This window comes from Microvirga zambiensis WSM3693 (genome assembly GCF_016735695.1).
In the GTDB taxonomy this organism is placed as follows: domain Bacteria; phylum Pseudomonadota; class Alphaproteobacteria; order Rhizobiales; family Beijerinckiaceae; genus Microvirga; species Microvirga zambiensis.
The window spans coordinates 1-42484 of sequence record NZ_JAERQD010000050.1 but is presented as its reverse complement, the minus strand read 5'-3'; the positions used below and the strand labels follow the sequence as shown (position 1 = coordinate 42484).

General features: G+C 63.7%; 46 protein-coding genes and 1 pseudogene. 24 read left to right on the top strand and 23 right to left on the bottom strand.

The genetic code is table 11. The annotated features are described in order from the left end of the window. Positions 1-77: 77 nt before the first annotated feature. Together JKL46_RS26670 and JKL46_RS26665 are read right to left on the bottom strand one after the other, a co-directional pair. Positions 78-371, bottom strand: a complete 294-nt coding sequence (locus JKL46_RS26670) for a hypothetical protein (protein ID WP_201838934.1) — start codon at positions 369-371, stop codon at positions 78-80. A gap of 232 nt (positions 372-603) precedes the next feature. After that, positions 604-1806, bottom strand: a complete 1203-nt coding sequence (locus JKL46_RS26665) for a pyridoxal phosphate-dependent aminotransferase (protein ID WP_201838933.1) — start codon at positions 1804-1806, stop codon at positions 604-606. 136 nt (positions 1807-1942) lie between these two features. Between JKL46_RS26665 and JKL46_RS26660 the strand changes: the two genes are divergently transcribed. The 4 genes from JKL46_RS26660 (at position 1943) to JKL46_RS26645 (ending at position 5129) form a co-directional block, all read left to right on the top strand. Continuing rightward, positions 1943-2923: a Bug family tripartite tricarboxylate transporter substrate binding protein gene (locus JKL46_RS26660; protein WP_201838931.1), complete on the top strand. Its 981-nt coding sequence runs from the start codon at positions 1943-1945 to the stop codon at positions 2921-2923. Positions 2924-3165: 242 nt separating this feature from the next. Beyond that, positions 3166-3573, top strand: coding sequence for a VOC family protein (locus JKL46_RS26655; protein WP_201838930.1), 408 nt, complete (start codon positions 3166-3168; stop codon positions 3571-3573). A 147-nt stretch (positions 3574-3720) separates the two neighbouring features. Continuing rightward, on the top strand, positions 3721-3912 hold the full coding sequence (locus JKL46_RS26650; RefSeq protein ID WP_201838929.1) for a hypothetical protein: 192 nt from the start codon (positions 3721-3723) through the stop codon (positions 3910-3912). Positions 3913-3989: 77 nt separating this feature from the next. Next, the gene (locus JKL46_RS26645) at positions 3990-5129 is read left to right on the top strand and encodes a PQQ-dependent sugar dehydrogenase (protein WP_201838940.1); all 1140 of its coding nucleotides are present in this window, start codon (positions 3990-3992) and stop codon (positions 5127-5129) included. A 300-nt stretch (positions 5130-5429) separates the two neighbouring features. Here JKL46_RS26645 and JKL46_RS26640 read toward each other — a convergent pair whose 3' ends face one another. From JKL46_RS26640 to JKL46_RS26630, 3 genes are all read right to left on the bottom strand, one after another. Continuing rightward, positions 5430-5756: a YnfA family protein gene (locus tag JKL46_RS26640; RefSeq protein WP_201838928.1), complete on the bottom strand. Its 327-nt coding sequence runs from the start codon at positions 5754-5756 to the stop codon at positions 5430-5432. 7 nt (positions 5757-5763) lie between these two features. Beyond that, on the bottom strand, positions 5764-6105 hold the full coding sequence (locus JKL46_RS26635; RefSeq protein WP_201838927.1) for a DMT family protein: 342 nt from the start codon (positions 6103-6105) through the stop codon (positions 5764-5766). Positions 6106-6199: 94 nt separating this feature from the next. Beyond that, positions 6200-6970 (bottom strand): C13 family peptidase, encoded by a 771-nt coding sequence (locus tag JKL46_RS26630; protein WP_201838926.1) that lies wholly within the window; start codon positions 6968-6970, stop codon positions 6200-6202. Positions 6971-7112: 142 nt separating this feature from the next. On the opposite strand from JKL46_RS26630, the gene JKL46_RS26625 reads away from it, so the two are divergent. The 3 genes from JKL46_RS26625 (at position 7113) to JKL46_RS26615 (ending at position 11664) form a co-directional block, all read left to right on the top strand. After that, complete coding sequence (locus JKL46_RS26625) at positions 7113-7502, top strand: DUF3775 domain-containing protein (protein WP_201838925.1); 390 nt, start codon at positions 7113-7115, stop codon at positions 7500-7502. Positions 7503-7670: 168 nt separating this feature from the next. Further along, positions 7671-7907: a hypothetical protein gene (locus JKL46_RS26620; RefSeq protein ID WP_201838923.1), complete on the top strand. Its 237-nt coding sequence runs from the start codon at positions 7671-7673 to the stop codon at positions 7905-7907. Positions 7908-8112: 205 nt separating this feature from the next. Beyond that, on the top strand, positions 8113-11664 hold the full coding sequence (locus JKL46_RS26615) for a class I SAM-dependent DNA methyltransferase (protein WP_201838921.1): 3552 nt from the start codon (positions 8113-8115) through the stop codon (positions 11662-11664). Positions 11665-11738: 74 nt separating this feature from the next. Here JKL46_RS26615 and JKL46_RS26610 read toward each other — a convergent pair whose 3' ends face one another. Next, complete coding sequence (locus JKL46_RS26610; protein ID WP_201838919.1) at positions 11739-13919, bottom strand: esterase-like activity of phytase family protein; 2181 nt, start codon at positions 13917-13919, stop codon at positions 11739-11741. Between the two features lie 154 nt (positions 13920-14073). Here JKL46_RS26610 and JKL46_RS26605 point away from each other — a divergent pair, with 154 nt between their 5' ends. Further along, positions 14074-15129 carry a DUF808 domain-containing protein gene (locus JKL46_RS26605; protein ID WP_201838917.1) on the top strand — a complete coding sequence of 352 codons (1056 nt, stop codon included), beginning with the start codon at positions 14074-14076 and terminating at the stop codon, positions 15127-15129. Positions 15130-15141: 12 nt separating this feature from the next. Here JKL46_RS26605 and JKL46_RS26600 read toward each other — a convergent pair whose 3' ends face one another. Beyond that, the gene (locus JKL46_RS26600) at positions 15142-16020 is read right to left on the bottom strand and encodes a restriction endonuclease (protein WP_201838915.1); all 879 of its coding nucleotides are present in this window, start codon (positions 16018-16020) and stop codon (positions 15142-15144) included. Between the two features lie 149 nt (positions 16021-16169). Here JKL46_RS26600 and uvrB point away from each other — a divergent pair, with 149 nt between their 5' ends. Then, positions 16170-18875, top strand: a complete 2706-nt coding sequence (gene uvrB / locus JKL46_RS26595) for an excinuclease ABC subunit UvrB (RefSeq protein WP_201838914.1) — start codon at positions 16170-16172, stop codon at positions 18873-18875. A 502-nt stretch (positions 18876-19377) separates the two neighbouring features. Here uvrB and JKL46_RS26590 read toward each other — a convergent pair. Continuing rightward, the gene (locus JKL46_RS26590; protein ID WP_201838913.1) at positions 19378-19614 is read right to left on the bottom strand and encodes a helix-turn-helix domain-containing protein; all 237 of its coding nucleotides are present in this window, start codon (positions 19612-19614) and stop codon (positions 19378-19380) included. Between the two features lie 1002 nt (positions 19615-20616). After that, on the bottom strand, positions 20617-20775 hold the full coding sequence (locus JKL46_RS26585; protein WP_201838912.1) for a DUF3309 family protein: 159 nt from the start codon (positions 20773-20775) through the stop codon (positions 20617-20619). A gap of 229 nt (positions 20776-21004) precedes the next feature. On the opposite strand from JKL46_RS26585, the gene JKL46_RS26580 reads away from it, so the two are divergent. Both JKL46_RS26580 and JKL46_RS26575 read left to right on the top strand, forming a co-directional pair. Continuing rightward, positions 21005-21235, top strand: a complete 231-nt coding sequence (locus JKL46_RS26580; protein WP_201838911.1) for a NepR family anti-sigma factor — start codon at positions 21005-21007, stop codon at positions 21233-21235. Beyond that, the gene (locus tag JKL46_RS26575) at positions 21232-21792 is read left to right on the top strand and encodes a sigma-70 family RNA polymerase sigma factor (protein ID WP_201838910.1); all 561 of its coding nucleotides are present in this window, start codon (positions 21232-21234) and stop codon (positions 21790-21792) included. Before JKL46_RS26580 ends, JKL46_RS26575 begins: the two co-directional genes overlap by 4 nt. Before the next feature lie 68 nt (positions 21793-21860). Here the strand turns inward: JKL46_RS26575 and infA are convergent, their stop codons facing one another. From infA to JKL46_RS26560, 3 genes are all read right to left on the bottom strand, one after another. Further along, positions 21861-22142, bottom strand: a complete 282-nt coding sequence (gene infA / locus JKL46_RS26570) for a translation initiation factor IF-1 (RefSeq protein WP_009494617.1) — start codon at positions 22140-22142, stop codon at positions 21861-21863. Between the two features lie 91 nt (positions 22143-22233). Then, positions 22234-22443 (bottom strand): cold-shock protein, encoded by a 210-nt coding sequence (locus JKL46_RS26565; RefSeq protein WP_009494616.1) that lies wholly within the window; start codon positions 22441-22443, stop codon positions 22234-22236. 216 nt (positions 22444-22659) lie between these two features. Continuing rightward, positions 22660-22920, bottom strand: coding sequence for a hypothetical protein (locus JKL46_RS26560; protein WP_201838908.1), 261 nt, complete (start codon positions 22918-22920; stop codon positions 22660-22662). A gap of 220 nt (positions 22921-23140) precedes the next feature. Between JKL46_RS26560 and JKL46_RS26555 the strand changes: the two genes are divergently transcribed. The 5 genes from JKL46_RS26555 to JKL46_RS26535 all read left to right on the top strand — a co-directional run bounded on the left by JKL46_RS26555 (position 23141) and on the right by JKL46_RS26535 (position 27866). Next, the gene (locus JKL46_RS26555) at positions 23141-23995 is read left to right on the top strand and encodes a BON domain-containing protein (protein ID WP_201838906.1); all 855 of its coding nucleotides are present in this window, start codon (positions 23141-23143) and stop codon (positions 23993-23995) included. Positions 23996-24129: 134 nt separating this feature from the next. After that, positions 24130-24504, top strand: a complete 375-nt coding sequence (locus tag JKL46_RS26550) for a hypothetical protein (RefSeq protein ID WP_201838904.1) — start codon at positions 24130-24132, stop codon at positions 24502-24504. A gap of 128 nt (positions 24505-24632) precedes the next feature. Then, complete coding sequence (locus tag JKL46_RS26545) at positions 24633-26210, top strand: class I SAM-dependent methyltransferase (RefSeq protein WP_201838901.1); 1578 nt, start codon at positions 24633-24635, stop codon at positions 26208-26210. A gap of 104 nt (positions 26211-26314) precedes the next feature. Beyond that, on the top strand, positions 26315-27130 hold the full coding sequence (locus JKL46_RS26540; protein ID WP_246529548.1) for a nucleotidyltransferase family protein: 816 nt from the start codon (positions 26315-26317) through the stop codon (positions 27128-27130). Then, positions 27123-27866 (top strand): metallophosphoesterase family protein, encoded by a 744-nt coding sequence (locus JKL46_RS26535; protein ID WP_201838899.1) that lies wholly within the window; start codon positions 27123-27125, stop codon positions 27864-27866. The genes JKL46_RS26540 and JKL46_RS26535 overlap by 8 nt, the downstream gene beginning before the upstream one ends. A 46-nt stretch (positions 27867-27912) precedes the next feature. On the opposite strand, the gene JKL46_RS26530 is transcribed toward JKL46_RS26535, so the two are convergent. Then, positions 27913-28134, bottom strand: coding sequence for a hypothetical protein (locus JKL46_RS26530; RefSeq protein WP_201838897.1), 222 nt, complete (start codon positions 28132-28134; stop codon positions 27913-27915). A gap of 126 nt (positions 28135-28260) precedes the next feature. Between JKL46_RS26530 and JKL46_RS26525 the strand changes: the two genes are divergently transcribed. Further along, positions 28261-28842 (top strand): type 1 glutamine amidotransferase domain-containing protein, encoded by a 582-nt coding sequence (locus tag JKL46_RS26525; protein ID WP_201838895.1) that lies wholly within the window; start codon positions 28261-28263, stop codon positions 28840-28842. Between the two features lie 70 nt (positions 28843-28912). Here JKL46_RS26525 and JKL46_RS26520 read toward each other — a convergent pair whose 3' ends face one another. The 3 genes from JKL46_RS26520 to JKL46_RS26510 form a co-directional block, all read right to left on the bottom strand. Next, positions 28913-29956: a Tim44 domain-containing protein gene (locus tag JKL46_RS26520; RefSeq protein WP_201838893.1), complete on the bottom strand. Its 1044-nt coding sequence runs from the start codon at positions 29954-29956 to the stop codon at positions 28913-28915. Positions 29957-30160: 204 nt separating this feature from the next. Beyond that, complete coding sequence (locus JKL46_RS26515; RefSeq protein ID WP_201838892.1) at positions 30161-30436, bottom strand: DUF3072 domain-containing protein; 276 nt, start codon at positions 30434-30436, stop codon at positions 30161-30163. Positions 30437-30701: 265 nt separating this feature from the next. Next, positions 30702-31589: a branched-chain amino acid aminotransferase gene (locus JKL46_RS26510; RefSeq protein WP_201838889.1), complete on the bottom strand. Its 888-nt coding sequence runs from the start codon at positions 31587-31589 to the stop codon at positions 30702-30704. Positions 31590-31749: 160 nt separating this feature from the next. On the opposite strand from JKL46_RS26510, the gene JKL46_RS26505 reads away from it, so the two are divergent. Genes JKL46_RS26505 through JKL46_RS26495 form a run of 3 tightly spaced genes read left to right on the top strand, consistent with a single transcriptional unit; the run spans position 31750 to position 34385 of the window. Next, on the top strand, positions 31750-32271 hold the full coding sequence (locus JKL46_RS26505; protein ID WP_201838887.1) for a MarR family winged helix-turn-helix transcriptional regulator: 522 nt from the start codon (positions 31750-31752) through the stop codon (positions 32269-32271). A gap of 33 nt (positions 32272-32304) precedes the next feature. After that, entirely contained in the window at positions 32305-33021 is a 717-nt protein-coding gene (locus JKL46_RS26500; RefSeq protein ID WP_201838885.1) for a response regulator, read from the top strand. Further along, positions 33018-34385, top strand: a complete 1368-nt coding sequence (locus JKL46_RS26495) for an ATP-binding protein (protein WP_201838883.1) — start codon at positions 33018-33020, stop codon at positions 34383-34385. The genes JKL46_RS26500 and JKL46_RS26495 overlap by 4 nt, the downstream gene beginning before the upstream one ends. On the opposite strand, the gene JKL46_RS26490 is transcribed toward JKL46_RS26495, so the two are convergent. The 6 genes from JKL46_RS26490 to JKL46_RS26465 form a co-directional block, all read right to left on the bottom strand. Beyond that, positions 34386-34994, bottom strand: a complete 609-nt coding sequence (locus tag JKL46_RS26490; RefSeq protein WP_201838880.1) for an MliC family protein — start codon at positions 34992-34994, stop codon at positions 34386-34388. It lies immediately after the preceding gene. Between the two features lie 213 nt (positions 34995-35207). Continuing rightward, positions 35208-35567 (bottom strand): tRNA-binding protein, encoded by a 360-nt coding sequence (locus JKL46_RS26485; protein ID WP_201838878.1) that lies wholly within the window; start codon positions 35565-35567, stop codon positions 35208-35210. 19 nt (positions 35568-35586) lie between these two features. Continuing rightward, on the bottom strand, positions 35587-36291 hold the full coding sequence (locus JKL46_RS26480) for a TetR/AcrR family transcriptional regulator (RefSeq protein ID WP_246529547.1): 705 nt from the start codon (positions 36289-36291) through the stop codon (positions 35587-35589). Positions 36292-36360: 69 nt separating this feature from the next. Continuing rightward, positions 36361-37185 (bottom strand): pyrroline-5-carboxylate reductase, encoded by an 825-nt coding sequence (gene proC / locus JKL46_RS26475; RefSeq protein WP_201838875.1) that lies wholly within the window; start codon positions 37183-37185, stop codon positions 36361-36363. Between the two features lie 71 nt (positions 37186-37256). Then, positions 37257-37757: a type III secretion system chaperone family protein gene (locus JKL46_RS26470; protein ID WP_201838938.1), complete on the bottom strand. Its 501-nt coding sequence runs from the start codon at positions 37755-37757 to the stop codon at positions 37257-37259. Positions 37758-38002: 245 nt separating this feature from the next. Then, the gene (locus JKL46_RS26465) at positions 38003-38281 is read right to left on the bottom strand and encodes an accessory factor UbiK family protein (protein WP_201838873.1); all 279 of its coding nucleotides are present in this window, start codon (positions 38279-38281) and stop codon (positions 38003-38005) included. Positions 38282-38420: 139 nt separating this feature from the next. Between JKL46_RS26465 and lgt the strand changes: the two genes are divergently transcribed. Genes lgt through pgeF form a run of 3 tightly spaced genes read left to right on the top strand, consistent with a single transcriptional unit; the run spans position 38421 to position 41128 of the window. Further along, on the top strand, positions 38421-39278 hold the full coding sequence (gene lgt / locus JKL46_RS26460; RefSeq protein ID WP_201838871.1) for a prolipoprotein diacylglyceryl transferase: 858 nt from the start codon (positions 38421-38423) through the stop codon (positions 39276-39278). Beyond that, positions 39275-40351: a class I SAM-dependent methyltransferase gene (locus JKL46_RS26455; RefSeq protein ID WP_425493306.1), complete on the top strand. Its 1077-nt coding sequence runs from the start codon at positions 39275-39277 to the stop codon at positions 40349-40351. The genes lgt and JKL46_RS26455 overlap by 4 nt, the downstream gene beginning before the upstream one ends. Positions 40352-40360: 9 nt before the next feature. Continuing rightward, positions 40361-41128 (top strand): peptidoglycan editing factor PgeF, encoded by a 768-nt coding sequence (pgeF, locus tag JKL46_RS26450; protein ID WP_201838869.1) that lies wholly within the window; start codon positions 40361-40363, stop codon positions 41126-41128. On the opposite strand, the gene JKL46_RS26445 is transcribed toward pgeF, so the two are convergent. Next, entirely contained in the window at positions 41118-41873 is a 756-nt protein-coding gene (locus JKL46_RS26445; RefSeq protein WP_201838867.1) for an SDR family oxidoreductase, read from the bottom strand. The two genes, pgeF and JKL46_RS26445, sit on opposite strands and share 11 nt — an antisense overlap. A gap of 289 nt (positions 41874-42162) precedes the next feature. Here JKL46_RS26445 and JKL46_RS26440 point away from each other — a divergent pair. Beyond that, positions 42163-42484: pseudogene (locus tag JKL46_RS26440) on the top strand (autotransporter domain-containing protein); the annotation flags it as partial.

The following is a 42484-nucleotide window of genomic DNA, read 5'->3' as shown; positions in this document are numbered from 1 at the left end:
GCTGAACTCATCTGCGCTCTCGTGCGAAGGCTCCCACGATGTCCCTGCTGCCACACAAAGTTTATGACACAGTAGTATTAGGAAGAGGACGCGGAATCCTGATGCTCGCCGCGCCACACCACCCGCATGGCGGTGATCGTCACGGGACCGGCGCGGAGCAGGTTCATGGCCGAGACGATCATCTCGGCCAGGCGTTCGGGTGCGATGCTGTCGCCTGTGATGTCGAGCAGAAAATCCTTCGCCTCCACATAACCGCCATTGGTGAAGTCGACGCGGGCGTCGAATTTTACGCGATGCGTGGAGGCGGGGTTCGCCTGATAGGGCTCAGCCGCAGGATCGGGATGGAAGGTCTGCGGCAGGGTCGTCTGCACGACGTGCTCCTCAGAAGCTACTTACAAACTCGAACACATCCTGAGGAGGTCGCGCAGCGACCGCCTCGAAGCCTCATCCTGAGGAGCAGACGAAGTCTGCGTCTCGAAGGAGGCTCCAGTGCTCTCTGGAGACGCCCTGTTCCTTCGAGACGGATTGCTGGCGCAATCCCCTCAGGATGAGGGCTTATGGGGGAGCGCCCCGAAAGCGGCGTCCGCTTTCAGGGCCGATGCTTTAGCGCAGCGATCCGCAGAAGCGCTGGATGCGGTGGCAGGCATCTTCCAGCGCCGCGTTGGACGTGGCGTAGGAGATGCGGAAGTTGGGGCCGAGGCCGAAGGCCGAGCCGTGCACTGCCGCGACGCCTTCCGCTTCCAGAAGCTCTGAGACGAAGTCCTCGTCCGTCTCCAGCACCCTACCTGAGGGCGCCGTCTTGCCCATGGCTTCGGCGCAGGACGGATAGACGTAGAACGCGCCTTCCGGCATCGGGCATTTCAGGTATTTCGACTGGTTCAGCATCGAGACCACGAGATCGCGACGCTCCTGGAAGGCCTTTCTGAAGACCTTGAGGTGATCCTGCGGTCCGTCGAGGGCTTCCACCGCCGCCCATTGGGCGATCGAGGTGGCGCCGGAGGTCTGCTGGCCCTGCACGAAATCCATGGCCTTGATGAGATGCTCGGGGCCTGCCGCATAACCGATACGCCAGCCGGTCATGGCATAGGCCTTGGAGACGCCGTTCATGGTGAGCGTGCGCTCATAGAGGCCGGGCTCGACCTGCGCCGGCGTGACGAATTCGAAATCGCCGTAGGTCAGGTGCTCGTACATGTCGTCGGTGAGCACCCATACATGCGGATGGCGCATCAGCACGTCGGTGATCGCCTTCATTTCCGCGCGGGTATAGGCAGCGCCCGTCGGGTTCGACGGCGAGTTGAGGATGACCCACTTGGTCTTCGGCGTGATGGCGCGCTCGAGCGGCCCCGGCTGGAGCTTGAAGTTATGCGCCATGGTGCATTCGACGAAGACCGGCGTGCCGCCGCACAGGCCGACGATCTCGGGGTACGACACCCAGTACGGCGCGGGGACGATCACCTCGTCGCCCGGGTTCAGGGTGGCGAGCAGCGCGTTGTAGATCACCTGCTTGCCGCCGGTGCCGACGATGGTCTGCGAGGGCTTGTAGTCGAGGCCGTTCTCGCGCTTGAACTTGCGGGCGATGGCCTCGCGCAGGGGCACGATGCCGGAAACCGGCGTGTACTTCGTCTCGCCGCGGCGGATCGCTGCGATGGCGGCTTCCTTGATATTGTCGGGCGTGTCGAAATCCGGCTCGCCGACGGAAAGACTGATCACGTCCCGCCCCTGGGCTTTCAGATCCCGCGCTTTCTGCGTGATGACGATGGTTGCAGACGGCTTGATGCGGGAAAGGGCGTCAGACAAAAAGCCCATGGGAATCCTCCGATCGGGGCGTTAGATAGAGACCGTGACGGCGGCGGACCCTAATGCGGTCAAGCCGCCCAAGCAAGCAAAACAGCCAGTAAAAATAACCCGTCCCGACCGGGTTTTTGAGGAGCCGCCCTTTCCGATGACCAGATCCGTCACCCGCCGCCTCGCGCTCGGCCTCGTCGCCGGCGCGACCCTCTTCGCCACCGCAGCCTCCGCCCAGGAATTCCCGAACCGCATCATCAAGATGGTGGTCCCCTACCCGGCGGGCGGCCCGACCGACGTGATCGCCCGCATCGTGGCGGAGGAGATGGGCAAGTCGCTCAGTCAGAACGTCATCGTCGAGAACCTCGCCGGCGCCTCCGGCGCGGTCGGCACCCGCGCGGTCGCGAAGGCGGACCCGGACGGCTACACCATCGTGTTCGGCAACAACCAGACGCATGGGAACAACATGTTCCTGCTCAAAGAGCCGGGCTACGACGCGGTGAAGGATTTCGCGCCGCTTGCGGGTGCCGGCGCCTTCGAGCACGTGTTCGTGGTCAAGAACGATCTGCCGGCCAAGACCATCCCCGAGCTGATCGAGATCGCCAGGAAGGATCCCGGCAAGCTGAATTACGGCTCCACGGGCGTCGGCTCCGGCTCGCATCTGGCGACCGAGCTATTCATGACCCGCACCGGCACCAAGATGACCCACGTGCCCTTCCGCGGCGCGGCGCCCCTGGTGACCGAGCTCATGGCGGGACGCATCGACGTGTCGAACTCGACCTTGCCGAGCGTCCTGTCCCAGTTCCAGGCCGGCCAGATGCGCGCCATCGGCATCGCCAGCCCGCAGCGCAACCCGCAGGCGCCCGACGTCCCGACCCTACGCGAACAGGGCATCACCGACGCGGATGCGGAATCCTGGGCCGCCTTCTTCGCACCGGTGAACACGCCCAAGCCCGTTCTCGACAAGCTGTCCGGCACGATCATCGCGATCCTCAACAAGCCCGACGTGAAGGAGCGCATCACCAAGCTCGGCTTCACCCTGAACGTCCGCGATCCGGAGGCGTTCAAGCCGTATCTCGCCAAAGAGATCCAGACCTGGGCCGAGATCATCAAGGCGGCCGGCATCAAGGCGGAGTAAAACCGCCAGTGTCATTCCCGGAAGGACGCGCAGCGAAGGGGAAGGGAATCCAGCCGCACGCTCAGCGCTATGGATCCCCTCCCCTCGCTACGCTCAGCCTGAGAATGACACCCTCTCACGTCATGGCCGGCCTCGTGCCGGCCATCCCGATACGGTGAAGCGCCGCACCTCAATCAATCGAGATCACCGGCACAAGGCCGGTGATGACATGGCGGATGTGTCGAACGCGAGGGAGCAGTTGCATGGAGTTCCACCTGGGCCGCCTGATCGATCACGTTCACCTGCGCGTCTCGGATCTCGAGGCGAGCCGGCTTTTCTACCGGGCCGTCCTGAAAGCGGTCGGGCGTGAGTTCTCCTCGGAAAGCCCCAAGCATTTCGCCTGCGACGAATTGTGGGTCGACAAGGCGGACGGGCCTGTCTCGCGGGTCCATCTCGCATTCCAGGCCCGCGACCGCGAAGCCGTTCATGCCTTCCATGCGGCTGCGCTCGCCCATGGCGGACGCGACAATGGGGGCCCGGGAGAACGGTCCTACCACCCAGGCTATTATGCCGCGTTCGCGTTCGATCCGGATGGACACAATGTCGAGGCGGTCTTCCATGGGCCGGCGGAACGCTCTTCGGAATCGGTGGTGGTGCGTCCCAAAGCTTAAAGCCACGCTGCCATAATCGTTAATGATTAGTTAACGCCGATACTTAGGCCGGATTCCGCAAGCGGCACTTTCGGATGAGGCGGGAACTTTCTTGAATCGCACAAGTTTTTCCTCCGCAGCCATTGTTCGGCTGCGGGGAATGGTCCGATGAAAACGTTCCAGCCAAGAAGCGCCTGCCACGTCTCTTCCCGGGTCCAGCGTCTCGATCCGCGCCAGGAAAGCCGCTGCTCGCTCGCCTTGATCATGCTGATGAGCCTTGCGACGCTCTGCGTGATGGCGACCACTCAGACCCTCTCGGCTCATGACACGAAAGCGGTCCACGTCTATTCCCAGCGGTAACGCGTGATTGAACTGCGCTGCGGTTGACGCCCTCGCGCAGGAGTTTAGCTCTCCGACATCGATGTACGGAGAGAATGATGTTCAGAGTTCGTCTTGCCCTGGCCTGCGCCCTCACCTTTGGCGCTCTCCCCGCCGCCCTGGCCCAGGACACGCAACGTATTCGCACCGACAAGGTGGAGGTGATCGTCGAGACGGTCGCCCGCAATCTCCAAAATCCCTGGGGCCTCGCCTTTCTTCCCGACGGACGCATGCTGGTCACGGAACGGCCCGGCCGCCTGCGCATCGTCGATGCCGACGGCTCTCTCTCCGAGCCGCTCCAGGGCGTCCCGCGTGTCGCGGCTCGCGGACAGGGCGGCCTTCTCGACGTGGCGCTCGATCCGAACTTCGCGCAGAACCGGCTCGTCTATCTGAGCTTTGCGGAGGATCGCGGCGAGGGACGCGCCGGCACCAGCGTGGCCCGCGGACGCCTGAGCCCGAACGGCAACGCGCTCGAATCCGTTCAGGTCATCTTCCGGCAGGAGCCGACCCATACCGGCAACAACCATTGGGGCTCGCGCCTCGTCTTCGACCGCGACGGCAACCTCTTCGTGACGCTCGGCGACCGGTTCGACCTGCGCAATCAGGCCCAGAACCCGGCCAACCACATCGGGAAGATCGTCCACATCAAGCCGGATGGCGGCGCGGCACCGAACAACCCCTTCCTGAACCGCGAGGATGCCAAGCCCGAGATCTGGTCTATCGGGCACCGCAACCTGCAATCGGCGGCCCTGCACCCGACCACCGGCGAGCTCTGGACCGTGGAGCACGGCGCGCGCGGCGGCGACGAGATCAACATCCCGCAGAAGGGCAAGAATTACGGCTGGCCCGTGATCTCCTACGGCGTCGATTATTCCGGCGCCAAGATCGGCGAAGGTACGAAGAAGGCAGGCCTGGAGCAGCCGGTCTATTACTGGGACCCCTCCATCGCGCCGTCCGGCATGGCCTTCTACACAGGCGACAAGTTCCCGGCCTGGCGCGGCAGCATCCTCGTTGGGGCGCTTGCCGGGAAGCTCGTCTCGCGGCTCGAGACCAACGGCAACCGGGTGACCGGCGAGGAGCGCATGCTGCAGAATCTCGGCGAGCGCATCCGCGACGTGCGTCAGGGGCCGGACGGGTTCGTCTATCTTCTCACCGATTCCCGCGACGGGCGGATCCTGCGGATGAAGCCGGCGAGCTGAGGATTATTCTTGAGAACCGCGCGGCTTTTCCCTCCCCCTTGCGGGGAGGGATGAAGGGTGGGGGTCGAAAAGTCGAAGCGCCGCGCCTCATCACTCTCTCGACGTCATCACCTCCCCGGACTTGATCCGGGGATCAGTGCCGGTGATCTCGATTAAAAAAAGCGCTGCGCCCCACGTATCGAGAAGGCCGGCCATGACGTGGCGGGTGTGATGGCAACCGCTCACCCGGTCGCACCACACTCACCCCTGCCCCTCCCCGCAAGGTGGAGGGAGAAACGCGTCCCCCTTCAGGCGCCAGCCCTAAAACTCACCCCGCGGCCCGAACAGGATGACGGCAGCACCTGCCAGGCAAAGCCCCGCGCCGGCAATATCCCAACGGTCGGGCCGGGCCTCCTCGGCAAGCCAGAGCCACAGGAGCGAAGCGACGATGTAGATGCCGCCATAGGCCGCATAGGCACGGCCCGCGGCATCGGCCGGCGCAAGCGTCAGCAGGTAGGCGAAGAGGGCGAGCGCGCCCATGCCCGGCACGATCCACCAGACCGACCGGCCGAGCCGCAGCCAGGCCCAGAAGGAAAAGCACCCGACGATCTCGGCGAGCGCCGCGGCGGCATAGACGACGAGGGTCATGCCGCGCTCAGCGAGCCTGGAAGATGAAGGCTGCGCCGCCCGCGATCATGATGAAGCCGATGAGGTGGTTCCAGCCCAGCGGCTCCTTGAGATAGAGCACCGAGAAGCCTGCGAAGACCACGAGGGTAATGACCTCCTGCATGGTCTTGAGCTCGGCCGCCGAATAGACCTCGGAGCCGATGCGGTTCGCGGGCACCGCGAACCAGTATTCCACGAAGGCGATGCCCCAGCTCGCCATGACGGCGATCCAGAGCGGCGATGTCTTGAACTTCAGATGCCCGTACCAGGCAAAGGTCATGAAGACGTTCGATGCGATCAGCATCAGGACGGGCGCAACGTGAGGATTCATGGAGCAACCGGAGAAAGTAGGGAGGAAATTGGAAAGAGCCGCCCTGCCCTATTCCTCCCTGCCGGCATGTCAAGATGCGGCATAGGAAGCAAGGTTACCTGGCGCCGAGGCGCTCCAGCACCTGGGACCCGCCCGCGATCTGCGGATTGGACGGATCGAAGCCCTCACGCCGCTCCCGCTGCGTGACAAGGCCGCGGGCCCGCTCGAACGCCACGTCGAGCCGACGTTCGCCCCGAAGAGCTTTGTTGAAGAAGGCATCGCCGAAATAGGTCCAGGTCGCGCCGTCGCGGCAGCCGAAGGAGGGCCTGTCGGCCGCGGCCGCCGTAATCACGAGAGTGCGTGCATCGGCCAGTTCCCTGGCGAAGACGCCGGAATAGCAGGCCGAGACGATCAAGACCCGGTGCTGCGCCCGGGTCCGGTCGAGCAGGGTCCTGACATCCCGCGGCGTCACGAGGCGGGCATCCTGCCCGGCGACGAGCCCGATCCCGTCCGGACCGCCATGCGAGGTCAGGACGAGAACCACGATATCCTCCGCCGGGTCGACAGCCTGGCCTGCAGCCGTCGCAGCGGCGAGCAGGGATTCCGGCGTCGCGCCCGCCCGGCGCTTGGTGTTGAACCGGACGATGGAACGCCCCTTCGCGTCGAGCTGCGCCTCGAGGACCCGCGCGGCGCCCTTGGCCTCGCTCTCGAACACGCTCTGCGGCCCCCAGAGCCCGAAGGACAGGATATAGACATCGACCTGCCCCGGACGCTGCGCCGCCAGACGGACGGGCTCGGCCCGGCGAGCCGCCTGCGCATGGGCATCGTGAAGCGGGCTCAAGGCGAGCGCGAGCCCAACCAGACAGAAAGCGATCAACCGGCGCATCGGACACCCCAACCTCGTCTCACTCTACGCGCAGCCGGTGCCGGAAGCCAAGGATCGAGGATGGGTTGACCCTTGCCGAACCGAATCCCCTCTTCCGGGTTTCCCTGTCAGAGATTTCTCGAGAGGGTTTAAGAGGGATTACATGGACATCGCGCTCGACAAGGTTTGCGAACTCATTCTCCGGGTCAGGGCCATCGACGTCAAAGAAGGCCTCACCGATCCGGCCTCGGGCTCGAACCCCATCGACGACGGCAGCATCGACGCCCTCACCTCCGAGCCTGACGATGCCACCGAGGAGGAGCTGCGCGACGTGATCGCCGGCCTCAACGATGACGAGCGCGCAGACCTGATCGCCCTGGTCTATATCGGCCGCGGCGACATGGAGCCCGAGGAATGGGGCGCGGCCGTCCGCCTCGCCCGTGAGCGCGAGGCTGCGAGCTCCCTTTCGACGGCCGACTGGCTCATCGGCATCCCCAACCTCGCCGACCTCCTCGACGAGGGCCTCAACGCCATCGGGCGCAGCTGCGCCTGATCCCCGATCACCTTCTCGCGAGCGGCGGCCGGAATGCGCAAACGCATCCTCTCCGGCACGCTGAAACCTATAATTTTCAACAGATTTTCGGCTAACGGGACAGCGACGGCGCCCTAATTGTGACACGGAACGGGCTGACACTTCAGCCTACCCCCGAAGGAGGATCCCATGGCTCCGCGCCCACCCCCGGAGACCCCGAACGACGAGTCCCAGGACACCCTGCTTCTGGCCGTTCATACCGCCCTGAACGATGCCGTCGTCGTGAACGCCCAGACCGACGAAGAAGCGCCTGCCGACACGCAGGACGAAGTTCCGCCCCCGGAGGAAGAGCTGGAAGACCCGACCAGGGTCGAAGCCGACCGGATAGAAGCCTACCTGCGCGGCCCGACGGCCTTTTCCGCCTGACGGGCAATACCCCTGCAGGACGCACCGGCCCGGATGGACGGGCCGGATTGAGCGTGATCTTCCTAAAAATATACCCTAACCGAGCTGGAGATAGACCCTTCTCTCCTCAGAGCGCTCTTAACCATCCTGCAATTTAAAGTTCATTTCTTCTGTTAATCAAGTTTTAAGTGTTATAACACTACGGCCGACAATATGTGGTCGGCCCATGCGTTCTCCCACCGCTGCCTCCGATGTCGTGGAGGCTTTCATCAAACGATGGACTGCCCGCGAAGGCGGTGCCGAACGCGCCAATTATCAGATGTTTTTATCTGAACTCTGTGACGTCCTTGATGTATCACGCCCCGATCCCGCCGGCACCGATCGCGAGCGGAATGACTACGTGTTCGAGCGCGCCGTTCGCCCCCGCGACAGCGACGATGCGATAACCTCCAAGCGGATTGACCTCTACAAAAAGAACGCCTTCATCCTGGAAGCCAAACAGTCCCGCCTTCCAGACGGCAGGAAGGTCGAAAAAGGCAAGCTGGCGCCACTGGCCGACGAGCCTGCCGATCTCGGCCGCCGCACCATCGCGCGCGGCTGGGACGCCATGATGAAGAACGCACGCCAGCAAGCGGAAGCTTATGTCTTCCTGCTCGATGCAGACCATCCGGCGCCGCCCTTCATCATCGTCTGCGATGTCGGCCACTGCCTCGAGCTTTATGCGGACTTCACCGGAACGGGACGGGCCTACAGCCACTTTCCGGACCGCAACGGCTTCCGCATCTACCTGCAGGACCTACACGACGAGAAGAACCGCACGCTTCTGAAGGACATCTGGCAGAAGCCGCATTCCCTCGATCCGTCGAAGGAGGCGGCCCGCGTTACGCGTGACATCGCCAAGCGCCTTGCACAGGTGAGCAAGGCGCTGGAGGAGCGCGGATGCAATGCGGAGGACGTCGCGCATTTTCTCATGCGATGCCTCTTCACCATGTTCGCGGAAGATGTGTCTCTCTTGCCGCCCGACAGCTTCAAGTCGCTGCTCCAGAAAAGTGTCATCGACCCCGATCACTTCCCGCATCGTCTCAAATCCCTCTGGGAGCAGATGGAGAAAGGCGACGAGTTCAGCCATGTGGTGGAAACCCGCGTGCGCCATTTCAACGGTGGCCTGTTCAGGGATACCACGGTGTTCGATCTCGGCCGCGAGGAGATCGGCGAGCTGCTGGCGGCTGCGAACCATTCGTGGACGGACGTCGACCCGGCGATCTTCGGCACTCTCCTCGAACAGGCGCTCGACAAGACCGAACGCAAAAAGCTCGGCGCGCATTATACACCCCGCGCCTATGTGCAGCGACTCGTGGAGGCTACAATCATGGAGCCACTACGCGAGGATTGGCAGAATGCCCTGCGCAAGGCCGAGCACGCGAAGGAAATCGGCGACGAGAAGGCAGCCGTCGCCACCATCCGCGCCTTTCATCGCCAGCTCTGCGCGACACGGGTCTTGGATCCTGCATGCGGTACAGGAAATTTCTTGTACGTCTCACTGGAGCTAATGAAGAAGCTCGAAGGTGAGGTGCTGGAGACGCTGGCGCAGCTCGGCGAGCCGGAGAGCATGGAGCTCGACCGCGAAACCGTCGGCCCGAGCCAGTTCCTCGGCCTCGAACTCAATCCGCGCGCCGCCGCCATCGCCGAACTGGTGGTATGGATCGGCTATCTGCAGCAGCATTACCGCAACCGCACCGGCCACCCCTCCGAGCCGATCCTGCGCGCCTTCCAGAACATCAATTTCGGCAGACGCCAGGGCTACGACGCCGTGCTGACCTGGGATGGGTATCCGCTGCAGCAGGTGGTGGAGAAGGACGGCAAATGGGCCGAGACATTTCCGAATGCGCGGCGTCCGATGTGGCCGGAAGCGGAGTTCATCGTTGGAAATCCGCCTTTCATGGGCGGCAAGGATCTGCGCGCACGTCTCGGCGACGGCTATACGGAAACGCTCTGGGCCGCGCACAAGCATATGAACGATAGCGCCGACTTCGTCATGTACTGGTGGGACCGCGCGGCAGAAGTCTTGACTGCGAAAAGCTCACTTCTGCGCCGCTTCGGCTTGGTTACCACCAACTCGATCACACAGGAATTCTCGCGTCGCGTGATGAAGAAACGTATGGACGCGAAGACGCCAGTATCGTTGGTGATGGCGATCCCGGACCATCCTTGGACAAAGGCTGCAACCGATTCAGCGGCAGTGCGTATCGCCATGACGGTTGGAGCGAAGGATGGGCAGGACGGCGTGCTACGCGAAGTCGTGCGCGAGAGTGGGCTCGATACGGATGAGCCGCTTGTTGAGTTTGAGGAATATGTGGGGTGTATCAATCCAAATTTGACGGTGGGTACGGATGTCGGCTCGGTTATATCGCTGCTAGCGAATGAGGGATTATGCTCCCGTGGTGTATCGCTTCATGGATCGGGCTTCATCGTGACGCCGGCAGAAGCACAGCATCTCGGACTCGGGAGGAGGCTTGGCCTAGAGAAACATATCCGACCTTACCGCAATGGACGCGATCTAACCTCAACACCACGTGGCGTCATGGTGATAGACCTGTTCGGGTTAGAATCCGACGGAGTCCGCCAACTCTATCCTGAAATTTATCAGCACGTGCTCTCGACGGTGAAGCCTGAGCGGGATCGCAACAATCGAGACACGTACCGGCTGAATTGGTGGCTTTTCGGCGAACCGCGACGTGAACTTCGTCCTGCTCTAGCTAACCTTCCTCGATACATTGCAACGGTTGAGACCGCGAAGCACCGGGTCTTTCAATTTCTCGATGGCACCATCCTACCTGACAATATGCTTGTCGCAATCGCAGGATCAGACTCTCTGCATCTCGGAATCCTTTCATCTCGCATCCATACAATTTGGGCGACACGCGCCGGTGGATGGCTCGGCATGGGCAACGATCCTCGCTACAACAAATCCCGCTGCTTCGACCCCTTCCCCTTCCCCGACCCTCCCGAATCCCTCAAAGTCGAAATCCGCGTCGTCACGGAAGAACTCGATGCGTTTCGGAAGAGTCGCCAGGCCGAGCATCCAAGACTCACGCTGACGCAGATGTACAATGTGCTGGAGAAGCTGAAGGCGATGGAGGCGATATCACCATCCCCGTCATGGCCGGGCTTGTCCCGGCTATCCACGTCTTCCGAACCGCAGCGTCGCAAAGGCGTGGATCCCCGGCCCAAGGCCGGGGATGACGGCCGGGGCATTGTGCTCTCCCCCGATGAGGAGCGCATCAAAAGCGAAGGTCTGATCCTCATCCTGAAGGAGCTGCACGAGCGGCTCGATGCGCTCGTGTTCCAGGCTTATGGCTGGCGGGCCGATCTCTCCGATGAAGAGATCCTCGAACGGCTGGTGGCGCTCAATGCCGAGCGGGCGAAGGAGGAGGCTTCGGGCTTGGTGCGCTGGCTCAGGCCCGATTATCAGATTCCGCGCTTTGCCAAAGCTGCTGCAACGACGAAGACCGGGGAACTGGATCTTGGCGAGAATGTCATCGCCATCGACCGCTCCCTGCCCGACTTTCCGAAAGATCGCCATGAGGATCCGCTCGCCGTCGAGCGCGCTCTTCTCGCCGCCGGCGGGCCCATGGATGTGGCGGCTCTCGCACGTGGCTTCAGGCGCGGCGGCAAGCGCATCGAGCCGCGGATCGCGCAGGCGCTCACCACCCTCGTCCGCTACGGCCGCATCGGCACGACGCCGGATGGCCGCTATCTCGCACGCCTGGCTGCTTAGCCGGAGGCAAAGCGGAAACGCAGAGGGCCGCTGCACAAGCGACCCTCCTCTTCACTCTATCTGACCGAACGTTCTCAAAGCTTCCCGAGCTTCAGGAATTGCGTCTCTCCGGAGGAATTGTCGACGCCGTCGTTGTCGGTGACGATGTAGGCGTCGCCTGCCGCATCGATGGTGAAGCCCTCGACCTTGTCGAGCACGTAGCCTTTCGCGCTCTTAAGATCGGCGAGAAGATCGCGCAAAGGCGTCTTCGTCACGAGCGGTAGTTCGCCGCCGAGCTTCACCGGCTTCATGTCGGCGAGAGAAACCGCATAGAGCTTCTTCAGCTTCGCCTTCTCGGCGATCTGGTTGTCGCGCTCGATGATGATGACGCGGTCGCCCGCCGCCGTGATCTCGGAGAGGCCGACCCAGCCAGCCTCCGTCGAGTCGAGCGGATAGCGCACCGCGCTCCAGCTCTTGTCGGACGGCTTGTAGGCGAGGAGTTTTACGGCGTTCTTGCCGTCATCCGCCCATTCGCGCTGCACCGCGAGCCACACGATTTCGTCGACACCGGAACCGGTGACGGTCACGCCCTCGAAACCGTAGTTCTTCGCGCCCTTTTCGAGCTCCGCCGGAACGCTGATCTCCTCCTGGATCGCGCCCTTGGCATCGACCCTGATCAGCAGGTTCTTGACGCCCTTCTCGAGGTTGCCTTCGGAAGCGAGCCAGAAGCCATCCTGCGCCGCGGCGATGCCTTCGAGGTCGAGCTTCTCGGCGGCCGCGCCGTTGCGCGTGACGAGAGCCTCAGCCGTGATCAGGGCGGGCTTCTTGGTGGCGTCGATTGTGAGGATGCGCGGCGCGCCGCCATAGACGCTGTCGGTGACCGCATAGAGCCTGCCGGCCTGCGCCTTGTCGGCGGCAAGGCCTGAGAGCGCGCCCCAGCCCATCGGCAGACCGTTCGCGTTCTTCGTCGAGCGGATCGTCGGATAGGCCGGAGCAGCACGCTCCGCGCGCTGGTAGATCATCACGTGCGGAGCAACGCCGCCCTCGCCGTGCAGATCGGTCTCGCTCGTGGCGACGAAGAGATTGCGCGACGGAATGGCGATCAGCCCTTCCGGCCCGATTCCGGTGGGCAGCACCTGCAGCAGCTCCGGTGCGGCGCCTGTGTCGCGATAAACGCCCACGACCGAGGCGCGCTCGGAGCCGACGAAGATCAGGTTGTCGCTGCCGAAGCGGCCGGTCTCGACGCCTTCGATCTCGATGCCCTTCTTGTTGCGGCTGTCCGGATAATGGCCGAGCGAGACGATCTCGTGCTCCAGGCTCGCGCCGGATTCGTAAGCGACGGTGCCATCCTTGTTGAAGATGGTGAAGCCGCGCGAGCCGCCCTTCCAGTCGCCTTCGTTGGCGGTTACGAAACGGTTGTTGTCGATCCAGTGCACGGCGTCGGGCTCGCGCACGACCTTATCCATCGATCCGGTGAGTTCGATCTTGCCGTCCTTCTTGGTGTCGATGTTTTTCAGGTCGACGCTGCCGGCGGAGAAATGCGCCTCGACCTTGCCGGTCTTGCCGTCGACGATGGCGATGTGGTTGTTCTCCTGCAGGGTCACGACGACCTTGCCGTCGTCGGACACATCCACGTATTCCGGCTCCGGATCCTCGCCCGCGACAGCGGCGAGGCCCGTCAGGCTGACCGTCTTGAGATCCGCGCAGCCGACCTGATCGCCGTTAAACGAAGCCACCACCAGCGCACCTGCGGGCAATTGCGGGATCGCGCCGTCATTGACCTTCTCGTCGCGCTCGTTCTCGATTGCGATGGCGAGAATGCCAGCGTTCGCAGCAACAGAGTCGGGCTGGCCCGGCAGAGCGCATTCCGTGGTGACCTTGCGGTCGGCGAGGGTCACGGTGACGAGCTTGCCGCTCGGATTGGTGAAGCTCTCAGAGGTGTTGACGGCCACATAGGCCTTGGGCCCCACCACTTTCACCGAAGTGGGCTCGCCGCCGACGGCGAGCAAACCGCCGGCCTTGGGGTTCGCCGGATCGGTGATGTCGATGAAGCCCAGCGCCTTGCGCGGGCTGTCGGTGTAGATCAGCAGCTTGCCGTCCTCGCTCGCGGTGATGATCTCGGCCACTGTCTCGGCCTTCTGGTCCCCATCCTTCGGCAGGTTCGAGGTGATGGGGAAACTGGCGATGCGGTCGAAATATTCCGCGGCGGAGGCGCTGAGCGCCGTGCCGGAGAGAAGGGCGGCTGCGAGCGAGCCGGCGATGAGGGAGCGATGCATGGTAAATCCCCGCGAGACGGTCAAGGTTAGCCGGATGCTCATGCGCCCGGCCCATGACAGGCGGATGACAGCAAGCCCGGCACGACGCTAAGCTTCCCTGCACCGAATCCACCAGTCGGGCGTTATCGGAACTAAGCCTTCGACAGGAGACCTCATGAGCATCGGCCTGCTCGCATTGCTGGACGACGTCGCCGCCCTCGCCAAGGTCGCAGCCGCCTCCCTCGACGATATCGGCGCGCAGGCCGCCAAGGCGGGCGTGAAGGCGGCGGGCGTGGTGATCGACGATGCGGCCGTGACCCCCCGCTACGTGGTGGGCTTCGCCGCCTCGCGGGAAGTGCCGATCGTCGGCAAGATCGCCCTCGGCTCGCTCAGGAACAAGCTGATCTATCTCCTGCCCGCGGCGCTGATCCTCAGCTTCGTTGCTCCTTGGGCGATCACGCCCCTGCTCGTGATCGGCGGCGCCTATCTCTGCTACGAGGGCTCGGAGAAGGTGTTCGAGGCGCTGTTTCCCCGTGGCGCGCACGAGCATGAGGCCGCCATGGGCGCCGCCTCGCAGAATGCGCAGAATGTCGAGGACGAGAAGGTGAGCGGCGCGATCAAGACCGACTTCATCCTCTCGGCCGAAATCATGGCGATCACGCTCGCGAACCTGCCCGGCGGATCGACCTGGATGCAGGCCCTGGTGCTCGCCGTCGTCGGCATCGGCATCACGGCCCTGGTCTATGGCGGCGTGGCGGTGATCGTGAAGGCGGACGATGCCGGCGTTGCGCTCGCCCGCAACGACAGGCCGGTCTCGAGCCTCCTGCGCCGCGGCGTTGCGAGCGCCCCGCTGCATACGGACAGGCTCCTCGCGCCGCTCACGAAGGGTTTCGGGCGCGGCCTGGTGAAGGCGATGCCGGTGCTGCTCAAGATCCTCGCCATCGTCGGCACGGCGGCGATGATCTGGGTCGGCGGCGGCATCATCATCCACGGTCTCGAAGGCTACGGCTTCGCGGGTCTCGCCCATTTCATCCACGATATCGCCGCCGCGGCCGGCCATGCGGTCCCGAGCATTAGTGGGCTGTTGGAATGGCTGGTCTCGGCCACGGCCGCCGGCCTCTTCGGGCTGATCCTGGGCGCCATCGTGATTCCGTTCACCCACTACGTCGCCGCGCCGCTCGTGAGGGCCGTGCGGGGTGGGGGCAAGGCGGAGAAGCATACGGTTGGATAATTGTGAGAAGGATTAAATTGAATGAAAGAAGCCGTCTTCGATTTCAATCTCTTCAACGAGGCGGACCTTCACGCCAAGTTTTAGGTCTTTCAGCAATGTGCAAAGGCTTTCGCCATCAACGAGATCGATAGCCGGGGCACCGTCTCGCGCTGCCTCGCGACGTGCATCCGATGTAAAAGTACCGGTGGTGATAATGAGTCCCTTATCCGCTCGGCCAACCATGGCACCACGGAAGTCTCGAACCACACTCGAACCGACAGAACCTTTCCATCGCTTGCATTGGAAGAGTACGTGGAACGACACGAGGTTCATGCGAAGGACGCCGATACCATCAATGCCTCCGTCGCCGGATCGGCCGGTGATATCGACCCGCGTGAATCCAGACTCGCGTAGGATCCGCTGACAAAGACGCTCAAAAGCGCTTGGATCAATCTGTCCAACGGTGTTTAGGAGACGAGTCGTCCAATCGACATCTTCATCCGCGTCAAAGCTCTCATTGTCATTCGTATCTTCTTCCGCTTGCTGTCTCCGCAGGCGGTTTTCCATACGAACTCTCTTTTTGACTTGCGATATCTCCTCGCTGGTCATCTGACGACCGGCATCGGTGATAGTCCAGATTCCACGCTCACTATTCTCGATCGCACCAACTCGTTTGAGATAGCTACGAGCCCAGTGCAGGCGATACTGGAGAATTGTCATTCCACCCTTTCCATATGGAATAGAGCGGAGACCGTCAGACAAATTCAGGTAATCGGCGATCCAGTCATGCAGCTCAGCAATAGACGCGGACCCTCCAAGGGCTTGTAACGCCTCCAAAACAGGCCTCATGAGAGCATCAAATTTTGGAAGGTCACGCTTCGACGGAGCCGAGGTCAGGATCTGAGACGACATTACACGACTACCTAGAATTTGGCTGATTAAGAACCTTAGCCATTCAGGTAAACATGCATGACGGCGGAGACACTGCCAAGCCCTTTCTGTATAACCTTACCTGCGCCTGCGCTCTTCCAATCCCCATCCGTCTGTACCATATTCGTTCTATGGCCAAATCACCCAAGAAGCCCAAGCTTTCCACCGGGAAAGCCTCCAAGCCTGAGCTCAAGCCGCTGGATCCCTATCTGGCCGATCTCCTGAATCCCGCGGTCAACCGGGAGCGGGAGGCGGCCAAGGGCTTTGCCGAACGGGCGCAGGAAACCTTCATCCACGGCGACATCGCCGATGTCGACCCGGCCTTGGCCAAGAAGCTCGGCATGAAAGGGCCCGACGACGGGCCGGACGTGGCCGAGGAGCTTGGCGACTTGGCTCCCGGCTCAGGCGTCTCGGCCACGGTCGATGCGCTCACTAGGCTTCTGACCGAGGGCGATCCGCGCTTCAAGAACGGCCAGCCCTGGGTGCCGCACCGCCCGCCCCGTCCCGAGAAGTCGGAAGGCGGCATCCCGTTCAAGATCAAATCCGACTTCACGCCCTCCGGCGACCAGCCGACCGCGATCGCGGAGCTGGTGGATGGCGTGCGCCGCGCCGAGCGCGATCAGGTGCTGCTCGGCGTCACCGGCTCGGGAAAAACCTTCACCATGGCCAAGGTGATCGAGGAGACGCAGCGCCCTGCCCTCATCCTCGCGCCGAACAAGACGCTGGCCGCCCAGCTCTACGGCGAGTTCAAGTCGTTCTTTCCCGACAACGCGGTCGAGTATTTCGTCTCGTATTACGATTATTACCAGCCGGAAGCCTACGTTCCGCGCTCGGACACCTTCATCGAGAAGGAAAGCTCGATCAACGAGCAGATCGACCGCATGCGCCACTCGGCGACGCGCGCGCTGATCGAACGCGACGACGTGATCATCGTCGCCTCGGTGTCGTGCATCTACGGTATCGGCTCGGTCGAGACCTATACGGCCATGACCTTCTCGGTAAAAGTCGGCGAGAAGATCGAGCAGCGCCAGCTCATCGCCGATCTCGTGGCCCTGCAATACAAGCGCATCCAGAGCGATTTCGCCCGCGGCACCTTTCGCGTGCGCGGCGATGTGATCGAACTGTTTCCCGCCCACCTGGAGGATCGCGCCTGGCGCATCGGGCTCTTCGGAGACGAGATCGAATCGATCGTCGAGTTCGATCCGCTCACCGGCAAGAAGACCAACGACCTCTCCTTCGTGAAGGTCTACGCGAACTCCCACTACGTGACGCCGCGCCCGACCCTGCAGCAGGCCGTGAAGGGCATCCAGGACGAGCTGCAGCACCGTCTGCAGGAACTCGCCCGCATGGGCCGCCTGCTTGAAGCGCAGCGGCTCGAGCAGCGCACGCAGTTCGACCTCGAGATGATCGAGGCCACCGGCGTGTGCAACGGCATCGAGAACTATTCCCGCTATCTCACCGGCCGCAAACCGGGCGAGCCGCCGCCGACCCTGTTCGAATACCTGCCCGACAACGCTCTCGTCTTCACCGACGAGAGCCACGTGACCGTGCCGCAGATCGGCGGCATGTATCGCGGCGACTTCCGCCGCAAGGCGACGCTCGCCGAATACGGCTTCCGCCTGCCCTCCTGCCTCGACAACCGCCCGCTTCGCTTCGAGGAATGGGACGCCATGCGCCCGCAATCGGTGCACGTGTCGGCGACGCCGCAGAAATGGGAGATGGAACAGACCGGCGGCGTGTTCGTCGAGCAGGTCATCCGCCCCACCGGCCTCGTCGATCCCATCGTGGAAATTCGCCCGGCGCGCAGCCAGGTCGACGATCTCGTGCACGAGGTGAAGGAGCTTGCGGCGAACGGCTTCCGCACGCTCGTGACCACGCTCACCAAGCGCATGGCCGAGGACCTCACCGAATACATGCACGAGAACGGCATCCGCGTGCGCTACATGCATTCGGACATCGATACGCTGGAGCGCATCGAGATTATCCGCGATCTCAGGCTCGGCGCCTTCGACGTACTGATCGGCATCAACCTCCTGCGCGAGGGTCTCGACATTCCCGAATGCGCGCTCGTCGCCATTCTCGATGCGGACAAGGAAGGCTTCCTGCGCTCCGAGACCTCGCTGGTGCAGACCATCGGCCGCGCCGCGCGCAACGTGGAAGGCAAGGCGATCCTCTACGCGGACAAGATCACCGGCTCCATGGAGCGCGCCATCGCCGAAACCAACCGCCGCCGCGAGAAGCAGCTCGCCTACAACGCGGAGCATGGCATCACGCCGCAGAGCGTGAAGAAGAACATCGCCGACATTCTGGAGAGCGTCTACGAGCGCGATCACGTCTCGGTCGACACGGGCCTCGCCGACAAGACCGTCGGGCACAACCTCAAGGCCGTCATCGCCGACATGGAAAAGCGCATGCGCGAGGCTGCGGCCAATCTCGAATTCGAGGAGGCGGCGCGCCTGCGCGACGAACTCAAGCGCCTGCAGGCGACCGAGCTTGCGATCAGCGACGATCCCATGGCGCGCCAAGTCGATGTAGAGCGCGAGGCCGGCCGCTATGGCGGCTCGCGCAAATACGGCCGCAGCGCCAACCTGCCGCCGAAGGGCCTGCCGCCGTCAGGCGAAGGCGTCGCGGAAGGCGACGAGGATTCCGCCTCCTACGGCCCGACGGGCCGAGGCCGCTCGGACGAGGGCACTCGCATCCGCAAGCCCGGCCTCGACGAGATGGGCCCCGGCACCGACCGCGAGGTCCCCCTGAACTTCCGCGAGCGCCCCGCGGGCCGCTCCACGCAAGGGTTCGCCGGGCAGAAGCCAAAATACAAGGGGCGCAAGGGGCGGTAGGGCCAATTGCCAGTTCATGTCATCCCGGACGGCGTAAGCCGATCCGGGATCGCGATCAGGACGAAGCACCTCACCTCGACCCTGTCATCCCCGTGCAGGCAGGGACCCAGAACCGCCGACGGCGCCAGACTGGTTCGAGGCGGCGGTCATGGATCCCGGCCTTCGCCGGGATGACAGTGCTTTACAGGTTACGCGACCCCGGATCGGCTCACTCCCTCCGGAGTGATGAGATTTTGACGGATGCTCAAAGCTCCTCCGTCATGGCCGGACTTGTTCCGGCCATCCACGGCTTAGGAAACACAAACCTCATCCAGAGGAGGTCGCGCCGCGACCATCGCGAAGGAGGATCCGGTGCTCTCTGGAACCTCCTTCGAGACGCAGCCTACGGCTGCTCCTCAGGATGAGGTGAGAGTGAGAAAAGACGTGAAGTCCCGGTGCGGGCTACTCTCACCGGCCCGAGCGGGAACTGCGTCCGACGGTGGCGATCAATCGATAGTGTGCCCTAATCCCTCATCAGCTGATCAATCAACACTTTCGGATCCAACTCCAACGCCCCTGCCACAGCGATGAACTCGATCACGTCGAGCTGCCGTTCACCGCGCTCGTATTTGCTGACGAAAGTCTTGTAGGCTCCCATCCGCTCGGCAAGTCCATCCTGTGTCAGGCCAGCGTTCTTTCGCGCAGCCTTCAGCAGGGCGCGAAGGCGCGCCTGGCGTTTCGTGTGGATGGATTTCTGCATGCCCAGCCCAAAGTGACGGGCAAGCGAAATATGCTGTTTTAGCTAATTAGCCAAAATAGCTATTTGCTAAAATAGCTAATCTTGCTACACGCTCACGTCATGCCCACCTCCTGGAAACGCTCCCGCGAAGCCCGTCTCTGGCGCCGGCTCGATCCGGCGCAGGCGACCCGTATCATCGCCGGGGCCTATGGCGAGGGCGCCGGGGCCGAGGTGCTATTGCGGCCTTCCTGGAAGAGCGGGACAGGAATCCCGCCGCCGTACGGTTCTGGCTGCGGGTCTATGAACTGTTGGGCAGCGCGGACCAGGAACGGGATCTAGAATCGAGCGCTGCGGCTGCCAATGGAATCCGTTCCCCTCCGCTGCGCCTCGGCCGGGAATGACGCCCTCACCTCATCCCCGGACTTGTTCCGCTGATCTGCGTCTCGATTCGATCCCGCCCTCTCACGTCATCACCGGCCTCGTGCCGGTGATCTCGATGCGGCGCTTGTCCGACCGGGATGGCCGAGACGAGCCCGGCCATGACGCGAAGCGCGAACCCTCCCCCCTCTGCGGGGGAGGGTGGCGAACGAAGTGAGCCGGGAGAGGGGGCGTCAGGGTCGCGCACGGCCCCTCTCCCGGCCCCCTCTGCCGTCATGCCCGCGCTTGTCGCGGGTATCCACGTCTTCGGCAGCGTCGCGGTTCTTAAAGACGTGGGTGGCCGCAACTCTGCCGCAGGCGCACGTGCCAGTGGAACGAATGCTGCCAAGGCGGGTTCGGGCCGCCCTGCTACCTGCAGCAGCGCAACCTCTTTGCCGATTCGGTCCGCTACGAGCTCGACGACTACCGGGCCTATTGGGCCGATCAGCGCAAGCGGGCCATGAAATGTAGGCCGGGGACACAGACGTGACGGGAACGGGCCGGCGGCGAGGCAGATGGCGACTTGTGCTCACGCCTCGTCAAACGAAAAGGGCGGCCAGGGGCCGCCCTCTTTCGCTCCGCTCTGCTGGAGATCTCGGCCGGCGGTTACAGCCGTCCCATCAGCAGCAGGATGATCAGGATGAGCAGGACCACACCCAGAAGGCCGCTCGGGCCGTAGCCCCAGCCGCGGCTGTAGGGCCAGGCCGGCACGGCGCCGATAAGCAGAAGAATGATCAGAATGAGCAGGATGGTGCTGAGTGCCATCGCGGGTTTCTCCTCCAACTCGGCCGCGTCGAAGTGCGGCCGTCCGGTGAGGGAAACTTGACCGTAAGGGAAAAAGTTCCCGGCTTTTTTTGCCTGTGGACGGTCTTTGAAGGGGTAGGCCCGGGGCGGAACGAAGGCAACGGCTTGGCGTTACCTCCTCGGCGATCGGGTGACACCGTCTGCGTGTCCCCTCCGGGAGGTCGCTACCCTCGATGGTCCAGGACAACCCATGCAGAAAAAGAACCCGAACATCATGCCTTTCGACGATCCCCCCGAACCCGTTCCTGGCCTCCACAGATCCTCCTCCCCCGCTTTGAGCCGCTCCGTACAGGCCCAGCTCGGACAGAGGCTGCGCCAGTTCTACGAGGCGCTGGCGCTGGGCGAACAGCCGGTGCCGGAGCGCTTCATCGAGATCATCAATCGGCTCGATGCAGGGAAGCCGGAGAGACAGTCCTCATGAGTAACGATTTGAGTGTCGACCTGGATCTGCGCGATTCCATGCTGAAGGCGACGCCGAACCTGCGCGCTTTCGCCATTTCCCTCACGAACAACGTCGACCGGGCCGACGATCTCGTGCAGGAGACCCTGATGCGGGCGATCGCCAACATCCACCGCTTCCAGCCCGGCACAAATATGCAGGCCTGGCTATTCACCATCCTGCGCAACCTCTTCCATTCCGAATACCGCAAGCGCCGCCGCGAGGTGGAGGATGCAGACGGCAAATACGCCGCCGCCCTCTCGGTCCAGCCGGACCAGCTGCCGCATCTCGATTTCGAGGATCTGCAGCAGGCGCTCGCCCGCCTGCCCCACGACCAGCGCGAGGCGCTGCTGCTGGTCGGCGCCTCGGGCTTCTCCTACGAGCAGGCGGCGGAGATCTGCGGCTGCGCGGTCGGCACCATCAAGAGCCGCGTCAACCGCGCCCGCAACCGCCTCGCCGAGCTGATGCACTTCACCGATATGGAGGAGGATCTCGGCCCGGACCGCGTCACCCTCTCGGTGATGCACGCGGTCGCCTGACCTCGTTTTCGCGAAAGCCCACGAGGGCTTCGAAGCATTCGGCGCTGCCTCACGGGGCGCCGAATGGATCAGCGACGCCGGAACTGCTGGTTGCCGCGCTGCGGCGGACGCGGACCGGAAGATGCACCCGAATCCTTGTGACGGAAGATGAGGCGGCCCTTCTCCAGATCATAAGGAGACATCTCGACGGTCACGCGGTCGCCGGCGAGCGTCTTGATGCGGTTCTTCTTCATCTTGCCCGCGGTGTAGGCGATGACCTCATGCCCGTTGTCGAGCTGCACGCGATAGCGCGCATCGGGGAGAATTTCGGTCACAAGTCCTTCGAAGGTGATCAGTTCTTCCTTTGCCATGCAAAGCCTTTCTCATAACAAAAAAGCCGCCCCTGAAACGGAACGGCCATATGCAAGAGGACGTGGCAGCCACGCCCTCCGGCATCAAACCTTACGCGTTCTGCAGGTTCACTGCAGACTGGCGGCCGGTGCGCTGGTCGGTCTGAAGCTCGTAGGAGATCTTCTGGCCTTCGCGCAAGCCGCGCATGCCGGCGCGCTCGAGAGCGGTCGCATGAACGAACACATCCTTGCCGCCGTTGTCGGGCTGGATGAAACCATAACCCTTGGTTTCATTGTACCACTTCACGGTTCCCTGTTCCATGGGGAATTCCCTTTCACTGTCGTTTGCACGTGGATGAGGGGCGAGCCCGCACACCCGTTAGTCGATAGATGGTAGAGAGAAGGAACGTGCGCCCGGCAGTGCCAAAGCGGGAAGCCCAGTCGTCCGGCCAAATGTCGATGGAAGCTACCTAGGACACAGATGGGGCAATTACAAGGCAAAGTGGGCCTTGGCCACGGGCGACAAACATCTTGAAAGTCAGGTCTTTCGGGCGCCCCGAATGGCTGCCACGACCCGTTCGAGCGCCTCTTCGCCGGCCGGGGTGAAGACGATCTCGCGCCCGTCGGCCCGCACGAGGCCGCGCCCGTCGAGCTCGTCCACGGCCGCCGTGCTCGCCCGGTGGCCGGCGCCGTCCTTCTGGACCACGCTGAGGATTCTCCGTCCGGTCGCCAGCTGGTGATAGGCGGCGAAGGCGAAGACCGCCAGCGCCTCGTCGCTCAATCCGGACAGATCCGCCATCTGAACCCTCGATCTCTCTAAGCTTCGCGCAGGATGGATTCCTGCTTCCCGCGGGTCAATGCGGGACCGGCGCGGCCGTTCGAGCGCGGCGGCAAAAGCCGGGCCGGAGGGCATGCATGTGGCCAGGAACAGCGTCTAGGAACACTCGCAACCGGTTCACGTTGGTTGCGCGAGGGGGCTGCCCCGCGCAGCCCGATCCACCAACAAAGAGGAGCGTTCCATGGCCACCGACCGCCGCTACGGCAATCAGGACTTCGACTGGCGCGACCGCGGGGACGACGGCTACATCGCCCGCCGTGGCTTCGGCAACCGCGGCGCAGGCTACGAGCGCCGCTTCGGCTCCGCCGACGACGACCGCCGGCGCTGGGGTTCGGAGGGAGAGGATCGCGGCTGGCGCCTGGAGCGCGAGATCCGCGAGCGTGATTACGGCGATTCCGGCGGCTCGGCCCTCGACTGGTACGACGTGGTCGGCGACGAGCGGGACTACAACCCGCCCTCCTTCGATGCCGAGAGCCGGCGCGAGCGCGATTATCACGGGCGCGACCGCTCCGGCTCGGAGAGCTTCGGGCGCGGCTCGCGCGACTACAACGAGGACCGCGGCTTCTTCGAGCGGGCCGGCGACGAGGTCCGTTCCTGGTTCGGCGACGAGGCTGCGGAGCGCCGGCGCGATCGCGACATGCGCGAGGCCGGCCTGCATCGCGGCCGCGGCCCGCGCGGCTATCAGCGCTCCGATTCCCGCATCCTCGAAGACGTGAACGACCGCCTCACCGAGGATCCGCATATCGACGCCTCCGAGATCGAGGTGCGGGTCGAGAACCGCGAGGTGACGCTCACCGGCACGATCAGCAGCCGCTTCGAGAAGCGCCACGCGGAAGATCTCGCCGAATCCATCTCGGGCGTCACCCATGTTCAGAACAACCTGCGCATCCAGCAGGCTGGCGATGCGGGCATGGGCGTCGGCATGCGCTCTGCAGGCGCCGCGGGAGCCGGCAGCGTCGGCATGCCGGAAACCATGGGCACTGGGACGGCAGCCTCGATCCGCCGGACCGGAGGCACGTCGGGCAGCGGGATCTAAGCCTTTCCGCCCATAGACGGTTTACCAGGATGCGCTTCTCCCCTTGGGGCTGAAGCGCATCTGTCGTACCAAGGATCCTGCCTTCCCCTTGACAGAAACGACCCCCATATGGGGCGGGAAGGACGAGGACATTCATGGCAGGTATTTCCGTCACGCTCGAAGGCGACAACATCCAGCTGGCGTTCCAGAAGGGCGAGCAATCGACCGCTGTGGTCATGGACCCACATGCCGCCCGCTCGCTGGTCCGTGCCGTCAGCCAGCTGCTCTCCGCCATCGGCGAGGGCGCGGAGGAGAGCGAGGACATGCCCGAGGAACTGGTCGACGTGACCTCGCAGACCATCGATATCGGCATGGACGAGCACGGGCTCGCCGTGGTGGCGCTCCAGGCCGGGATGATGCCCCCCTTCCTGCTGCGCCTAAAGGACGACGAGGCCCGGCACATCGCCCAAAGCCTGCTCGAAATCCTCAACAGCCCGCGGGATGCCCGGATTTCGCACGGCGATCATTAGCTTTAACCAAACTTCCCTCAGGTCAGGAGAAAAGAATTGATCCGAAGAACGTCGCCTGACATATGTAATGTTATTAACATTCAATCGGTCGACCGCGGGAGCTGCGGCCGAGCCATCGGGATGATGTCATGGCGGACTGGTCTTCGGGCTACGTGGTCGACGTGGAATACACGCACGGCTTCTATCAGGAGCTGACACCGAGCCTTCTTGGTTTTCTGGCCCTTCTGCAGGGCGTGCAGGCTCCCGACCTCACGCAGGCTTCGCTGAACTACTGCGAGCTCGGATGCGGCCAGGGGTTCTCGACCAACCTTCTCGCGGCCGCCAATCCGCACATCCAGTTCCATGGCACCGATTTCAATCCCGGCCACATCGTCGGCGCGCAGGCACTCGCGCAATCGGCGGGGCTGAAGAACGTACATTTCTACGATGACAGCTTCGCCGAATTCGTGGAGCGCAGCGATCTGCCGGATTTCGACTTCATCACTCTGCACGGGATCTACAGCTGGATCTCGCCCGAGAACCGCCGCACCATCGTCGAGTTCATGCGCCGCAAGCTCAAGCCTGGCGGCATCGTCTACATTTCCTATAACTGCATGCCCGGCTGGGCCGCGATGATGCCGCTGCGGCGTCTTCTCGTCGAACATACGCTGGCCCGCGGCGCACTCTCCGCACCGTCTCGTGCCACCGCATTCCTCGGCCTCGCGGACAAGTTCAGCAGCCTGGACATGCGCTATTTCGCCAATCATCCCAAGCTGGCAAAGCGTGTCGAGCGGCTGAAGAATCATCACCCCAACTACATCGTCCACGAATACTTCAACCAGGAATCCAACCCGTTCTATTTCATGGATCTGGCGGAGGAGCTCGCCGAGGCGAAGCTCACCTGGGTCGGGCCGGCGAATGCGCTCGACACTCTCGACGAGGTCAACCTGACCAAGGACCAGCGCGACTTTCTCGGCGGCATCGACGATGTCGCCCTGCGCCAGACCACCCGCGACCACGTCATCGACCAGCAGTTCCGGCGCGATATCTTCATCAAGGGTCCGGTGCGCCTGTCCACCCACCAAGCCCGCGAGCGCTGGCTCGACATGCGCTTCGCCCTGTCCTCGAAGGCGGCCAAGGTCCCGCGCGAAGTGCGCGGCATCCGCCATACGGTGAAGCTGCAGAACGCGATCTACAACCCGTTGATCGCGGCCCTCGAACAGGGGCCAAAGACCCTGCGCGAGATCATGAGCGACCCGGCCCTGGCGGACATCACCTTCAACCGCCTCGTTCAGGCCATCACCTTCCTCGTTGCGCTTGGCGCCTGCCATCCCTGCCTGCCGGCGCAGGGGCTCGCCGAGCGAAGGCTGCACACCGACCGCTTCAACCGGGCGGTTGCCCATGAATCGCGCGCCGAGCGCAAGTACAGCTATTTCGCCTCGCCCGTCACCGGCGGCGGCCTCGGTGCGGACCGCATGGTGCAGCTCATGTGGCTCGGTATGCAGGACAAGGAAGCCGACCTCGCCCGCTATGTCGGCAAGGTCCTGTCCGATGCCGGCCAGCGCCTGCAGCGGGAGGGCAAGCCGATGGCCGCGGACGACCAGGTGAAGGAGCTGCAGCAACGCGCGGCCGAATTCGAGGGCGACCAGCTCGCCATCTGGTCCCTCCTCGGTCTCGGCGCTCCGCAGGCGCAGAAAACCTCCGAACAGCGGCGCTTGCGGGCCTGAGGTCAAACCGCCCGACGCATTGAGCTTCGCCGGTAAGGAACTTCGATCCTGCCATTCCTGTTGTCGAACGCGGGTCGCTCTTGGCCGCGCTTCGGACAGGGCCCATGGCAGTTCACGATCCAGATCTGGTTTCCGGTCTCCATCACGGCGTGCCTCTCATGGATGCCAAGGCGGAACCGACCCTCAAATACCCGGAATCCGAAGCCTTCTACGCCGAGGCGCTGCGGGAGCTGAATCAGCTCGGCCTGCCGTTCCTGCTGGCTGGCACCTACGCGCTCTCGGCCTATACCGGCATTACGCGGCCGACCAAGGATCTCGATATCTTCTGCAAGGCCGGCGACTACACGCGCGTCCTCTCGCATTTCAAGAATCTCGGCTATTCGGTCGAGATCGAGGACGACCGCTGGCTCGGCAAGGTCTTCAAGGGCCAGTATTTCTTCGACGTGATCTTCGCCTCGTCGAACGGCACCATGCCGATCGGCGATCAGTGGTTCCAGCGTGCCCGACAGATCGAGGTCTTCGGCCAGCCCGTGCGGATCGTCGGGCCGACCGAGCTCGTCTGGTCGAAATGCTTCATCCAGCTGCGCCACCGCTACGACGGCGCGGATGTGGCGCACACGATTCTCAAAGCTCACGACCAGATCGATTGGCATGCGCTGCTCGCTTATATGGAAGTGCATTGGGAGGTCATGCTCATGCACCTGCTCAACTTCCGCTGGATCTACCCTTCCGAGCGCGACAAGGTCCCGCGCTGGGTGATGGACGAGCTTCTCGACAGGCTCTCCAAGCAGCTCGATCTTCCACCGCCGCAGATGAAGGTCTGCCGCGGAAGGATGTTCTCCCGCATCGATTACGAGATCGATGTCAAGCAATGGGGCTTCGCCGATGTCGGCGGCGAAGGTGAATGGCGGAATGAGTGACGAACCACAGCACCAGAGCGAGCCGCAGCAACTCATGAAGGTCGCCGCCATGGGCGACCTTCACGTGCGCGAGGACAACTGGGTGTCCTATCGCGATCTGTTCGGCGAAATCTCGAAAGAGGCCGATGTTCTGGTGCTAGCCGGTGACTTGACGGATCTTGGAAGACCCAAGGAAGCCGAATTGCTGGCGCAGGACATCAAGTCCTGCTCGATCCCGGTCGTCGGCGTTCTCGGCAATCACGATTACGAATGCGGCGCGCACGAAGAGGTCACGCATATCCTTCGCGATGCCGGCATGCGCGTTCTCGACGGACAATCGGTGGAGATCGACGGCGTCGGCTTCGTCGGCGTGAAAGGCTTTGCCGGCGGTTTCGGGCGTCGCATGCTCGGCTCCTTCGGCGAGCCGGCCATCAAGCAGTTCGTCGGCGAGACGATGAACGAAACGCTGCGCCTCGAAAACGCCATGCGTCAGGTGCGCGCCAAGCGCTCCATGGTCATCCTGCATTACGCGCCGATCACCGAGACCATCGAGAGCGAGCCTCTCGAGATCTATCCGTTCCTAGGGTCCTCACGCCTTGCGGAAACCATCGACCGCTTCAAGGTCAATGCCATCGTGCATGGGCATGCGCATCGCGGCCGCTTCGAGGGCAAGACGCCCGGCGGACAGCCGGTCTATAACGTCGCCAAGCATATCGAGAAGCCGACCGGCAAACCCTACGCCATCATCGAAATCTGAGCCGGCAGCACAGGCAGCCGGCCACGCTCGTCAGCCCATCTACGCATTAAAGACGCGTGCCTGGATCGGTCGGATTGCCAGGCAGATAATCGGGCTCGGAGCCCGGCCCCTTGGGATCGGTGATCCCAGGATCGTTGACGGGATAGGGCGTGCGCGGCCCGGTCGGTCCGATGTCCGGCTCCTCATCGGGAACCGTTCCCGGCGGAACTTCGCTCGGGATGTTGCCGCCGGGCGTAGGCTCGTTCGTCGGCACTCCGGGATTGACCATTTTTCTTCCTCGTTTGGACATCCGTGACTGTGTCAACAGGACCACGTCGCCGCGGTTCCAATGGCCGGAACCCCTCTCCGCTCCATCCGTTTCCAAGCATATCCCTCACATGGAATGGAGAACGTCATGCCTGACATCAAACAGGCCAAGATCCTCATCATGGCAACCGACGGCTTCGAGCAGTCGGAACTGATGGTGCCGCAGGAAAAGCTGTCGGATGCCGGCGCAACCGTCGAGGTCGCCGCGCCGAAATCGCGCATGAAATCCGGCAAGATCTATGGCTGGGACAAGACGGATTGGGGCAAGACGGTGTCCGTCGACAAGGACATCGAGGATGTTAATCCGGCGGATTACGACGCGCTCGTCCTGCCCGGCGGACAGATCAACCCCGACAAACTGCGCGTCGAGCCGAAAGCGATCGAAATCATTCGCGCCTTCTATTCTTCCGGCAAGACGGTCGCCGCAATCTGCCATGCGCCATGGCTGCTGATTGAGGCTGGCATCATCAAGGGCAGGAAGTGTACGTCATACCACTCGATCAAGACCGATGTGGTCAATGCAGGCGGCCAGTGGCATGACGAGACGGTGGTGACCGATCAGGGTCTCATCACAAGCCGCAATCCGGGCGATCTCGATGCTTTCGTGAACAAGATCATCGAGGAGGTGCGCGAGGGCTCGCATGCCGGCCGTCGCATGGCGGCAGAGTAACGACAGGCATCTTCAATAAAAAAGCGGCCGGTGAGAACCGGCCGCCTTCGTATGTCTGAAGATTGAGCTTTTAAGCCTGCTGGATCGCCGAGACTTTCCAGTCGCCGCCCTGATCGCGGCGGAACGTCCAAAGCTCGGTCGCCTCTTCCACCTTGCTCGGGTCGCCTTCGACCACGCGGCCGGTCGCACGGTCGGTCATCACGTCGGTGATGCCGAAGCGCATGGCGACGGTGGCATAATCCGTGGCGCCTTCGCGCCAGGCCTCTGCGAGGTCGCCCTGGTTGAGGCGCACGTTGGAGAGCTTGTTCACGACGCCGCGCGCGGCATTGTCGTTCAGCTCTTCCTGGATGTAGCCGGCCATCTCAGGGGTCGCGAGCGTCCAGAGCTTGGCAACGTCCTCGCGGGAATACGCGTCCTGCATCTCGACGAGAGCCTTCTCGAAGGCAGCGTAATCCCGCTCGCCGATGCCGATCTCATCGCGCACGCCCGGGCGAGCCTGAGCCTGAGGCCGCTGAGACATGCCGCCAAGCGCGCCGCCCAGTGCACCTCCAAGACCACCGCCAAGTCCGCTACCGGATCCGCTGTTCATGGACCGACCGCCCATGGGAGGCACGCTGCCGCCCATGGAGCGGGCATAGCCCTGACCCGCGCCGGTATAGGCCGGCTGCTGGCGCCTGTTGCGGAACCACTTCATGGCGAAGGAGACCAGCAGGACCATGAGGCCGATCTGGAGCAGAAGCCCGAAGATCGAGGCGAGGCCGCCGAGGCCGCCGAAGAAGCCGTGGCCCATGAGCATTCCGAGCAGGCCCGCGCCGAAGAGGCCGGCCATCAGGCCCGTGCCGAATCCGAAGCGGCGCGGCTGCGCCACGTTCGGGGCCGGGGTGCCGGGACGGGTGACGTTCGGGCCCTGGTTCGGAATCTGCGAGCGCTGAATCGGGGCTGCGGCCTCGGGCGCCGTCCGGGTCGCCGGCGGTGCGGTATAGGTGCGCGCGCCGCGCGAGCCAAAGCCGCCGCTTCCCCGCCCGACGCGAGCCTCGGCCGCACTACCGGCTAAGACCAAAGCGGCCGCCAGGGCGATCATGACCCGGCTGCGGCGAGAAGCAATTTTCATCATCGTCTTTGTTTCATCCCTCTGGAGCACGACGCTCCTGCCGCCTATGTGGTGATGCCCAAAGCGTTGCGGAAGGGCCGGGACAGCTGATTTTGCCCCGCCGTCATCGCCGGCCTTGTGCCGGTGATCCCGATAACAAAAGGCGCGCGCTCTTCGGATCGGGATGGCCGGGACGAGCCCGGCCATGACGTCTTGTCCCTGAACCTCTCACCGCCCCTGCTTCTGCTTCAACCGGTCGATCCGCTTCGACGCCTCGGCCTTGTCCAGATCCGGGTCGAAGGCCCTGGGGTCGTGCGCCTGCTCGGACAGCGTCTTGAGATAAGAGGCCTGGGCGCCGGTCATGGGCTCGTCGCCTGAAACCCACTCGTCCGGATCCTTGATCTGGTTGTCGGAAAGATCAGGATGTGTCTTCGGATTGGCTGCCTCTGCGGAAGCTTTATGGTTAACGGAAGTAGGGCGGGTCACGTTGTCGTGTGAAGACATAGGAGACTCCAATTGTTCTCTTTTTGTTCCGAAATGAGAACACTTCCTACAGGACTTTGGTTCCTCAAGGAAAGCTGGATTGACCAGGCTGATTAGTCCCCGTTATCCACAGTTTTCTCTCAAACACCGGCACAAACGCCATATTCCCGGTTTGTTCGAAAGGCGCGGCCGCGCGGCGGAACCGCCCTGCTCTGAGCCTGCTCCAAAAATATCATGCCCGGCTCGAGGCCGGGCATGACGCTAGGACTGGAATGCGGCGGAAGCGTTACGCCGCCTTGCTCTTGGGCTGAACCTCGGCCGAATAATCTTCCATCAGCACCTTGGTCATGTTGCCGGGATGGAACGTGTAAGGACCGATCTCGGAGACCGGCGTCACTTCCGCCGCCGAGCCGGTGATGAAGCATTCGTTGAAGCTCGAGAGCTCGTCCGGCATGATCCGGCGCTCTGTCACCTCGAAGCCGCGGCGCTTGGCGAGATCGATCACCGTGCGGCGGGTGATGCCGTCGAGGAAGCAGTCGGCGATCGGGGTATGGACCACGCCATCACGGATGAAAAACACGTTGGCGCCCGTGCATTCCGCGACACGGCCCTGCCAGTCGAGCATCAGCGCGTCGGCATAGCCTTTCCGCTCCGCCTTATGCTTGGAGATGGTGCAGATCATGTAGAGGCCTGCCGCCTTGGCGGCGGACGGAGCGGTTGCCGGATCGGGGCGGCGGTACTCCGCCATGTCGATGCGGATCCCCTTCATCTTCTGGGCCGGGTCGAAGTAGCTCGGCCATTCCCAGGCGGCGATGGCCAGATGAATCTTGTTGTGCTGGGCCGCAACGCCCATCATCTCGGAGCCGCGCCAGGCGACCGGGCGCAGATAGGCGTCCATCATGCCGTTCTTCTGCAGCACGAGGCGCTTCGCCGCGTCGATCTCGGCCACCGTGTAGGGGATCTCGAAATCGAGGATCCGGGCCGATTTCTTGAGGCGCTCGGAATGTTCGGTCGACTTGAAGATCTCGCCGCCATAGGCACGCTCGCCTTCAAACACGGAGGATCCGTAGTGGAGACCGTGCGAGAGAACGTGGAGCTTGGCATCCTTCCAGGGTACGATCTGCCCGTCGTACCAAATCCAACCATCAAGTTGATCGAAAGGGGTCGCGGACATCTAGTTCTCCTTGAATTCCGACCTTGCTGGCGACCGGGGTCGTGTAATTTCCGGCTCGCTTCCAGGCGATTTCAATTTCATTCATTTCGCGGAAGCGGCTTGACGAGTAACAATCGTCCTGAGATATGTCAACAAGGCTGACATAAAATTTGGGATAGGGATGGTGCCTGACGCAATTCCGGTTTTGAGGTCTCAGCAATCCGGCAAGGATATCCTGGACGAGCAGCCGGCTTATGACCTGATCGAACTGTTCTTCTTCGCCTATCGCGACTTCGTCAGCGATCCCGACCGGATTCTCGACGAGTACGGCTTCGGGCGGGCTCACCACCGGGTGCTGCACTTCGTCAGCCGCCAGCCGGGCCTGACCATCGCCGAGCTCCTGGATATCCTGCGGATCACCAAGCAGAGCCTGAACCGGGTGCTGAAGGAGCTGATCGAGAAGGATTTCATCGAGAGCCGGATGGGCACCTCCGACCGGCGTCAGCGGCTGCTCTTCGCCACCGGCAAAGGCCACGATTTAGCCTTGAAGCTCGCCAAGCTGCAGACCCGCCGCATCATGCGAGCCCTGTCCGGGATGGAGCCAGAGGCGAAGGAAACGGTCAGCCGCTACCTTCTCCGCCTCATCGATCCGAGCGACAGCGCCCATGTGAAGCAGCTCGTATTCGGGACCAACGAAACCTGATAAGCAGGGCCCGGTAAAGAAGCCCGACGCCAGATGGATGTACGCATCGACATTCCCGACCACGCCCCGCACGTTCTCGTGGTGGACGACGATCGCCGCCTGCGCGACCTGCTCACCCGCTTCCTGAGCGAGAACGGCTATCGGGTGACCGCCGCCGCCAGCGCAGCCGAGGCGCGGGCCAAGGCGGAGAATTTCGTCTTCGACGCCCTCGTGCTCGACGTGATGATGCCCGGCGAGACAGGCTTCGACTATGCCCGCAGCCTGCGTGAGCATTCCCAGGTGCCGATCCTCATGCTGACCGCCCGCTCCGATGCGTCGGACCGGGTGACGGGCCTCGAGATCGGCGCGGACGATTATCTGCCCAAGCCCTTCGAGCCGCGCGAGCTGCTGCTGCGTCTCGGCAACATTCTCAAGCGCGCCACGCCGGTGGCGGGAACCGGCAATGGCGACCTGCCGGAGGTGGTCCATTTCGGCCCCTTCTCCTATCGCTTCGACCGCGGCGAATTGCGCCGGGGCGACGAGATGGTGCGCATTACGGAACGTGAGCGCGAAATCCTGACCATCCTCGGCAGCCATGCCGGCGACAACGTCCCGCGCGAGGCGCTTGCCGGCAACGGCGTTGCCGCCAACGAGCGCACGGTCGACGTGCAGATCAACCGGCTGCGGCGCAAGATCGAGACCGATCCGGCGAATCCGATCTTCCTCCAGACCGTGCGCGGCATCGGATACCGCCTCGTGATCGACCGATGAAGATCGGAGCGACTCTTCGCTACACGCCTCTCGACCATGCCGCGCGGTGGTTCGGGCGTTTTTTGCCGAAGGGTCTTTATGCCCGCGCGCTCATCATCATCATCGCGCCCGTCATCCTGCTGCAATCCGTCGTCGCCTATGTGTTCATGGAGCGGCATTATCAGCTCGTCACGCGGCGCCTGTCCTCGGCGGTGACCGCCGACATCGCGGCGCTGATCGACATCTACGAGAGCTACCCGCAGGACAAGGATGCAAGCACGCTTGCCCGCATCGCCTCGGAGCGTCTGCAGCTCGACGTGGACATCCTGCGCAACACGGACCTGCCGCCGCCGGGCCCGAAGCCTTTCTTCGACATTCTCGACGAGACTCTCACCGACGAGCTGCGACGCCAGATCGATCGCCCTTACTGGATCGATACGGTCGGGCGTTCGAGCTATGTGGAAGTGCGCATCAAGCTCGATCGCAACAACGTCATGCGCGTGCTCGCGCGGCGCAGCCAGGCCTATGCCTCAAACTCGCATATCTTCCTCGTATGGATGGGCGGCTCGTCCTTCGTGCTGCTCGGCATCGCGATCCTGTTCCTGCGCAACCAGATCAGGCCGATCCTGCGCCTTGCGGAAGCGGCCGAATCCCTCGGCAAGGGGCGTGAGATCGATTTCCGCCCGCGCGGCGCGCGAGAGGTGCGTCAGGCGGGCCACGCCTTCCTCGAGATGAAGCGGCGCATCGAGCGCAACATCGAGCAGCGCACGACGATGCTCAACGGCGTCAGCCACGACCTGCGCACGATTCTCACGCGCTTCAAGCTCTCTCTCGTCTTCCTCGATCAGACACCGGAGGTCGAGGATCTCAAGCGCGATGTGGACGAGATGAGCCGCATGCTCGAAGGCTATCTCGCCTTCGCGCGCGGCGAGAGCGGCGATGCCGGCGAGCAGGCGATTCCGACGGATCTGCGCCAGCTCCTCGAAGAAGTGCAGTCGGACGCAGAACGGCAGGGCCATGTGACCGAGCTCGACATCGTCGGCGACCCGATCATCATCGTGCGGCCCGACGCCTTTCGCCGCCTTCTGTTCAACCTCGTCGGCAATGCGGCGCGGCACGGCGACAGGATCGAGATCACGGCCAATCACGAAACGCGCTGGCTCATCCTGCACGTCGACGACGACGGGCCCGGCATTCCCGCCGACAAGCGCGAAGAGGTCTTCAAGCCGTTCGTGCGCCTCGACGAGGCCCGCAATCAGGACGAAGGCGGCTCGGGCCTCGGCCTCGCCATCGCCCGCGATGTCGCACGCTCCCATGGCGGCGACATCGTGCTGGGCGAGAGCCCGCTCGGGGGCTTGCGCGCGACGGTGCGGCTTCCGGCTTGATCAAGGGCTCTTCTTGCAGTGCATCTCCGGGGCGCCGAAGCCCCATGTCACCGTCGCCTCGCCCTGATGCTCCCAGAAACTCTCGTTGCGCCCCTGATAGCGGGCGCCGCTTCCTGAGGGCTGCACGAACATCAGCGAAACGCTGTCGCCGCGCTCTGCAATCATCGTTGCAGGATCGGTCTGGAAGAAGGTGGTGATCACCTCGTTGCGCGGATCGCCGTCGCAGATGAAGGTGACGGGGCCGATTCCGGGAACGAGGCGATAGCGCGCCTGCAGCTCCGCGATGCGGCGCTCGTATTCACCCTGCACGCAGCTGCGTTTGTCGTTACTCTTCCAGCACTCGTCGCGTCCCTTGATCCAGCCGCGCTGCTCCGCCTGCAGGACGGGCGGATGCTCGTTCGTCGCCTTGCGCGCTGCCTGCGCATAGACATCCGACAGCTTGCGGTCGAGGGAAGATAGTTCGCTATCCTTGCAGATCATCTCCTCGATGCCTCCGGGCGCGACTTGATCGCAGGAGAAGGATGGCGACTGTGCCGATGCCGCGCCGCCGATGACGGCGAAAATCGGTGCAATGATTGCCAACGCAGAAGGCTTGCAAACTGCATTCATGGATTGCCTCATTCACACGTCATCCCGGACGAATATGGCACTGTCATCCCGGCGGAGGCCGGGATCCATAAACACGACCTTCAATCAGTTCGGCACTGTCAACGGTTATGGATTGCCGCCTGCGCGGGAATGATAGTGTCGAGCTTAACGCCTTCATTCTTCAGCCGGTCCGGATTTCCAATGCGCTTCGCCCGGGATGACATCCGTTTCGATCTAATAAAGCCGCCCACCCACCGGCACGTCGCGATCTGGCCTGATCAGCATGACGTCGCCGTTGGCGTCCGGCACGCCGAGTGTCAGGACTTCCGAGATGAAAGGCCCGATCTGGCGCGGCGGAAAATTCACCACGGCCATGACTAGCGATCCGATGAGATCGTCCGGCGCATGATTGATCGTAATCTGCGCGGAGGAGCGCTTCGTGCCGATCTCGGAGCCGAAATCGATGGTGAGCTTGAACGCCGGCTTGCGGGCCTGCGGAAACGGCTCCACGGTGACGATCCTGCCGACACGGATGTCGACTTTCAGGAAATCGTCGAATGCGATCGGTGCCGCCGTCGAACTCGCCTGATCCATATTGCCCCTGCCCTCTTCGTCAGATTGCGGCCGCCGGATTGTCCCTGTCGCCGTTGCCCTCGTCGCTGCGGCGCCTCTCGCGGCGCGAAGATCCGCGGCCCTGCATCAGGGCACGCCCGACGGCGCGTAAGGGTGCGCTCAGGCGGCGCAGATCTTCCGCGCCTTCGATGATGCGCTCAGCGCGGCGCAGCTCGCGGTCGAGCCGCGCCATGGTCTTGGCCTGCGCCGGATCGTCGTCGTCGAGCCATGTGCGCATGGTGTTGGCATAGACCAGCACCGCACCCTGAAGCTTCAGGGCTCCGAGCGGCCCCTCGGTGTCGATGCCGGCGGCAGCGAGCATGAAGCGCTGGGAATTGAGCGAGACCTGGTTGAGCGCGGCGAGCGACATCGGCTCGTAGCGCAGGTCCTGTGAGATCCGGCGCAAGGCGGGCTTATAGGGCTGCAGCGCGTCGAAGCGGCGCATCAGCACATCGAAGATGCGCTCGCGCGCGGGCTCGCCCGCGAGATCGTCGCTCGTTCCCTCGAGCACCTGCCGGTCGATCTGGCGCGAGAGCGCGCCGAGCACGGCGCCTTTGGACGGAAACAGATCGCGGAACTCGGCAAGCGAGACGTTGGCGGCCTTCGCGACATCGGTGATCTCGATCTCGTGCCAGGCTCGCCGGGAGGCGAGATCCATGAGCGCTTCGACGATCGCCTTGCGCTTGTCCGTTGGAGCTTCTGCCATCACGATCATTCTCCTCGACATCGTCCATTGCGGATTAATCTAGGGGCGGAGGACAAGAAGCCCAATGGCCTAACCGGCGAGTTCCTCCGCGCGCCGCTTGGCCGCCGCCACAGCTTCGCGCATGAGGGCTTTCAGGCCGTCCGGATCGCGCATCAGAACCTCCAGCGCCGCGGCCGTCGTGCCGCCGGGCGAGGTCACGTTCTGCCTCAAGGTCGCCGGCGAGAGATCGCTCTGGAACAGCAGCTCGCCAGCCCCCGTCACCGTGGCACGCGCAAGCCGCTGCGCGAGATCGGCCGGCAATCCGGCAGCAGCGCCCGCCTCGGCGAGGCACTCGACGAGATGGAACACATAGGCCGGTCCCGATCCCGAGAGCGCGGTAACCGCGTCGATCAGATCCTCGGAGGGCAGCCATTCGACGATGCCGTTGCTGGAAAGCAGCGCATCCGCCGTCAGGCGCTGGTCTTCGCTCACCTTGTCGTTGGTTGCGGCCCCCGTCGCGCCCCGCCCGATGCTCGCGGGCAGGTTCGGCATGGCGCGCACGATGGCACCGGCAGCGGGAAGCCTGGTCTTGAGGTCGCCGATCGTCTTGCCGGCGAGGATCGAGATGATGAGAGTCCGAGGGCCAAGAGCGCCGTTCAATGCAGGCGCGGCCTCGTCGAGCATCTGCGGCTTGATCGCCAGAACCAGCACCTCCGGAGCGGAGGGGTTTGCCGGGTTGAGGGCGATACCGCGCTCCCGGCAGAACCTGGTCATCTCCTCGGAGGGCTTCGGATCGAGGACGGTCACGCCGTCCGCATTCATGCCGACCTTGAGCCAGCCTTCCAGCATGGAGCCGCCCATCTTGCCGGCGCCGACCAGAATGAGAGACGACGGAAGACGAGATGACTGCGACATGGGACATCCTAGAGGAAGGCTGCGGGATGGCCGCTATCTATCCCCGTATTCCCTCCCCTGTCGAGGCGAGGTCAGGCCTCGCCCTCGGTTTCGAACAGGACGGAATCGAGCGCCTCGCGGGCCGACTTGCCGGCCCAGATCACGAACTGGAAAGCCTGGAAATAGCGCTCGCAGGCCTCGACCGCGACCCGCAGCATGGTCTCGCATTGGCCGTCGGTCGGGTCGGCGCCGCCCGCCAGCAGCAGCGCGTGGCGGAACATCACCACGTTTTCCGAGCTCCACAGGTCGAAATGCCCGACCCAGAGCTGCTCGTTGACGGCGGAGATGAGCTGGAGCACGTCCTGGCGGCGGCGTTCGGGCACCTTCAGGTCGAACGCGCAGGCCATATGCAGGGCCTCCACGTCCTCAATCCAGGTGAAGGCGACATCGTAATCCGCCCAGCGGCCGGAGACCGAGACGGCCATCTCGTCCGTTTCGGCCCGGTCGAAGATCCAGTGCCGCAGCGAAGCGAGGCGCTCGACGACATCGAGGGGATGTTCCGAACGATCGATTTCAAGATGAATCTGCGGCATGTCGATCCAAAAAAGCTGAATCACCTGAATATGGTAAACACATTCGGGCAACATCATTGCGTGGATCCGGGCTCTACTCGAAAGAAGTACTCTGAAGACCTACGATATTCGGAGTGCCTGCCGTCGCCGCCACGAATCAGCTCATGAATCGACAGTCTTAGATTTCGGCCTCTGTCACAATGCGCGTGATTCACCTGTCCACAACAGGAGCCCCGCGCTGTGGGCAGGCCGGCTTTCCGTTCAGATCAAGGCGTTGCGGGGTTGATGCCGGCGGTGGAGGAGAGCTTCGCCTCGAGCTCCTTCACCCGTGCTTCGAGCTTCTCGTTCTCCTCGCGGGCGGCGGTCACCATCTCGCGCAGGACCTCGACCTCCTCGCGGGTGGCGACATCCATGTCCTTGATCAGGCGCTCGAACTGGCTGCGGACCACGGTCTCGATCTCGCGCCGGACCCCCTGGGCCGCACCGGCGGCGTCGGTGGCGAAGCGGGCGAGTTCATCGAAGATCCGGTTGGACGATTGGGTCATGGGCGCAAAATCCACAGAGTTCGACGGGCCTTCAAGGCCCCGGAATGCCACACATGGGCTCATCCGCCGCAAACTGCAACAGGGTTGACGATCCCCTTGCCGTGGGTCCAATGGCAGGACGTTCCATCAAGGCCCCCTCATGGCTCTCTCGTTTCCCATCATCGATCCGGTGGCGATTTCCATCGGCCCCTTCGCGATCCGCTGGTACGCGCTCGCCTATGTGGCGGGCCTCCTGGGCGGCTGGTTCTACGCCAAGCGCCTCGCCGCAAAGGCCGATCTCTGGGGCTCCCTGCGCCAGCCCAAGCCCACGGATGTGGACGATCTGATCGTGTGGGTGGCGCTGGGCGTCGTGCTCGGCGGACGCATCGGCTATGTGCTGTTCTACAACCTGGGCTCCTATCTCTCGCGCCCGCTGGAGATCTTCGCGGTCTGGCATGGCGGCATGTCCTTCCACGGCGGCTTCCTCGGCGCTGTGCTCGCCATCGTGCTCTTCGCGCGCTGGCGCGGGCTCAACCCGCTCGCCATGCTCGACATGGCCGCGGTGGTGACGCCGATCGGCCTGTTCTTCGGGCGCATCGCCAATTTCATCAACGGTGAGCTCTGGGGCCGCCCCGCCCCGGACTTTCCCTATGCGGTGGTCTTTCCCCATGCGGGCCCGGTGCCGCGCCATCCGAGCCAACTCTACGAGGCCTTCGGAGAGGGTCTGATCCTGTTCATCGTGATGGCCATCGCGGCGCGGACCTTCGGCTTCCGCAGGCCCGGTCTCCTCGGCGGCATCTTCGTGCTGGGCTATGCCATCGCCCGCATCGTCTGCGAGTTCTTCCGCGAGCCCGACGAACAGCTCGGCTTCCTGTTCGGCTCCTCGGTCGGGGCACTTGGGGGCGGCATCACCATGGGCATGCTGCTCTCGATCCCCATGGCGCTGGTCGGCGCCGGCGTCATCGTCATGGCGGCGCGCGGCTATACCCGGCCGGCAAGACCGGTCGAGGCGGCGTGAAGCCCTTCGCGGACACCCTGCGTGAGATCATCGCCCATGACGGGCCGATCACGGTCGAGCGCTACATGAGCCTGTGCCTGAGGCAGTATTACGCCACCCGCGACCCGTTGGGCCGCACGGGTGACTTCACCACGGCGCCTGAGATCAGCCAGATGTTCGGCGAGCTGATCGGCCTGTGGCTGATGGAGATCTGGCACGCCATGGGCCGCCCTTCGCCCTGCCGCCTCGTCGAGCTGGGGCCAGGGCGCGGCACCCTGATGGCGGATCTTTTGCGCGCGACCCAGGTGCTGCCCGATTTCAAGGCCGCCGCGACCGTGCATCTCGTGGAGACGAGCCCGGCCCTGCGGCAGCGGCAGCAGGCGGCGCTTGCCGCGTCCGGGTTTTCGCTACATTGGCATGACCGGCTCGTGGATGTGCCATCCGGTCCGGTGCTGCTCGTCGCCAACGAGTTTCTCGACGCCCTCCCCGTGCGCCAGTTTCTCGCCACCGAACTCGGCTGGTGCGAGCGGCTCGTCGGCCTCGACGGGGAACGCCTGATCTTCGGCCTGCGCCCGGAACCGGAACAAGGCCTCGGCAACCCGCTCCGGATGGGTGACGTGCTGGAATGGCCAGCCGCCTCCATCGACGTCATGGGCGAGCTTGCCCGTCGTCTGCAACAGGACGGGGGCGCGGCCCTGATCCTCGATTACGGTTATTGGGGTCCGGCCTATGGCGATACCCTGCAGGCGCTCAAGCAGCACATCTTCGTCGATCCCCTGGCCGAGCCCGGCGAGGCGGACCTGACCACCCATGTGGATTTCCATCGCCTCGCGCAGGCCGCCGTTGCGGGCGGGGCGCGGGCTCACGGCATCGCCACGCAGGGCGATTTCCTAAAAGCTCTCGGGATCGAGGCCCGGGCGACGTCCCTTAAGGCCCGGGCGACGCCGGCTCAGGCAGCCGATATCGACCAGGCTCTTGCGCGCCTCACCGAACGCGGCCCGACCGGCATGGGAGAGCTGTTTAAGGTTTTGGCTGTTACAGATAAGGGCATCGCATCCATTCCGGCCCTACCCGCCCTGTCCATCTCTTCATAAGATCGAGCCATGCATATCCAAGCGCCCGCTCTCGTCTCGCTGCCTCAGGTTCGCCATTCCTTCTTCACCCGGCAGGGCGGCGTGTCGGAGGGGATCTACGCTACGCTCAATGGCGGCATCGGCTCGTCTGACGAGCCGTCACGCGTTCAGGAGAACCGCCGCCGGATGACGGATGCGCTGGGCGTTGGGCCGGAGGCGCTGGTCAGCGTGTATCAGGTCCATTCGCCGGATGCGGTCACCGTCGAAGGCCCCTGGACGGGAGAGCGGCCCAAGGCGGATGCGATGGTGACGGACGTGCCGGGCCTCGCGCTCGGCATCACCACGGCGGATTGCGGCCCGGTTCTGTTCGCCGATCCAGAAGCGCGGGTGATCGGCGCGGCCCATGCGGGCTGGCGCGGGGCGGTGACGGGCGTGCTCGAATCGACCCTCGATGCCATGGAGCGGCTCGGCGCAAGGCGCGAAAAGATCGTCGCGGTGCTCGGTCCGACGATCAGCCAGAAGGCCTACGAGGTCGGCCCGGATTTCATCGAACGGTTCGCGAAGGAAGCGCCCGGTCAGGAGCGCTTTCTCGCAAAGGCGGAGAGGCCTGGCCATGCCATGTTCGACCTGCCCGGCTTCATCGGCGCACGCCTCGCAGCGGCGGGAATCGGCCAGTTCGCCGATCTCGGCCTGTGCACCTATTCCGACGATGAGCGCTTCTTCAGCTATCGCCGCACCACCCATCGCAAGGAGCCGGATTACGGCCGGCTGATCTCGGCGATCGCGCTCACTCCTTGATGCCGGCAACGTCCGGCGTCTCCCAGGCGAGATGCTGGCCGCCATCGACGGCGATCATCTGGCCCGTGACGCTGCGGGCCTGCGCGAGATACAGCACCGCGTCGGCGATCTCGTCCGGCGTGCCGCCATGCCCCAGCAGCACCGCATCGCTCTGCTTGGCAAAATCTTCGTCGCCCTGGCGCACGTTCGACAGGGTCGGACCCGGCCCGATGGCATTGACGCGGATGCGGGGCGCCAGCGCCTGCGCCATGGTCTGCGTAGCGCTGAACAGGGCGGCCTTCGTGAGCGTGTAGGAAAAGAACTGCGGTGTGAGCTTCCAGACCCGCTGGTCGACGATGTTGACGATGCTTCCGCGGCCCTCGGTGGAGAGCTGATGCGCGAAGTCGCGGGCGAGGAAGGCCGGCGCGCGCAGATTCACCGCGAAGTGCCGGTCCCAGCGCTCCTGGGTAAGCGTCTCGACCTCGTCGGGCTCGAATTCGGAAGCATTGTTGACGAGAAGCGTCAGAGCGCCCAGGGCGCGGACAGCCTCCGGCACGAGACGCTCGACGGCTGCCCCGTCGGCGAGATCACCCCGGACGACGACCGCCCTGCCCCCTGCCGCCTCGATGCCCCTGGCCATCGCCTCCGCCTCTTCCGTCGAACGGCGGCAATGGATCGCGACGGCATAGCCTTCGGCGGCGAGTCGCTCGACGATGCGGCGCCCGATGCGCTGGGCCCCACCGGTCACCAGAGCAGCTTTGTTCATTCTCGAACCCTCAATGCAATATTATCACGACGTAACAAGGCGCTGACAAGGAAATGACATTTTTTCGCTGCCGCGTCGAACCAATGGCCAAGCTGTGCGTTGTGGACCAGCGATGCCACAAGGGGAAGCGCACGCACATTGCCGCCACAATCCCGCCACAGCCCATTGTCGAGCTGTGGTCGTGAAGTCACAGCCCTCGACCGGTTGTCGCTCTATAAACGGGTAGTGCCCGGCCTGATCCACGTCAGCGCGGATCGGTTCGGCATGACATCGATAGGAAAGAGAAACCATGAAGAAAATTCTTCTCGCCAGCGTCGCTCTCTTCGGCTTTGCCGGAGCCGCTTCCGCTGCGGACCTTCCGGCCCGCGCTGCTCCTCCGGTTCCGGTGATCGCTGCCGTTCCGGTCTTCACCTGGACCGGCTTCTACGTCGGTGTGAACGCCGGCTATGGCTGGAACACCAATGATTCGATCACCGTCGGCGGTGTCCGCTTCGACCTCGACGACGACGGCGGCTTCGTCGGCGGCGCCCAGGCCGGCTACAACTACCAGATCGGCTCCTTCGTGGTCGGTCTCGAAGGCGACATCCAGTACGCCGATTTCGGCGGCGACG

Excerpts from the sequence above, each read along its gene's own strand:
- proC (WP_201838875.1), bottom strand. The coding sequence starts at position 37,185 with ATGTCGCAGTCATCTCGTCTTCCGTCGTCTCTCATTCTGGTCGGCGCC.
- JKL46_RS26645 (WP_201838940.1), top strand. The coding sequence starts at position 3,990 with ATGTTCAGAGTTCGTCTTGCCCTGGCCTGCGCCCTCACCTTTGGCGCT.
- JKL46_RS26660 (WP_201838931.1), top strand. The coding sequence starts at position 1,943 with ATGACCAGATCCGTCACCCGCCGCCTCGCGCTCGGCCTCGTCGCCGGC.
- JKL46_RS26665 (WP_201838933.1), bottom strand. The coding sequence starts at position 1,806 with ATGGGCTTTTTGTCTGACGCCCTTTCCCGCATCAAGCCGTCTGCAACC.
- JKL46_RS26555 (WP_201838906.1), top strand. The coding sequence starts at position 23,141 with ATGGCCACCGACCGCCGCTACGGCAATCAGGACTTCGACTGGCGCGAC.
- JKL46_RS26535 (WP_201838899.1), top strand. The coding sequence starts at position 27,123 with ATGAGTGACGAACCACAGCACCAGAGCGAGCCGCAGCAACTCATGAAG.
- JKL46_RS26560 (WP_201838908.1), bottom strand. The coding sequence starts at position 22,920 with ATGGCGGATCTGTCCGGATTGAGCGACGAGGCGCTGGCGGTCTTCGCC.
- JKL46_RS26490 (WP_201838880.1), bottom strand. The coding sequence starts at position 34,994 with ATGAATGCAGTTTGCAAGCCTTCTGCGTTGGCAATCATTGCACCGATT.
- JKL46_RS26655 (WP_201838930.1), top strand. The coding sequence starts at position 3,166 with ATGGAGTTCCACCTGGGCCGCCTGATCGATCACGTTCACCTGCGCGTC.
- pgeF (WP_201838869.1), top strand. The coding sequence starts at position 40,361 with ATGCATATCCAAGCGCCCGCTCTCGTCTCGCTGCCTCAGGTTCGCCAT.
- uvrB (WP_201838914.1), top strand. The coding sequence starts at position 16,170 with ATGGCCAAATCACCCAAGAAGCCCAAGCTTTCCACCGGGAAAGCCTCC.
- JKL46_RS26650 (WP_201838929.1), top strand. The coding sequence starts at position 3,721 with ATGAAAACGTTCCAGCCAAGAAGCGCCTGCCACGTCTCTTCCCGGGTC.
- JKL46_RS26515 (WP_201838892.1), bottom strand. The coding sequence starts at position 30,436 with ATGTCTTCACACGACAACGTGACCCGCCCTACTTCCGTTAACCATAAA.
- JKL46_RS26525 (WP_201838895.1), top strand. The coding sequence starts at position 28,261 with ATGCCTGACATCAAACAGGCCAAGATCCTCATCATGGCAACCGACGGC.
- JKL46_RS26600 (WP_201838915.1), bottom strand. The coding sequence starts at position 16,020 with ATGTCGTCTCAGATCCTGACCTCGGCTCCGTCGAAGCGTGACCTTCCA.
- JKL46_RS26605 (WP_201838917.1), top strand. The coding sequence starts at position 14,074 with ATGAGCATCGGCCTGCTCGCATTGCTGGACGACGTCGCCGCCCTCGCC.
- JKL46_RS26550 (WP_201838904.1), top strand. The coding sequence starts at position 24,130 with ATGGCAGGTATTTCCGTCACGCTCGAAGGCGACAACATCCAGCTGGCG.
- JKL46_RS26470 (WP_201838938.1), bottom strand. The coding sequence starts at position 37,757 with ATGCCGCAGATTCATCTTGAAATCGATCGTTCGGAACATCCCCTCGAT.
- JKL46_RS26620 (WP_201838923.1), top strand. The coding sequence starts at position 7,671 with ATGGCTCCGCGCCCACCCCCGGAGACCCCGAACGACGAGTCCCAGGAC.
- JKL46_RS26500 (WP_201838885.1), top strand. The coding sequence starts at position 32,305 with ATGGATGTACGCATCGACATTCCCGACCACGCCCCGCACGTTCTCGTG.
- JKL46_RS26485 (WP_201838878.1), bottom strand. The coding sequence starts at position 35,567 with ATGGATCAGGCGAGTTCGACGGCGGCACCGATCGCATTCGACGATTTC.
- JKL46_RS26640 (WP_201838928.1), bottom strand. The coding sequence starts at position 5,756 with ATGACCCTCGTCGTCTATGCCGCCGCGGCGCTCGCCGAGATCGTCGGG.
- JKL46_RS26580 (WP_201838911.1), top strand. The coding sequence starts at position 21,005 with ATGCAGAAAAAGAACCCGAACATCATGCCTTTCGACGATCCCCCCGAA.
- JKL46_RS26590 (WP_201838913.1), bottom strand. The coding sequence starts at position 19,614 with ATGCAGAAATCCATCCACACGAAACGCCAGGCGCGCCTTCGCGCCCTG.
- JKL46_RS26610 (WP_201838919.1), bottom strand. The coding sequence starts at position 13,919 with ATGCATCGCTCCCTCATCGCCGGCTCGCTCGCAGCCGCCCTTCTCTCC.
- JKL46_RS26635 (WP_201838927.1), bottom strand. The coding sequence starts at position 6,105 with ATGAATCCTCACGTTGCGCCCGTCCTGATGCTGATCGCATCGAACGTC.
- JKL46_RS26465 (WP_201838873.1), bottom strand. The coding sequence starts at position 38,281 with ATGACCCAATCGTCCAACCGGATCTTCGATGAACTCGCCCGCTTCGCC.
- JKL46_RS26445 (WP_201838867.1), bottom strand. The coding sequence starts at position 41,873 with ATGAACAAAGCTGCTCTGGTGACCGGTGGGGCCCAGCGCATCGGGCGC.
- JKL46_RS26545 (WP_201838901.1), top strand. The coding sequence starts at position 24,633 with ATGGCGGACTGGTCTTCGGGCTACGTGGTCGACGTGGAATACACGCAC.
- JKL46_RS26480 (WP_246529547.1), bottom strand. The coding sequence starts at position 36,291 with ATGGCAGAAGCTCCAACGGACAAGCGCAAGGCGATCGTCGAAGCGCTC.
- infA (WP_009494617.1), bottom strand. The coding sequence starts at position 22,142 with ATGGCAAAGGAAGAACTGATCACCTTCGAAGGACTTGTGACCGAAATT.
- JKL46_RS26625 (WP_201838925.1), top strand. The coding sequence starts at position 7,113 with ATGGACATCGCGCTCGACAAGGTTTGCGAACTCATTCTCCGGGTCAGG.
- JKL46_RS26615 (WP_201838921.1), top strand. The coding sequence starts at position 8,113 with ATGCGTTCTCCCACCGCTGCCTCCGATGTCGTGGAGGCTTTCATCAAA.
- JKL46_RS26540 (WP_246529548.1), top strand. The coding sequence starts at position 26,315 with ATGGCAGTTCACGATCCAGATCTGGTTTCCGGTCTCCATCACGGCGTG.
- JKL46_RS26530 (WP_201838897.1), bottom strand. The coding sequence starts at position 28,134 with ATGGTCAATCCCGGAGTGCCGACGAACGAGCCTACGCCCGGCGGCAAC.
- JKL46_RS26505 (WP_201838887.1), top strand. The coding sequence starts at position 31,750 with ATGGTGCCTGACGCAATTCCGGTTTTGAGGTCTCAGCAATCCGGCAAG.
- lgt (WP_201838871.1), top strand. The coding sequence starts at position 38,421 with ATGGCTCTCTCGTTTCCCATCATCGATCCGGTGGCGATTTCCATCGGC.
- JKL46_RS26630 (WP_201838926.1), bottom strand. The coding sequence starts at position 6,970 with ATGCGCCGGTTGATCGCTTTCTGTCTGGTTGGGCTCGCGCTCGCCTTG.
- JKL46_RS26585 (WP_201838912.1), bottom strand. The coding sequence starts at position 20,775 with ATGGCACTCAGCACCATCCTGCTCATTCTGATCATTCTTCTGCTTATC.
- JKL46_RS26520 (WP_201838893.1), bottom strand. The coding sequence starts at position 29,956 with ATGATGAAAATTGCTTCTCGCCGCAGCCGGGTCATGATCGCCCTGGCG.
- JKL46_RS26495 (WP_201838883.1), top strand. The coding sequence starts at position 33,018 with ATGAAGATCGGAGCGACTCTTCGCTACACGCCTCTCGACCATGCCGCG.
- JKL46_RS26575 (WP_201838910.1), top strand. The coding sequence starts at position 21,232 with ATGAGTAACGATTTGAGTGTCGACCTGGATCTGCGCGATTCCATGCTG.
- JKL46_RS26510 (WP_201838889.1), bottom strand. The coding sequence starts at position 31,589 with ATGTCCGCGACCCCTTTCGATCAACTTGATGGTTGGATTTGGTACGAC.
- JKL46_RS26565 (WP_009494616.1), bottom strand. The coding sequence starts at position 22,443 with ATGGAACAGGGAACCGTGAAGTGGTACAATGAAACCAAGGGTTATGGT.